This is a genomic window from Nonomuraea sp. NPDC023979, from assembly GCF_040639085.1.
GTDB classification, from domain to species: domain Bacteria; phylum Actinomycetota; class Actinomycetes; order Streptosporangiales; family Streptosporangiaceae; genus Nonomuraea; species Nonomuraea ceibae.
The window spans coordinates 165342-217700 of the sequence record NZ_JBEZZG010000012.1 but is presented as its reverse complement, the minus strand read 5'-3'; the positions used below and the strand labels follow the sequence as shown (position 1 = coordinate 217700).

General features: G+C 73.9%; 57 protein-coding genes and 1 pseudogene (1 of these 58 cut by a window edge). 27 read left to right on the top strand and 31 right to left on the bottom strand.

Going from position 1 to position 52359, the window contains the following annotated elements:
- Positions 1-276 carry the 3' end of a HEAT repeat domain-containing protein gene (locus AB0G11_RS22825; RefSeq protein ID WP_357588000.1) on the top strand. It extends 375 nt beyond the left edge of the window, so the window shows 276 of its 651 coding nt (coding positions 376-651); the start codon falls outside the window, past its left edge; the stop codon is at positions 274-276.
- A gap of 106 nt (positions 277-382) precedes the next feature.
- A complete protein-coding gene (locus AB0G11_RS22820; RefSeq protein WP_357587998.1) occupies positions 383-1387 on the top strand; it encodes a MerR family transcriptional regulator in 1005 nt (334 codons plus the stop codon).
- A 3-nt stretch (positions 1388-1390) separates the two neighbouring features.
- On the opposite strand, the gene AB0G11_RS22815 is transcribed toward AB0G11_RS22820, so the two are convergent.
- The 3 genes from AB0G11_RS22815 to AB0G11_RS22805 all read right to left on the bottom strand — a co-directional run bounded on the left by AB0G11_RS22815 (position 1391) and on the right by AB0G11_RS22805 (position 5074).
- Positions 1391-3295 carry a hypothetical protein gene (locus AB0G11_RS22815; RefSeq protein WP_357587996.1) on the bottom strand — a complete coding sequence of 635 codons (1905 nt, stop codon included), beginning with the start codon at positions 3293-3295 and terminating at the stop codon, positions 1391-1393.
- Positions 3280-4044: an ABC transporter ATP-binding protein gene (locus tag AB0G11_RS22810; protein WP_357587994.1), complete on the bottom strand. Its 765-nt coding sequence runs from the start codon at positions 4042-4044 to the stop codon at positions 3280-3282. The genes AB0G11_RS22815 and AB0G11_RS22810 overlap by 16 nt, the downstream gene beginning before the upstream one ends.
- 109 nt (positions 4045-4153) lie before the next feature.
- Positions 4154-5074, bottom strand: a complete 921-nt coding sequence (locus AB0G11_RS22805; protein ID WP_219507669.1) for a hypothetical protein — start codon at positions 5072-5074, stop codon at positions 4154-4156.
- A 101-nt stretch (positions 5075-5175) separates the two neighbouring features.
- Here AB0G11_RS22805 and AB0G11_RS22800 point away from each other — a divergent pair, with 101 nt between their 5' ends.
- A complete protein-coding gene (locus AB0G11_RS22800) occupies positions 5176-5637 on the top strand; it encodes a TipAS antibiotic-recognition domain-containing protein (RefSeq protein ID WP_357587992.1) in 462 nt (153 codons plus the stop codon).
- Here AB0G11_RS22800 and AB0G11_RS22795 read toward each other — a convergent pair.
- Entirely contained in the window at positions 5624-6214 is a 591-nt protein-coding gene (locus tag AB0G11_RS22795; RefSeq protein WP_219507666.1) for a TetR/AcrR family transcriptional regulator, read from the bottom strand. The genes AB0G11_RS22800 and AB0G11_RS22795 overlap by 14 nt on opposite strands.
- Positions 6215-6261: 47 nt before the next feature.
- Here AB0G11_RS22795 and AB0G11_RS22790 point away from each other — a divergent pair, with 47 nt between their 5' ends.
- Positions 6262-7065, top strand: a complete 804-nt coding sequence (locus tag AB0G11_RS22790; RefSeq protein WP_357587990.1) for a class I SAM-dependent methyltransferase — start codon at positions 6262-6264, stop codon at positions 7063-7065.
- 12 nt (positions 7066-7077) lie between these two features.
- On the opposite strand, the gene AB0G11_RS22785 is transcribed toward AB0G11_RS22790, so the two are convergent.
- From AB0G11_RS22785 to AB0G11_RS22775, 3 genes are all read right to left on the bottom strand, one after another.
- On the bottom strand, positions 7078-8220 hold the full coding sequence (locus AB0G11_RS22785) for a DUF6596 domain-containing protein (RefSeq protein ID WP_357587988.1): 1143 nt from the start codon (positions 8218-8220) through the stop codon (positions 7078-7080).
- A 6-nt stretch (positions 8221-8226) separates the two neighbouring features.
- Positions 8227-8634, bottom strand: coding sequence for a YciI family protein (locus AB0G11_RS22780; RefSeq protein ID WP_357587986.1), 408 nt, complete (start codon positions 8632-8634; stop codon positions 8227-8229).
- A 122-nt stretch (positions 8635-8756) separates the two neighbouring features.
- Positions 8757-10361, bottom strand: coding sequence for a ubiquinol-cytochrome c reductase cytochrome b subunit (locus AB0G11_RS22775; protein WP_357587984.1), 1605 nt, complete (start codon positions 10359-10361; stop codon positions 8757-8759).
- A gap of 160 nt (positions 10362-10521) precedes the next feature.
- Here AB0G11_RS22775 and AB0G11_RS22770 point away from each other — a divergent pair, with 160 nt between their 5' ends.
- Entirely contained in the window at positions 10522-10962 is a 441-nt protein-coding gene (locus tag AB0G11_RS22770; protein ID WP_357587982.1) for a hypothetical protein, read from the top strand.
- 13 nt (positions 10963-10975) lie between these two features.
- Here AB0G11_RS22770 and AB0G11_RS22765 read toward each other — a convergent pair whose 3' ends face one another.
- Positions 10976-11716 carry an SDR family NAD(P)-dependent oxidoreductase gene (locus AB0G11_RS22765; protein WP_219507655.1) on the bottom strand — a complete coding sequence of 247 codons (741 nt, stop codon included), beginning with the start codon at positions 11714-11716 and terminating at the stop codon, positions 10976-10978.
- A 150-nt stretch (positions 11717-11866) separates the two neighbouring features.
- On the opposite strand from AB0G11_RS22765, the gene AB0G11_RS22760 reads away from it, so the two are divergent.
- The gene (locus AB0G11_RS22760) at positions 11867-12757 is read left to right on the top strand and encodes an RNA polymerase sigma-70 factor (protein ID WP_357587980.1); all 891 of its coding nucleotides are present in this window, start codon (positions 11867-11869) and stop codon (positions 12755-12757) included.
- 10 nt (positions 12758-12767) lie between these two features.
- On the opposite strand, the gene AB0G11_RS22755 is transcribed toward AB0G11_RS22760, so the two are convergent.
- From AB0G11_RS22755 to AB0G11_RS22745, 3 genes are read right to left on the bottom strand one after another with little or no spacing between them, the layout of a single operon-like run.
- Positions 12768-13526, bottom strand: coding sequence for an ABC transporter permease (locus AB0G11_RS22755; protein WP_357587978.1), 759 nt, complete (start codon positions 13524-13526; stop codon positions 12768-12770).
- Positions 13523-14452, bottom strand: coding sequence for an ATP-binding cassette domain-containing protein (locus AB0G11_RS22750; RefSeq protein ID WP_357587976.1), 930 nt, complete (start codon positions 14450-14452; stop codon positions 13523-13525). The genes AB0G11_RS22755 and AB0G11_RS22750 overlap by 4 nt, the downstream gene beginning before the upstream one ends.
- A gap of 5 nt (positions 14453-14457) precedes the next feature.
- The gene (locus AB0G11_RS22745) at positions 14458-15675 is read right to left on the bottom strand and encodes a cytochrome P450 (RefSeq protein ID WP_219507647.1); all 1218 of its coding nucleotides are present in this window, start codon (positions 15673-15675) and stop codon (positions 14458-14460) included.
- Between the two features lie 99 nt (positions 15676-15774).
- Between AB0G11_RS22745 and AB0G11_RS22740 the strand changes: the two are divergent.
- Both AB0G11_RS22740 and AB0G11_RS22735 read left to right on the top strand, forming a co-directional pair.
- Positions 15775-16020 (top strand): annotated as a pseudogene (locus tag AB0G11_RS22740) (helix-turn-helix domain-containing protein); the annotation flags it as partial.
- Positions 16021-16104: 84 nt separating this feature from the next.
- Positions 16105-16515: a helix-turn-helix domain-containing protein gene (locus AB0G11_RS22735; protein WP_308125863.1), complete on the top strand. Its 411-nt coding sequence runs from the start codon at positions 16105-16107 to the stop codon at positions 16513-16515.
- Between the two features lie 23 nt (positions 16516-16538).
- Here AB0G11_RS22735 and AB0G11_RS22730 read toward each other — a convergent pair whose 3' ends face one another.
- The 5 genes from AB0G11_RS22730 to AB0G11_RS22710 are packed head-to-tail and all read right to left on the bottom strand — an operon-like array spanning position 16539 to position 21418.
- On the bottom strand, positions 16539-17666 hold the full coding sequence (locus tag AB0G11_RS22730; RefSeq protein ID WP_357587974.1) for an alpha/beta hydrolase: 1128 nt from the start codon (positions 17664-17666) through the stop codon (positions 16539-16541).
- Complete coding sequence (locus AB0G11_RS22725; protein WP_357587972.1) at positions 17663-19096, bottom strand: S41 family peptidase; 1434 nt, start codon at positions 19094-19096, stop codon at positions 17663-17665. Before AB0G11_RS22725 ends, AB0G11_RS22730 begins: the two co-directional genes overlap by 4 nt.
- On the bottom strand, positions 19093-20142 hold the full coding sequence (locus AB0G11_RS22720) for an ABC transporter permease (RefSeq protein ID WP_219507642.1): 1050 nt from the start codon (positions 20140-20142) through the stop codon (positions 19093-19095). Before AB0G11_RS22720 ends, AB0G11_RS22725 begins: the two co-directional genes overlap by 4 nt.
- Positions 20139-21029 (bottom strand): ABC transporter ATP-binding protein, encoded by an 891-nt coding sequence (locus tag AB0G11_RS22715; RefSeq protein WP_357587970.1) that lies wholly within the window; start codon positions 21027-21029, stop codon positions 20139-20141. Before AB0G11_RS22715 ends, AB0G11_RS22720 begins: the two co-directional genes overlap by 4 nt.
- Positions 21026-21418, bottom strand: coding sequence for a GntR family transcriptional regulator (locus AB0G11_RS22710; RefSeq protein ID WP_357587968.1), 393 nt, complete (start codon positions 21416-21418; stop codon positions 21026-21028). Before AB0G11_RS22710 ends, AB0G11_RS22715 begins: the two co-directional genes overlap by 4 nt.
- Positions 21419-21592: 174 nt before the next feature.
- On the opposite strand from AB0G11_RS22710, the gene AB0G11_RS22705 reads away from it, so the two are divergent.
- From AB0G11_RS22705 to AB0G11_RS22695, 3 genes are read left to right on the top strand one after another with little or no spacing between them, the layout of a single operon-like run.
- Positions 21593-22450 (top strand): hypothetical protein, encoded by an 858-nt coding sequence (locus tag AB0G11_RS22705; RefSeq protein WP_357587966.1) that lies wholly within the window; start codon positions 21593-21595, stop codon positions 22448-22450.
- A complete protein-coding gene (locus AB0G11_RS22700) occupies positions 22447-23385 on the top strand; it encodes an ABC transporter ATP-binding protein (protein ID WP_219507639.1) in 939 nt (312 codons plus the stop codon). The genes AB0G11_RS22705 and AB0G11_RS22700 overlap by 4 nt, the downstream gene beginning before the upstream one ends.
- A complete protein-coding gene (locus AB0G11_RS22695; protein ID WP_357587964.1) occupies positions 23382-24227 on the top strand; it encodes an ABC transporter permease subunit in 846 nt (281 codons plus the stop codon). Before AB0G11_RS22700 ends, AB0G11_RS22695 begins: the two co-directional genes overlap by 4 nt.
- Positions 24228-24373: 146 nt before the next feature.
- Here the strand turns inward: AB0G11_RS22695 and AB0G11_RS22690 are convergent, their stop codons facing one another.
- On the bottom strand, positions 24374-26443 hold the full coding sequence (locus tag AB0G11_RS22690; protein WP_357587962.1) for a SpoIIE family protein phosphatase: 2070 nt from the start codon (positions 26441-26443) through the stop codon (positions 24374-24376).
- A gap of 246 nt (positions 26444-26689) precedes the next feature.
- Between AB0G11_RS22690 and AB0G11_RS22685 the strand changes: the two genes are divergently transcribed.
- On the top strand, positions 26690-27409 hold the full coding sequence (locus AB0G11_RS22685; RefSeq protein ID WP_357587960.1) for a VOC family protein: 720 nt from the start codon (positions 26690-26692) through the stop codon (positions 27407-27409).
- Between the two features lie 186 nt (positions 27410-27595).
- Here AB0G11_RS22685 and AB0G11_RS22680 read toward each other — a convergent pair whose 3' ends face one another.
- A complete protein-coding gene (locus tag AB0G11_RS22680; RefSeq protein ID WP_219507631.1) occupies positions 27596-28018 on the bottom strand; it encodes a hypothetical protein in 423 nt (140 codons plus the stop codon).
- Between the two features lie 119 nt (positions 28019-28137).
- Between AB0G11_RS22680 and AB0G11_RS22675 the strand changes: the two genes are divergently transcribed.
- A complete protein-coding gene (locus tag AB0G11_RS22675; protein ID WP_219507629.1) occupies positions 28138-28761 on the top strand; it encodes a TetR/AcrR family transcriptional regulator in 624 nt (207 codons plus the stop codon).
- Positions 28762-28838: 77 nt separating this feature from the next.
- On the opposite strand, the gene AB0G11_RS22670 is transcribed toward AB0G11_RS22675, so the two are convergent.
- The gene (locus AB0G11_RS22670; RefSeq protein WP_219507627.1) at positions 28839-29252 is read right to left on the bottom strand and encodes a RidA family protein; all 414 of its coding nucleotides are present in this window, start codon (positions 29250-29252) and stop codon (positions 28839-28841) included.
- A gap of 10 nt (positions 29253-29262) precedes the next feature.
- Positions 29263-29871 (bottom strand): TIGR03086 family metal-binding protein, encoded by a 609-nt coding sequence (locus AB0G11_RS22665; RefSeq protein ID WP_219507625.1) that lies wholly within the window; start codon positions 29869-29871, stop codon positions 29263-29265.
- Between the two features lie 55 nt (positions 29872-29926).
- Here AB0G11_RS22665 and AB0G11_RS22660 point away from each other — a divergent pair, with 55 nt between their 5' ends.
- Complete coding sequence (locus AB0G11_RS22660) at positions 29927-30361, top strand: MarR family transcriptional regulator (RefSeq protein WP_219507623.1); 435 nt, start codon at positions 29927-29929, stop codon at positions 30359-30361.
- Here the strand turns inward: AB0G11_RS22660 and AB0G11_RS22655 are convergent.
- Entirely contained in the window at positions 30351-31148 is a 798-nt protein-coding gene (locus tag AB0G11_RS22655; protein ID WP_219507621.1) for an SDR family NAD(P)-dependent oxidoreductase, read from the bottom strand. The genes AB0G11_RS22660 and AB0G11_RS22655 overlap by 11 nt on opposite strands.
- A gap of 55 nt (positions 31149-31203) precedes the next feature.
- Between AB0G11_RS22655 and AB0G11_RS22650 the strand changes: the two genes are divergently transcribed.
- The 4 genes from AB0G11_RS22650 to AB0G11_RS22635 all read left to right on the top strand — a co-directional run bounded on the left by AB0G11_RS22650 (position 31204) and on the right by AB0G11_RS22635 (position 35469).
- A complete protein-coding gene (locus AB0G11_RS22650) occupies positions 31204-31797 on the top strand; it encodes a helix-turn-helix domain-containing protein (RefSeq protein WP_357587958.1) in 594 nt (197 codons plus the stop codon).
- A 58-nt stretch (positions 31798-31855) separates the two neighbouring features.
- Positions 31856-32266, top strand: coding sequence for a VOC family protein (locus AB0G11_RS22645; protein WP_219507617.1), 411 nt, complete (start codon positions 31856-31858; stop codon positions 32264-32266).
- A gap of 114 nt (positions 32267-32380) precedes the next feature.
- The gene (locus AB0G11_RS22640; protein WP_219507616.1) at positions 32381-34771 is read left to right on the top strand and encodes an excinuclease ABC subunit UvrA; all 2391 of its coding nucleotides are present in this window, start codon (positions 32381-32383) and stop codon (positions 34769-34771) included.
- Positions 34772-34812: 41 nt separating this feature from the next.
- Complete coding sequence (locus AB0G11_RS22635) at positions 34813-35469, top strand: maleylpyruvate isomerase N-terminal domain-containing protein (protein ID WP_219507614.1); 657 nt, start codon at positions 34813-34815, stop codon at positions 35467-35469.
- A gap of 16 nt (positions 35470-35485) precedes the next feature.
- Here AB0G11_RS22635 and AB0G11_RS22630 read toward each other — a convergent pair whose 3' ends face one another.
- Entirely contained in the window at positions 35486-35875 is a 390-nt protein-coding gene (locus tag AB0G11_RS22630; protein WP_219507612.1) for a hypothetical protein, read from the bottom strand.
- Between the two features lie 174 nt (positions 35876-36049).
- On the opposite strand from AB0G11_RS22630, the gene AB0G11_RS22625 reads away from it, so the two are divergent.
- Positions 36050-37012 (top strand): alpha/beta hydrolase, encoded by a 963-nt coding sequence (locus tag AB0G11_RS22625; protein ID WP_357587956.1) that lies wholly within the window; start codon positions 36050-36052, stop codon positions 37010-37012.
- Positions 37013-37072: 60 nt separating this feature from the next.
- Positions 37073-37717: a dihydrofolate reductase family protein gene (locus AB0G11_RS22620; RefSeq protein ID WP_219507611.1), complete on the top strand. Its 645-nt coding sequence runs from the start codon at positions 37073-37075 to the stop codon at positions 37715-37717.
- Here the strand turns inward: AB0G11_RS22620 and AB0G11_RS22615 are convergent.
- Positions 37693-38658: a helix-turn-helix domain-containing protein gene (locus tag AB0G11_RS22615; protein ID WP_357587954.1), complete on the bottom strand. Its 966-nt coding sequence runs from the start codon at positions 38656-38658 to the stop codon at positions 37693-37695. The genes AB0G11_RS22620 and AB0G11_RS22615 overlap by 25 nt on opposite strands.
- Before the next feature lie 100 nt (positions 38659-38758).
- On the opposite strand from AB0G11_RS22615, the gene AB0G11_RS22610 reads away from it, so the two are divergent.
- Positions 38759-39790, top strand: a complete 1032-nt coding sequence (locus AB0G11_RS22610; RefSeq protein WP_357587952.1) for a saccharopine dehydrogenase NADP-binding domain-containing protein — start codon at positions 38759-38761, stop codon at positions 39788-39790.
- Here AB0G11_RS22610 and AB0G11_RS22605 read toward each other — a convergent pair.
- A complete protein-coding gene (locus AB0G11_RS22605) occupies positions 39787-40722 on the bottom strand; it encodes an RNA polymerase sigma-70 factor (protein WP_219507608.1) in 936 nt (311 codons plus the stop codon). The two genes, AB0G11_RS22610 and AB0G11_RS22605, sit on opposite strands and share 4 nt — an antisense overlap.
- A 144-nt stretch (positions 40723-40866) precedes the next feature.
- On the opposite strand from AB0G11_RS22605, the gene AB0G11_RS22600 reads away from it, so the two are divergent.
- Positions 40867-41622 carry an SDR family NAD(P)-dependent oxidoreductase gene (locus AB0G11_RS22600; RefSeq protein WP_357587950.1) on the top strand — a complete coding sequence of 252 codons (756 nt, stop codon included), beginning with the start codon at positions 40867-40869 and terminating at the stop codon, positions 41620-41622.
- Here the strand turns inward: AB0G11_RS22600 and AB0G11_RS22595 are convergent.
- From AB0G11_RS22595 to AB0G11_RS22585, 3 genes are all read right to left on the bottom strand, one after another.
- Entirely contained in the window at positions 41594-42013 is a 420-nt protein-coding gene (locus AB0G11_RS22595; RefSeq protein WP_357587948.1) for a hypothetical protein, read from the bottom strand. The two genes, AB0G11_RS22600 and AB0G11_RS22595, sit on opposite strands and share 29 nt — an antisense overlap.
- Positions 42014-42043: 30 nt before the next feature.
- Positions 42044-43759 carry a CU044_5270 family protein gene (locus AB0G11_RS22590; RefSeq protein WP_357587946.1) on the bottom strand — a complete coding sequence of 572 codons (1716 nt, stop codon included), beginning with the start codon at positions 43757-43759 and terminating at the stop codon, positions 42044-42046.
- Positions 43760-43866: 107 nt separating this feature from the next.
- The gene (locus tag AB0G11_RS22585) at positions 43867-44415 is read right to left on the bottom strand and encodes a TetR/AcrR family transcriptional regulator (RefSeq protein WP_219507606.1); all 549 of its coding nucleotides are present in this window, start codon (positions 44413-44415) and stop codon (positions 43867-43869) included.
- A gap of 98 nt (positions 44416-44513) precedes the next feature.
- Here AB0G11_RS22585 and AB0G11_RS22580 point away from each other — a divergent pair, with 98 nt between their 5' ends.
- Positions 44514-44801: an antibiotic biosynthesis monooxygenase family protein gene (locus tag AB0G11_RS22580; RefSeq protein ID WP_219507604.1), complete on the top strand. Its 288-nt coding sequence runs from the start codon at positions 44514-44516 to the stop codon at positions 44799-44801.
- Between the two features lie 13 nt (positions 44802-44814).
- Positions 44815-45423, top strand: a complete 609-nt coding sequence (locus AB0G11_RS22575; RefSeq protein WP_357587944.1) for a DUF2867 domain-containing protein — start codon at positions 44815-44817, stop codon at positions 45421-45423.
- On the opposite strand, the gene AB0G11_RS22570 is transcribed toward AB0G11_RS22575, so the two are convergent.
- Both AB0G11_RS22570 and AB0G11_RS22565 read right to left on the bottom strand, forming a co-directional pair.
- Entirely contained in the window at positions 45401-46957 is a 1557-nt protein-coding gene (locus tag AB0G11_RS22570) for an FAD-dependent monooxygenase (protein WP_357587942.1), read from the bottom strand. The two genes, AB0G11_RS22575 and AB0G11_RS22570, sit on opposite strands and share 23 nt — an antisense overlap.
- The gene (locus AB0G11_RS22565) at positions 46954-47985 is read right to left on the bottom strand and encodes a hypothetical protein (RefSeq protein ID WP_357587940.1); all 1032 of its coding nucleotides are present in this window, start codon (positions 47983-47985) and stop codon (positions 46954-46956) included. The genes AB0G11_RS22570 and AB0G11_RS22565 overlap by 4 nt, the downstream gene beginning before the upstream one ends.
- A gap of 100 nt (positions 47986-48085) precedes the next feature.
- Between AB0G11_RS22565 and AB0G11_RS22560 the strand changes: the two genes are divergently transcribed.
- Positions 48086-48766 (top strand): TetR/AcrR family transcriptional regulator, encoded by a 681-nt coding sequence (locus AB0G11_RS22560; protein WP_357587938.1) that lies wholly within the window; start codon positions 48086-48088, stop codon positions 48764-48766.
- A gap of 4 nt (positions 48767-48770) precedes the next feature.
- Here the strand turns inward: AB0G11_RS22560 and AB0G11_RS22555 are convergent, their stop codons facing one another.
- Positions 48771-49676: an LLM class flavin-dependent oxidoreductase gene (locus tag AB0G11_RS22555; RefSeq protein ID WP_219507597.1), complete on the bottom strand. Its 906-nt coding sequence runs from the start codon at positions 49674-49676 to the stop codon at positions 48771-48773.
- 98 nt (positions 49677-49774) lie between these two features.
- Complete coding sequence (locus AB0G11_RS22550) at positions 49775-50239, bottom strand: MarR family transcriptional regulator (protein ID WP_219507596.1); 465 nt, start codon at positions 50237-50239, stop codon at positions 49775-49777.
- Between the two features lie 65 nt (positions 50240-50304).
- Between AB0G11_RS22550 and sigJ the strand changes: the two genes are divergently transcribed.
- Both sigJ and AB0G11_RS22540 read left to right on the top strand, forming a co-directional pair.
- Entirely contained in the window at positions 50305-51183 is an 879-nt protein-coding gene (gene sigJ / locus AB0G11_RS22545; RefSeq protein ID WP_219507716.1) for an RNA polymerase sigma factor SigJ, read from the top strand.
- A gap of 75 nt (positions 51184-51258) precedes the next feature.
- Positions 51259-52359, top strand: a complete 1101-nt coding sequence (locus AB0G11_RS22540; RefSeq protein ID WP_219507595.1) for an FAD-dependent oxidoreductase — start codon at positions 51259-51261, stop codon at positions 52357-52359.

The following is a 52359-nucleotide window of genomic DNA, read 5'->3' as shown; positions in this document are numbered from 1 at the left end:
GTCGCGCTCGCGCCCGAGGACGAGTGGCCGGAGCTGGCCGTGGCGCTGGCCGCGCAGCTCGGGCGGGGCGGGCGTGAGGTGCAGCTGAGCCTCAGCCGGGCGCTGGTGGCGCTCGGCGAGGTGATCGAGCCGGCCCTGCGCGTCGCCGCGGCGGACCACGACCCTCGGGTGCGCACGCACGCGGCGGCCACCGAGCTGCTGCTGCGCGACCCCGACGCCGGGTTCGAGTTCGCGATCGAGGAGGCCAAGCGCGCCGTGGCGCTCGGCGTGGAGTAAGAGCGTGGAGTGACAGGGTGGAGTGACAGGGTGGAGTGACAGGGTGGAGTGACAGGGTGGAGTGACAGGGTGAGCAGCAGCGACAGGTGAGGAGGAGCGGCAGGCGGTGCTGATCGGTGAGGTGGCGCGACGGTCCGGGGTCAGCGCGCGCATGCTCAGGCACTACGACGCGCTCGGCCTGGTGCGGCCGACGGGCCGCACCAGCGGCGGCTACCGGGAGTACTCCGCCGAGGACATCCGGCGGATCTTCCACATCGAGAGCCTGCGCTCGCTGGGGCTGTCGCTGCGTGACGTCGGCCGCGCGCTCGACGATCCCGACTTCACCCCGGACGCGCTCGTCGACGATCTCATCCGCCGGACCCAGGAGCGCATCGCCGCCGAGACGGAGCTGCTGACGCGGCTGCGCCGGATCGGCGCGGCGGAGCCGGAGGGGTGGGAGGACATCCTCCAGGCCGTCGCGCTCCTCCAGGCGCTGGGCTCGAAGAGCGCCGGGAGGCGGCAGCACGCGGCCCTGTCGTCGGTCCAGGAGGCGGCGGTGCCGGTGGAGGCGCTGGCCGAGGCGGTGCTCAGCGAGTCGAACCCGCACGTCGCGGGCGCGCTGCGCTGGGCACTGGCGCGCTCGGGCGGCGACGGGCCGGCGCTGCTGGCCGAGGGTCTGTCCTCGCCGGCGGCCGAGGTGCGCGAGCGCGCCGTCCGGTCCCTCGCCGAGCTTCCCGGCGAGGAGGCGGCCGCGCCGCTGCGCGACGCCCTGGCGAGCCCGGACCCGGTGGTCCGCAGGCACGCGGCCCTGGCCCTGGGGCCGCGCGGGGTGGCCGACGCGGTCCCGACGCTCGTCGACATGGTCGTCGAGGGGACGAAGGACGTCGAGGCGGCCGACGCGCTCAGCGCGCTGGCGGCCGATCCCGCGCTGGCCGACCGGATCGCCACCATGCTCGCCGATCGCCTCGCCCCCGCGGGAGTCGATCCGGCGGCACGCCGGCGGCTGCCTCAGGCGCTCGCCGACATCCCGGGCGCCGTGGCCTCCCGGACCCTGACGGAGCTGTCCCAGGACGGGGACCGTGCCGTCGCGCTCACCGCGTCCTACGTCCTCGGGCTGCGCGACGCCCCCTGACGGTCATCCCGCGGCGCGGACCCGGGACTTGGCCAGGTAGTACAGTCCTGTCGCCAGCCCGGTGACCAGCAGCACGAGCCCCAGCGCGATCATCACCGCGATGACCGGCCAGCGCAGCCCGTCGGGCACGTGCAGCGCCAGGAACCAGGACCGCTCGGCCGCGCCGCCGGACAGCATGAGCGCGGGGACGACGCCCTGCGCCACCAGCGGCACCCAGCACAGCGTCAGGCTGACGATCACGTACGCGCGCCGCCCGGCCGGGGCCAGGTCGAGCCCGAGCCGTTCCAGCCAGGCGTCGGGCCGCTGCGGCCGGACCCGGTGGGCCGCCGTCACCCGGGGCGGGACCAGAGGCAGGGACGGGCGGCGGCGGGCGGGCCGGGAGCCGGTGCGCAGCAGGTGGAGGAGCTCCGGCGCGGTGCGGCCCAGGACGGCCGCGGCGACCCGGCCGAGCAGCCAGGCCAGCGCCGCTCCGCTCACCACGCCCACCACGGGCCCCGCCCACACGGGACCGAGGCGTACGGCGAAGAAGGCGGGCGCGGCGCAGGCCGCGGTGAGGATCAGCACCAGCAGCACCTGGGTGAAGTCGGTGCCGTTGTCCAGCAGGTTGCCGCCGCGCCGGTGCGGGTCGGCCATCGGCACCGGGCGCAGCACCGAGACGAGCACGGTCACGCCGGCGCCGCCGCCCAGCAGCGCGGGGACGAGCGCGGCCGGCCACGGCCACAGCGCGTACTGCCCGGAGAGCGCCGTGAAGGCGATCGTCAGGACGAGGGTGGGCGGCGCGGCGACCAGCAGCCAGCCGAGCTGGCGGCCCCGGACGTCGTGCCGGGCGGCGCCGGGGATCATCAGCTTGCCCCACAGCTCGGTGCCGTCCTCGCCGTAGAGGTTGGCCGACACGGCGGCGGTCCACAGCGCGAACAGCAGCCCGGTCCACGGCAGGAAGACGGGCGCGCCGACGGCCAGCGGCAGCAGGCAGAACACCATCGCGTAGCCGAGCGCGAAGCACGCGAGGTGGAAACGCAGCAGGTCACGGGTCCAGGTGCGCAGCTCGCGGGCGGCGACGGCGGTGACCGGGCCGCGTACCCACCGGTCGGCGGAGGCGCGCACGGGCCGCCCGCTCGCCCGGCGCGTGGTCAACCGGCGGCGCAGCAGCACCGACCAGCCGGCCAGGCAGGCGACGCCGAGCGCCGCCAGCCCGGCGAGGGCCGCGGCCGTGGTGAGCCAGTCGCCGCGCCCGGCCGCCCGGACGGCGGTCAGGCCCCACCCGGACGGCAGGGCGTGCACCCAGGCGGAGAACGCCGGGGGGAACCCGGTGCGCAGCGCCTCCCCCACCAGCGGCGACAGCACCCAGCCCGAGTGCGTCCCGGCCAGGAGGGCGGCGCTGACGTACCCGGCCAGCGCCGCTCCCGTGCGCGACCGCATGACCTGGCCGAGCAGCGCGGTGACCAGCTTGGACGCCAGGACCGTGCCGCCGAGCTGCAGCACGGCGGCGAGCACGCCGACGGCGACGGCCGCCGGCCCGAGCCCGGCCGTGACGCCCGCGACCACGAGCGCGGCGAGCGCCACCAGCGTGACCACGGGGGCGACGCCGACGAACGCGGTCGCGGCCAGCCCCGTCGCCAGCGCGCGGTGCGTGAACGAGTGCAGCGCGAAATGCTCCGGGCGCAGCGTCTCGTCGCCGCCGCCGAACAGCGCCGGGCCCAGCAGCCAGCCCGCCGTCCACACGGCCAGCGCGGCGGCGACGAGGTCGAACCGCAGCTCGGCGACGGGGTAGTGCTGTCCGGCCAGCAGCAGGACGCCCGCGGCCAGCGCGAGCCCCACCAGCCCGCCGGTGATCATCTGGGCCGCGCGCGGGCCGGTCATGGAGTTGCGCAGGACGGCCAGCTTCATCCGGATCAGGACGCCAGCCACGCCAGCTCCCCCACCTCAGGCAGCTGGCCGCCGACCAGGCTCACGAACCGCTCCTCCAGGCTCAGACCGCCGCGCACCGCCGCCAGCGGCCCGGCGGCCACGACCCGGCCGGACGCGATCACGGCCACGTGGTCGCAGAGCTGCTCCACCACGGCCATGACGTGGCTGGACAGCACGACCGTCCCGCCGCCCTCGACGTAGCGGCGCAGGATGACCTTGATCGTCGCCGCCGAGACGGGGTCGACCGCCTCCAGCGGCTCGTCCAGCACCAGCAGCCTCGGCGCGTGCAGCAGCGCGGTGGCCAGCCCGATCTTCTTGCGCATGCCGGTCGAGTACTCCATCACCAGCGTGCGGCCGGCGCCGTCCAGGTCCAGGACGGCCAGCAGCTCGTCCGCGCGCCGGTCGACGTCGGCGCGGTCCATGCCGCGCAGCAGCCCGGTGAAGCGCAGCAGCTCGCGGCCGGTCAGCCGTTCGGGCAGGGCGAGCCCGTCGGGCAGGACGCCGATGAGGCGCTTGGCGGCGGGCGCGTCGGCCCACACGTCGACGCCGAAGATCTCGGCGCGGCCCGCGTCCGGCCGCAGCAGGCCGATCGCCATGGACAAGGAGGTGGTCTTACCCGCCCCGTTGGGCCCGACCAGGCCGAAGAACGACCCGTCGGGCACCTCCAGGTCGAGGGCGTCGACCGCGCGCTTGGGCCCGAACGTCTTGGACAGGCCGGCGAGCCGCAGCGCCGGCGGATGGCCACGCATGACTTCCCCTTCATGCTCTGAACGGCACGTGTCGTACCGTTTCGAGGGCAAGTGTGCGGGCGGCGTTCCGCTCGTGTCAATACGGCACGTGCCGTGCCATTCGCTGTGGTCAGCGGTTGCGCAGCTCCGCCGCCACCGCGCGTTCGCGCAGCCGCTCGGCCTCCGCCCGGGACGCCTCCAGCTCGGCCCGCAGATCCTCCAGCCGCGCCCGCTCCAGCCGCAGGTCGAGCAGCACCTGGTCACGCTCGCGCCCGGCCGCCGCCGTCTCCTCCCGGGCGCGCTCGCTCTCCCGCCGCGCCCGCTCGGCCTCCTCGGCGGCCTGTACGGCCTGCGCGCGGGCCTCCTCGGTGCGCGCCTGGGCCGCCTCGACGCGCTCGGCCAGCTCCTGAACGGCCTGATCCCTGGCCCGCTCGACCAGCTCGACGTGCCGCGCCGCCTCCTCGGCCCGCCGCTCGGCCGCCTCCGCGCGCCGCCCCGCCTCCTCCGCGGCCTGCAACGCCTGCCGCTCGGTGCTGGCCGCCTCCCGCAGCGCGGCGAGCGCCTGCTCCCTGGCCCGTTCGGCGTCGGCCAGCGCGGTGTCACGCTCGGCCTCGGCCTCCTCCAGCCGCACCCGCATGTCGGCCGTCTGCCGCCGGGCGTGCTCGGTGGCCTCGCGGGCCAGTCGTACCTGCTCGAAGGCCTGCTCGCGCTCGGTGCGCGCGATCGCCACCCGCGTGTATGCTTCCGCCTGCACGGCGCTGAGCCGGGCCTCGACCCCGGCGGGGCTCAGCTCCTCGGCCAGCGCCCGCGCCAGCGGCTCGATGGCCGCCGCGAGCCCGCTCTCCATCCGCTCGTAGAGCTGCTCGGCCCTGGCCAGCGCCCCTTCCAAGCCCGGTGTGGCCCGCCGCAGCTCCCGCTCGCGCTTGGCCGTGGCCTGGCAGTCGCGGCCCGGACAGTATTCCTTGGGCCGGCCCCGGCCCCGCTTCTGCTCGATCGCCGCTCCGCACTGCTTGCACGGGGTCACGGTGACGGCGTCGTCCGGGGCGGTCATTGGCGCACTCTAGCATTTCTGTTTTCCAGAAATTGGAATTCAGAAATTCGGTCACACGACGGCTTGACTCTCACGTGACGTGAGTCCGTACGGTCACCGGCATGGCGAAGAAGAAGATGACGTCCCCCCTCACCGCCGAGGAGAAGCGTGAGGTCTGGGGCGAGTGGGCCGACCGGGAAGAGGAGTACCTGGACGAGGTCGAGCAGCGGTGGGGCGACTCCGAGGCGTACGCCCAGTCGGCGAAGCGGGTCGCGACCTACGGCAAGGAGGACTGGGAGCGGATCAAGAGCGACAACGCGGCGATCGAGGCGCGCATCCGCGAGCTGATGGACGCCGGCGCCGACCCGGCCGGCGAGGCGGCCATGGACGTGGCCGAGGCGCAGCGGCAGCACATCTCGCGCTGGTTCTACGACACCACGCACGACTTCCACGTGCTGAAGGGCGAGCTGTACGTGGACGACCCGCGCTTCCGGGCGGGCATCGAGGCCGGCACGCGGCCGGGCGCGGCCGAGTGGCTGCGCGAGGCGATCCGCGCCAACGCCGAGCGGTTCAGCCGCGCGTGACGCCGCCGACGACCGTGGTCACCATCCGGTGCACGGCGTCCGGCTCGGGCCGGGCGCCGGTGCGGTCGGCGTAGAGCAGGTGGCCGGCGCCGATCAGGGTGGCGCCGAGCGTGTCGACGTCGGCGTCGGCGGCGACGCGGCCCAGCTCGCGTTCGGCGGCGAGGTAGGCGGCCAGCATGGTCGCGGCCTCCGTCAGGACCGGGATGCCGACGGGCCACGTCTCGCGCAGCCGGGCGCGCAGCTCGTCGCGGAAGACGACGAGCGCGACGATCGCCACCGCGACCGACTCGAACAGGGCCGACAGCGCGGCCGTGAGGTTGCCGGCGACGGTCCCGGTGCCCGCGGCCTCGCGCAGGGCGGTGATCTGCGGGGCCATCCGGTGGACGCGGTCGAGCACGAACTCGGCGAGGAAGGCGTCGAAGTCGGCGAAGTGCCGGTGCAGGACGCCCTTGGCGCAGCCCGCCTCGGTGGTCACCGCCCGGCTGGTCAGCGCGTTGGGCCCGTCGCGGAGCAGGATGCGCTCGGCCGCGTCGAACAGCTGATCGCGCACGTCGCGAATGGCCACACCGGTCGGCATCGTGCGTCCCCCTTGTCGAGTGGGCAGTTGCCCACTATGGTGGGCGCATGCCCACTATACCGTTGGGGGCCTCCGAGCCCCATCATGCCCGGCAGGTCGCCGAGGGGTTCGGCGCGGACGCGACCCTCTACGACCGGACCCGCCCCCGCTATCCCGGCGCCCTGATCGAGCGGATCGTCGCGAGCAGTCCCGGAGCCGACCTGCTCGACGTCGGCAGCGGCACCGGGATCGAGGCCCGGCAGTTCCAGGAGGCGGGCTGCCGCGTGCTCGGCGTCGAGCCCGACGAGCGGATGGCCGCCTTCGCCCGCCGCACCGGGGTCGAGACCGAGGTGGCGGCCTTCGAGACCTGGGACCGCGCCGGCCGGACCTTCGACGCGGTCGTCTCCGGGCAGGCCTGGCACTGGGTGGACCCGGTCGCGGGCGCCGCCAGGGCCGCGGAGGCGCTGCGGCCCGGCGGCCGGCTGGCGCTGTTCTGGAACGCGTTCCAGCCTCCGGCCGACTTCGCGGAAGCCTGCGCGGAGGTCTACCGCAGGGTGCTGCCCGAGCTGCCGATCTTCAGCCGTACGGTGCCCGACGTGGAGACGTACACCGCACTGCTGGACAGGGCCGAGGACGGCTTCCGGAAGGCGGACGCGTTCGACGAGCCGGAGCGGTGGCGCTTCGACTGGGAACGGCGCTACACCCGGGACGAGTGGCTGGAACAGGTTCCGACGTTCGGCGGCCACAACCAGCTCCCGCCCGGCAAGCTCCGCGACGTCCTGGCGGGCGTCGGCGCCGCCGTCGACGCCTTGGGGGGCGCCTTCACGATGGGGTACGCCGCGGTCGTGGTCACCGCGCGGCGTCGCCCGTGACGTGAAGGGCGGCTATCCGGCCCTCTCCCGCAGCCGGGCGGCCTGGCGGGTCAGGTGGTCGCGCTCGGCCGGGTTCGGCGCCTCCCCGGCGGCCTCCGCGTAGAGCCGTGCCGCCGTCACCAGGTCGCCTGCCCGCTCGTGCAGATACGCGGCGGCGGCGGTGTGGCGCGGCAAGGCCGGGTCCAGCTCCGCCAGGGCCGCCAGCCCTGCCCGGGGGCCGTCGGCCTCGCCCAGGGCGACCGCCCGGTTGAGCCGCGCCACCGGGCTGCCGGTGAGCCGCACGAGCTCGTCGTACCACTCGACGATCTGCACCCAGTCGGTCTCCTCGGCCGTCCTGGCGTCGGCGTGCAGCGCGGCGATGGCCGCCTGGGCCTGGAACTCGCCCAGGCGGTCGCGGGCCAGCGCCGCCTGGAGGATGTCGACGCCCTCGGCGATCAGGCGGGTGTCCCACAGGCCGCGGTCCTGCTCGGCGAGCGGCACCAGGCTGCCGTCGGCGGCCGTGCGCGCCGGGCGCCGCGCGTGGTGCAGCAGCATGAGCGCGAGCAGCCCCGCGACCTCCTCGTGACTGGTCATGGCCGCGAGCCGGCGGGTGAGCCGGATCGCCTCGGCGGCCAGGTCGACCTCACCCGAGTAGCCCTCGTTGAACACCAGGTAGAGCACCCGCAGCACGGTCGCGAGGTCGCCCGGCCGGTCGAACCGGACCCCCGAGACGATCCGCTTGGCCCGGCTGATCCGCTGGGCCATCGTCGCCTCCGGCACCAGGTACGCCTGGGCGATCTGCCGCGTCGTCAGGCCGCCCACCGCGCGCAGCGTGAGCGCCACCGCCGAGGCGGGCGTCAGCGACGGGTGCGCGCAGAGGAAGTAGAGCTGGAGCGTGTCGTCCACCGCCGGGCCGGGGACCGGCGGCGGCTCCTCCTCGACCCGGGCTTCGCGGTGCCGCCGGGAGGCGTCGGCGCGGGCGGCGTCGAGGAACCGGCGCCACGCCACGGTGATCAGCCAGCCCTTGGGGTCGCGCGGCGGGTCGTCCGGCCACACGCGCACGGCCTCGGCCAGCGACTCCTGCACGGCGTCCTCGGCCCCGGCGAAGTCGGCTCCGCGACGGACGAGAACGCCGATCACCTCGGGGGTGAGGATCCGCAGCAGGGAGTCGTCCACCGCCCGTCACTCCGCGCCGGCCGGCGCGTCGCTCAGCAGCGGGCGGACCTCCAGCCACTCGCGGACCGGCTCGCCGCCCGCACCCGGGGCCGCCGACAACTCGGCGGCCAGTTCGAGCGCCCGGTCGTAGCTCTCGACGTCGATGAGCATCCAGCCGGCGATCAGGTCCTTGGTCTCGGCGAACGGGCCGTCGGTGACCGGCGGCCGGCCCTCCCCGTCGTAGCGGACGAACGTGCCCTCCGGCGAGAGCGCCCGGCTGTCGACGTACTCGCCGGACTCCACCAGCCGGTCGGCGAAGTCCCGCATGTACTGCACGTGGGCCGCCAGCTCCTCGGGCGTCCACCGGTCCATCGGCACGTCGTTGACCGCGGCCGGCGCGCCCCGGTAGTGCTTGAGCAGCAGGTACTTGGCCATTGTGTTCTCCTTCAGGCGGGCGGCCTCAAGGTGTGCCGAGGTCGCCCGTGGGTCCATGAGTTCCTTCCCATCGGTGTCATCCTGCCCTCGATCGCCGCCCGCCGTACGGGACGCCCTCGACCTCAGCGCGTGAGCGTCCGCTCGTGCTCCTCCTCGTCCAGGGCGACCTTCTCCCCGCCGTACGCGAGCGACATGCGGGCGCGCAGCCGGCCGAGCGGGCCGCGCAGCCGGGCGGGCGGGACCTCGGAGGCGGCGGGGGCGGCGTCGGCGAGCATCGGCACGGGCTCCTTGCCGCGCAGGTGCGCCTCCATGTCCTCGGCCAGCGGCGCGTGCACCTCGGTGAACGCGCCGCCGGGCAGCCGCTTGATCACGCCGGTCGGCAGGCCGTGCCCGACGAGCTCGGCGTCGGAGCGCTGCAGGCCCAGGCAGATCCGGTACGTGATGACGTACGCGAGCACGGGCCCGGCGATCACCAGCACGCGACCGGCGTAGGTGGTGGTGTTCAGGCTGATGTGGAAGGTGGCGGAGAGCTCGTCGTTGGCCCCCAGCAGCCACAGCACGCCGTAGAAGACGACGGTGGTCATGCCGATCGCGGTGCGGTGCGGGTTGTTGCGCGGCCGGTCGAGGACGTGGTGCTCGCGCTGGTCGCCGGTGATCCAGCGTTCCAGGAACGGGTAGAGCACCATGCCCGTGAGCACGAGGCCGAGCGGCACCAGCGCCGGGACGACGACGCTCAGCGGCACCGTGCCCGCCTGGCCGGTGCCGAACAGGTTGACCTCCCAGGCGGGCATCAGGCGCAGCGCGCCCTCCAGGAAGCCCAGGTAGAAGTCGGGCTGGGAGCCGGCCGAGATGTCGGCCGGGGTGTAGGGCCCGTACAGCCACACGGGGTTGATCTGGGCGAAGCTGGCGAGCCCGGCCACCGAGCCCAGCGTGAACAGGAAGAACGCGCCGGTCTTGGCCATGAACGACGGGTAGAGCGGGGCGCCCACGACGTTCTTGCGGGTGCGGCCCTTGCCCGGCATCTGGGTGTGCTTCTGCACCCACATCAGCACCAGGTGCACCGAGACGAGCGCCAGCAGGATGCCCGGGATGAGCAGGATGTGCAGCGCGTAGAAGCGGGAGACGACGTCCTCGCCCGGATACTCGCCGCCGAACAGCAGGAAGGTCGCGTACGTGCCGACCACCGGCAGCGACATGAGCACGCCCTGGGTCACCCGCAGGCCGGCGCCCGACAGCAGGTCGTCGGGGAGCGAGTAGCCCGTCAGGCCCTCCAGCAGGGCCAGCGCGAGCATCGTGACGCCGATGACCCAGGTGAGCTCGCGCGGCTTGCGGTAGGCGCCGGTGAAGAACACGCGCAGCGCGTGGACCATCATGCCGCCGATGAACAGCAGGGCGGACCAGTGGTGGATCTGCCGGATGAGCAGCCCGCCGCGCACCTCGAAGCTGATCTTCAGAGTGGAGGCGTACGCCTCCGACATCTGCACGCCCTTCAGCGGGGCGTACACGCCGTCGTAGACCACGTGGCTCATGCTCGGCTTGAACCAGAACGTCAGGAACGTGCCGGTGAGCAGCAGGATGACGAAGGAGTAGAGCGCGATCTCGCCCAGCAGGAAGGACCAGTGGTCGGGGAAGATCTTGCGCAGGTTGCGGTTCAGGAAGCGGGCCGCTCCCAGGCGTTCGTCGAGGAACGACGATGTCCGGGCGACGCCGCCGGGGACCGTTTCCATGCGTGCTACTTCCTTTCTGTCCGCGTTCACCACTAAGACGCCGCAGGGCCAGGAAATGTGACATCGGCGACGTCGCACGGGGTGGCCCGATGTCACAATCGGCGCGCCTGCGGCGTCTTATGGGCGACTGACGCACGTTCGAGACACGGCGAGGTGAGCCATGGCGATCCCTTCACACACCGGCCCCGGCTCGTGGCACATCGTCCTGGAGGCGACCGAGGCGAAGCTGACGGCGCGCGGCCTGAAGGGGCCCCGGCTCCTGTTCGCGCCCACGCGCCTCGACGGCGCCTTCTACCTGCGGCCCGACGCCGCCCTGGCGGGCTTCGCGCTGGAGCTGCCCCTGCCCTCGCACCGGGCCGAGCCGCCGGTGCTGCGCTGGGAGTCGGCCGAGCTCGACCGCGACGGGCACGCCTGGCTGCGCTTCGGCAGCCAGGCGGTGCGCTCCCCCGTCACGGTCATGTGCGCGGAGATCCCCGGTGAGCGGCCCTACGTGAAGATCGTCCTGGAGACCGTGTTCTCCTCGCGGAACCTGCGGCTGCCCGCCTGGTTCCTGCCGAGGACGGTCACGCTGCGGCTGTTCACCGAGCTCCGCCCCTGGTGATCGGGGGCGGTCCTCACCACGAGATCGGGCCGAGCCGGTCGCTGAAGGTCCCGGTCGGCCCGTCCGCGCCGATCGTCGCGAGCCTGACGATCGAGTCGGTGCCCTCGGTGACGGTCAGCGTCCCGGTGTGGTGGTTCATGTCGGTGGCGGCGTAGGTGCGGTTCACGACCTCGCCGGGCGTGATGGCGTTGAACTTGATCTCCGGGAGCGCCTGCGCGTAACGGACGGTGAGCATGTTCAGCGCGGCCTTGGACGAGGCGTAGGCGAGCTCGTGCATCGACGCGGAGGGCTGGTCCGGGTCGGTGATCACCGCGAAGGAGCCGGCGCCGCTCGACACCATCACCACCCGCGGGCACTCGGCCTCGCGCAGCAGGGGCAGGAACGCGTGCGTGACCCTGACCGGCCCGTACACGTTCGTGTCGTAGACGGCGTGGATCTCCTCCGCCGTCGCGTCGGCGGGCGGGACGCCCCTGCCGGACGCGCCGGCGTTGTTGATCAGCACGTCCAGCCGGTCGGTGTGCTCCCGGACGAGCGTGACGGCGGCGGCCACCGACTCCTCCGACGTCACGTCCAGCGGCACCAGGACCACGTGCGCGCCGCCCGCGGCCAGCTTGCCGGCCGCCTCCCGCCCCCGGCCCTCGTCACGCGAGCCGAGAAAGATCGTCCACCCCAGCTCGCCGAGCCGCCGGGCGGCCTCCAGGCCCAGCCCCTTGTTGCCCCCGGTGATCAGCGCCGACGTCGTACGGACTGCCATGTCCACTCCCCATGTCATGTGCGGGTCGTTCATTCGGTCGGCCATGAAGATGCCGGTGACCCGGCCTTTGTGACGTCGAGATGTCACAGATTCGGGGGAAGTGGCATCTTGTGCACGAAACCGATGGCGCACGACCAGTCAGGAGCACTCATGTCCAGCGGCGCGGATCCCGCCACCGAGGCGTTCGTCGCCCACCGCAACCTGCTGTTCACGGTCGCGTACGAGATGCTCGGCTCCGCCGCCGACGCCGAGGACGTGCTGCAGGAGACCTGGATGCGCTGGGCGGGCGTCGACCTCGGGGTCGTGCAGGACCCGCGCGCCTACCTGGTCAAGATCACCACCCGGCAGGCGCTGATGCGACTGCGCGCCCTGGGCCGGCGCAAGGAGTCCTACGTCGGGCCGTGGCTGCCCGAGCCGCTGCTGACCGCGCCCGACGTGGCCGAGGACGTGGAGCTGGCCGACAGCGTGTCGATGGCGATGCTGCTGGTGCTGGAGACGCTCACGCCGACCGAGCGGGCGGTGTTCGTGCTGCGCGAGGTGTTCGACGTGGGCTACGACGAGATCGCCGACGCCGTGGGCAAGAGCGCGGCCGCCGTGCGGCAGATCGCCCACCGGGCCCGCTCCCACGTGGCCGCCCGCCGGCCGCGCGGCGACGCCTCGCCCGCCGAGATCCGGGGCGCGCTGGAGGCGTTCCGGCGCGCGGTCGAGACGGGCGACCTGCAGGGGCTGCTCGACATCCTCGCCCCCGACGTCGTCGTCCTGAGCGACGGCGGCGGCGTCAAGCAGGCGCTGCTGCGGCCCGTGCGCGGCGCCGAGCGGGTCGTCCGCGTCTTCGCCACCGGCCTGAAGAGGTTCGGCGCCGCGATGTCGCTCGAACCGGCGCAGGTCAACGGCGGCCCCGCGATGCTGATCCGGCTCGACGGCGAGCTCGACGGCGTCCTGGCCGTGCGGGTCGAGCACGGCCTGGTCACCGGCCTGTACTACGTGCGCAACCCGGAGAAGCTGTCGCGCGTGACGAGCGAGACCACCATTCACCTGTGACCCGCGCGGGCTAGCGGTTGTAGAGCCGCCGCGCCAGCAGGTAGCCGGTCAGCGCGATGACCGCGCTCCACACCGCCGCCTGTGCCAGGCTCGCCCCCGGCGCGCGCCCGTCCAGCAGCGCGCGCAGGGACTCGATCACCGGCGTGAACGGCTGGTTCTCGGCGAACCAGCGCAGCCCGGCCGGCATCGACTCCGGCGGGACGAAGCCGCTGCCCAGGAACGGCAGCATCATCAGCGGCATCGGCAGGTTGCTGGCCGTGGCGACGCTCTTGGACATCAGCGCGAGCGCCACCGCCAGCCAGGTGATCGCGAAGGTGAACATCGCCAGCACCGCGCCCACGCCGAGCCAGTCCAGCACCGAGGCGGCCGGGCGGAAGCCGATCAGCAGCGCCGCCAGCAGCACCACCGCCATCGCGATGAACGTCTGCACCATCGCGCCGAGCACGTGCCCGGTCAGGACCGAGACCCGGGCGATGGCCATCGTCTTGAACCTGGCGATGATGCCTTCGGTCATGTCGGTGGCCACCGAGATCGCGGTCCCCTGCGCGGCCGCCGCGACCGTCATGATCAAGATGCCGGGAGTGAGGTAGCCGGTGTAGGCGGCCCGGTCGCCGCCGATGCCCACGCCCATCGTCCCGCCCAGGACGAAGACGAACAGCAGCAGGAACACCACGGGCACGGCCGCGAACGTGATGATCAGCGTCGGGTAGCGCCAGATGTGCTTGACCTGGCGGCGCAGCATCGTGACCGAGTCGACGACCGCGTTCATCGGGCGGGCTCCTTGGTGAGGGTGAGGAAGACGTCGTCCAGGTCCGGGCTGTGCACGGTCAGCTCGGCGACCTCGACGGCCTGGCCGTCCAGCCAGTCGAGCAGCTTCTTCAGCGTCCTGACGCCGCCCTCGTTGGGGATCTGTGCGGTCAGCGTCGCGTCGTTGCGCGAGGAGGCGCCCAGGTGCGGGACCACCCTGCGGTAGCCGTCGGCGTCGGCGAAACGCACGACCACGCGGCCGCCCGGCACCAGCCGCTTGAGCTCGTCCGGAGTGCCCTCGGCGACCAGCCCGCCCTGGCTGAGCAGGGCGATGCGGCCGGCCAGCTCGTCGGCCTCCTCCAGGTACTGCGTGGTCAGGAAGATGGTGACGCCGTCCTGCTCGACCAGGTCGCGGACGATCTGCCACATCGTGCGGCGGCTGCGCGGGTCCAGGCCGGTGGTCGGCTCGTCGAGGAAGATGAGCCGGGGCGTGCCGACCATCGTCATCGCCAGGTCGAGCCTGCGCCGCATGCCGCCCGAGTAGGTGGCCGCCGGCTTGCCCGCGGCCTCCGTGAGGTCGAAGCGCTTCAGCAGGTCGCGGGCGCGGGCCCGGCCCGCGCGGCCGAGGTGGAGCAGGTCGGCCATGAGCCGCAGGTTCTCCTCGCCGGTGAGGAAGCCGTCCACGGCCGAGAACTGGCCGGTGACGCCGATCGCGGCACGCACCTTGTCGGGCTCCGCGGCCAGGTCGTGCCCCGCCACCCGGATCTCGCCGGCGTCGGCCTTGATCAGCGTGGACAGGATCTGCACCGTGGTGGTCTTGCCCGCGCCGTTGGGGCCGAGCAGGGAGAAGATCGTGCCCTGCGGGATGGTGAGGTCGATGCCGTCCAGGACGCGGTGCGGCCCGTACGCCTTGCGCAGCCCGGTCACCGAGATAGCGGCGTCCGCCACCGCGCTCACCTCCGGTCCCAGGTGACGGGCAGGCTGATGACGCCCTGCACCTGCGTGGGGTCGGTGCGCGTCCGCACCTCGTGCTCCGGCACGGCCAGGCGCAGGCCCGGGAAGCGGGCGAGCAGCGCGGGGAAGGCGACGCGCATCTCGACGCGGGCGAGCTGCTGGCCGAGGCACTGGTGCACGCCGTGGCCGAACGCGAGGTGCCCGGCGGTGGCGCGGCGCAGGTCGAGCAGGTCGGGGTCGGGGAACTTGGCCGGGTCCCGGTTGGCGACGTCGAGCGCGACGACGACCGTGTCGCCCGCCTTGAGCTGGACGCCGTCGAGCTCGACGTCCTCCCGCACGCCGCGCATGCCGAGGGCGGCGATGGACAGGTAGCGCAGCAGCTCCTCGACGGCGCCGCCGATCAGGCCGGGGTCGGCGCGCAGGGCGGCGAGCTGCGCGGGGTTGCGCAGCAGGGCGTAGGTGCCGAGCGCGAGCATGTTGGCGGTGGTGTCGAGCCCGGCGCTGAGCAGGAAGGCGGCCACGCCGCCGAGCTCGTCGTCGTCCAGCTCGCCGCCCCGCGCCAGGTCGCTGAGGAGGTCGTCGGTCGGCTGGGCGCGCTTGGCGAGCGCGAGCTCCCGCAGGTACACGCCGAGCTCGGCGAACGCGGTGTACTGGGCCTCGGCGGCCTCCGCCGTCCCGGCGTCGGCGAGCGTCCGCGTCTGGTCCTGGAACCGGTCGCGGTCCTCGTACGGGACGCCGAGCAGCTCGCAGATCATGAGCGCGGGGACGGGCCGGGCGAAGACGTCGAGCAGGTCGGCGGGCGGCCCCTGCCGTTCCATGACGTCGAGCCGCTCGCGGGTGAGCTCGGTGACCCGTTCGGTGAGCAGGTTCATCCGGCGGACGGTGAACCGGCCCGTGAGCAGCTTGCGGAAGCGGGTGTGCTCGGGGGCGTCCATGCCGGTCAGGTCGCCGACGGGGGCCGGCGGCAGGTGCCCGCCCATCAGCGGGTGGTACAGGGTCTCGTAGCGGGAGCTGAAGCGCGGGTCGGCGAGGATCTGCCGGACCGCCCCGTAGCCGGTGGCCAGCCACACGCCGGGCGCGCCCTCGGGCGTGGCCAGGCGGGCGATCGGCCGCTCGGCACGCAGGGCGGTGAGCGCGGGGGCGGGATCGAAGGGGCAGCCGGGCGCGCGGTCCAGGGACGGGGCGACCGGCTCATCGCGATAGTACGTGTTCGACATACATTGAAAGCTACGTTGCGTTCGGAAATGCTGTCAATCAATCGGATTGTATTTGCGCAGTTCAGAGCCGTGAAACTGGTGCAATGACGATGGGGGCGAATGCACCGACTTGTTGCAATGGATGGCGGCGAACGCAATACTGACGGCATGCCTGGAGGACGCTTGACCCAGCGGGACCGGCAGCGCATCTCGGCCGGGCTCGCCCAGGGGCTGCCCTATGCCGAGATCGCCCGGCGGCTCGACCGGCCGACCTCGACGATCAGCCGGGAGATCGCCCGCAACGGCGGTCCCGCCGCCTACCGGCCCGAGCAGGCCCACCGGGCGACCGAGCGGCGGGCCCGGCGCGGCCCCCACGCCGCTCCCCGGTCCGCCGGATCGGCCGACGGCGATGCCGGCCGGGCCGCCGAGGCCGAGGACACCGTCGTCGAGATGGCGGTCGCGATGGGGCTGCCCAGGATGATGGCCCGCGTCCTCATCGCCCTGTGGCTGAGCGACGAGGGCAGGCTCACCTCGGCCGGGCTGTCCGACCGGCTCAAGGTCAGCCCCGCCTCGGTCTCCCTGGCCGTCGGCTACCTGATCCAGCAGGGGCTGATCAGGCGCGAGCGCGATCCGCAACGCCGCCGCGACGTCTACGTGGTCGACGACGACGCCTGGTACCAGGCGATCGTGACCAGCGCGTGGCAGACGCTCCACGCGGCGGAGACCGCCAAGCAGGCGGGCGAGAGCTTCGGCCCCGAGACGCCCGTCGGACGCCGCCTCGCCCACGGCGGCGCCTTCCTGGAGCGGATCAGCCTCGACGTCCTGGAGTCCGCCGAACGCTGGCGCCACCTGCTGCCGTGACCGGCGCCTGGTCAGGTCCGGTCCTAGGCGCGTTCCTTGCCGAACGTGACCTCGGGGTGTCGCGGTGACGGCCCGTCCAGCAGCGGCTGCCGCGTGCCCCTCAGATGCCGGTCGAGGAAGGCCGCCACGTACGTGCGGGTGAGCTCCACGGCGCGCCCCGCCGCCATGATCCCGGTGGTGGGTTTGACGCCGAAGGCGGCCGTCAGCACCGGCCCGTCGGTGAACGACTGGTGCTCCGCCCCGGCCACGACGAGCCGGCGCTTCCACCCGGTCAGCAGCTTCCAGTCCCGGTCCCACGAGCCGTCGCCGCCGCCGGGCCCGTGCTGCGGAGTGCCGACGAACATGAACGGCCGCGCGAGCCCGCCCCGGGGAATCCTGGCGTAGGTGCTGCCGTCCAGGTCGATCCCGGCGCGTACCCGGGGGTCCGTCACCATGGCCGCCAGGGCGGCGGCCCCGCCGATCGACTGGCCCGCCATCGCGATCCTGCCCGGATCGACCAGCCCGGTGTCCGCCAGCCGGTCCAGGACGAACGACACGTCGGCCGCCCGGCCGCGCACCACGCGGGCGCCGAAGCCGGGGTCGGTGTCGCTGTCGCAGGCCAGGCACTCCGCGACCGTCCCGTCCCGCCACGTGGTCGCGTAGCTCTCGTGGGTGTGGTCGATCCCCGCCACCGCGTACCCCCGGCTGGCCAGGTCCTCGGCCAGCGACGTGAGCAGGCTGACCGGCTTGGTGAAGCCGGGCGACAGCACCACCAGCGGCAGCTCGCGCCCCGCCGGCTCGGCGTCCTTGACGGCGTGCGTCCGCGTCCGGCTCAGCAGGTCGTACGGGACGCCCGCGATCCGGCCGCCCTTCAGGTTGAGCTCCGACTCCTTCGGCGTCATGTACGGCGCTGGCTCCCCGTCCCGCCGCTCGGCCGGGTACCACAGCGTGACCTTGAGCCGCCGGGTCCGGGCGTCGGGATCCCAGGGGTCGGGGCGGGAGTCGTCCTCCACGTACATGGTCCTGGTGCCGACCCGGTGCGGGCCGGTGGGGGCGGGCAGCGTGGCGGGACCGGCCGGCGGGGCCGGGGCGGCGGCCGTCCGGGGCGGGGCGGGCGCGCCGCACGCGGTCGCCAGCGTGACGACGGCGAGCGCCGCCAGGATCGCTCTCATGAGGCCTCCCTCAACAGGCGCAGGCCCTGCGCCAGCGCGGGATCGCGCCCGGCGGCGGCGTCGCGCGGGGGCAGGGGCGCGTAGTGGTCGGGCGGCACGCCGATCCGGTCGATCACCTCGCGGCGCGGCCCGAGATGGCGCTTGCCCGGCAGGCTCAGCGTGGTGTGGTTGCCGAGCCGGTACGCCTGCGCCGGGCCGGAGATCACCCCGGCGGTCCTGGTGCCGACCAGCCGCCCCGCGCCCAGGGCCTTGACGGCGGAGCTGAAGTGCTCGCACGCCGAGGCGCAGCTGCGGTCGACGAGCACGACCAGCGGCAGGCCGACCAGCTCGACGGTGTCGTCGGTGCGCGACGCCTCGCACCGGCCGTCGCCCGCGCACTGGTAGGCGGTGACCTGGCCGTGCGCGAACGCACTCACCAGCCGCACCGCCTCGTCCGGGCTGCCGCCGCCGTTGCCGCGCAGGTCCAGCACGACACCGGCGAGCGTCCGGCCCGCGCGCAGCCGCGCGATCGCCCTGAGCGCCCGGTTCGCCGAGTCGGGCGCGAACCCGGCCACCCGTACGTAGGCGACGTCGTCGTCCAGCAGCCTCGACCGCACCACCTGCAGCTCGGCCAGGTCCCGCTGGTAGAGGCCGGGCCTGAGCGTCACGCTCCAGCGGCGGCCGGTACTCTCCCGCAGCAGGCTCAGCCGGACCGGCCGGGCCCGCGGGTAGGGCTCGTACAGGGCGGCGATCGCGGCCGTGGCCTTCCCGCCGATGAACGGGGCCGATCCGTCGATCGACTCGATCACGTCGCCGGGCCGCAGCCCGGCGGCCCGCGCCGCGCCGCCGTGCACGGCCGTGACGAACAGCGGGGGCACGGCGGCGGCGGGGTTGCCGTGCACCTGCGGGCCGTCGGCGCTCGCCTGGAGGCCCAGGCCGTAGCCGTCGCCGTCGTAGTGGCCCGGCGGCCGGGCGAGGCCGTGCGTCCAGCGGGCGTGGTTGTCGCCGAGGCTGGCCACGATGGCCTCCAGGGTGACGACGGCCGGCTGGTCGCCCAGCCCGGGGACCTGGCCGGTGATCTTCCGGAAGGCGGTCTCGAACGCGGCCCAGTCGGCCTTCCGGTCGCCGGTCAGCGCGGGCATGGTGGCTTCGGGCAGGTCGCGGCCGTGGCGGTCGAGTTCACGCGCCAGCGCGGCGAACCCGGCGGTCAGCAGCGAGCGGGCGTCCAGGGCGGCGCCGCCGTAGTAGGAGCCGAGGATGCAGAAGTACGCCTGCTCGATGACGTCGATCGTGGTGGCCGTCTCGGCGGCGGGCGGGCCCGCGGGCCGCTCGCAGGCGGTCCCGGCCGCTGTGCCGCCCGTGCCGCCCTGGCCGCGCGGCGGCGCGGGCGCCGTGCACGCGGTGGCGGCCAGGAGCAGGGCGAGCCCGGCGGCCGCTGTCCTGGCCGTCATGACAGGCGCCTCCGCACCCACCGGAAGGACAGCCCCGTCAGGGCGGCGGTGAGCAGCGCGTAGATGCCGGTCTCCATCCACTGCAGCGCCCAGAAGCGGTCGAGGGGCTGGTAGGCGGCCCGCTGCCGGTAGCCGAGCCGGCTGAGCTCGGCCAGGCAGGCCCCCGGGCCCTGCCGCGCCTGCTGTGTCCCGCAGGGCCCGGACGTGACGGAGACGCCGTGGACGACCGCCTCGTCACCGCTCGCGGCCAGCGTGCGGCCCGAACCGTCGATGAGCTCGCTCGACAGCACCCACGCCCCCGTGTGCCCGGGGATCGCCTGGGTCAGGGTCACCGTGGTCAGCCCGTCGCGGCGCACGCCGAACATGTCGACGTTCTCCTGGGCGAGGTCGAACGTCGAGGTGACCGGCGGCATCAGGTGCGGCCTGACCAGCAGCGGCATGGCGACCTGGACCGCGGTGAAGACGAGCAGCGTGAGCGCCATCGCGGGCAGCGTCCGCTTGACGAGCATGCCGATGCTCACGCCGAGGACGAAGGCGAAGGCCGCGAACCCGAGCGGAAGGATGCCGCGCGCGCTGAACACCAGCGGGTCCATGAGCGCGAAGCCCTCCGGCGCCGACTGGTCGAGCGGGCCCGACCACCAGGTGACCGCGAGCCCGCTGACCCCGGCGGCGGCGGCCGCGACCAGGCCGGTGAGGGCCAGCTTGACCGCCAGCCAGCGCCTGCGGGTGATGCCCTGGTTCCACACCAGCAGGTGGGTGCCGGCCTCCAGCTCGCGGGTGATCAGCGGCGCCCCCCAGAAGAGGCCGACGAGAGCGGGCAGGATCAGGACCACGAGGGTGCCGGCCAGGAACGGCATCCGGTACGCGTCGAAGAACCGGTCGTAGAAGTGCAGGCACTCCGCGCCGGGCGCGCAGGCGGCGAGCCCGGCCGCGTAGTCGGCGGCCAGCCGCGAGCCGGTCGGCGCCAGGACGGCGGCGAGCGCCACGAGCAGGGCGGACGTCATCAGGGCCGCGCCGCGGAACTGCCGCCAGGTGAGCCAGATCATCGCCGCACCTCCAGGGCGGGCCGCGGGCCGGCGGCGGTGGAATCGTCCATGTACGCCAGGACCAGGTCCTCCAGCGTGAGCCGGCTGACCGTCCACGCCGGGTCGAGGATCGGCCGGTCGGTGCGGACGACGTACGTGCTCTGCCGGTCGGTGTGCCGGGCGGAGACGACGTGCTGGTCGGCGGGCAGCGTGCCGGGGTCGCGGCGCGGGCCGGTGAGGCGGTGGTGGGTGGCCAGCAGCCGCTCGGCCTCCCCCGCGATCCGGACCCGGGAGTCGACCAGCACGATCAGGTAGTCGCACGTCCGTTCCAGGTCGGAGACCAGGTGGGAGGAGAGCACGACGCTGAGCTCGTGCTCGACCGTCGCCTCCATCAGCCCTTGCAGGAACTCGCGGCGGGCCAGCGGGTCGAGCGAGGCGACCGGCTCGTCCAGGATCAGCAGCTCGGGCCGCTTGGCCAGGCCGAGGGTCAGGGCGAGCTGGGCGCGCTGGCCGCCGGACAGCCGGCCGGCGCGCTGGGCGGGGTCGAGGCCGAGCCGGGCGATCCGCTCGCGCGCCGTCGCGGCGTCCCAGCCGGTGTTGAGCCGGGCGCCCAGCCGCAGGTGCTCGGCGACGCTCAGCCCGGCGTAGACGGGGGTGTCCTGGGCGACGAAGCCGACCTTGGCCAGTTGCGCGGGCCCGGCGGCGGGCCGGCCGCCCAGCACCGACAGCCCGCCGGTCGTCGGCTGAAGCTGGCCGCCGGCCAGCTTCAGCAGCGTGGTCTTGCCGGCTCCGTTGGGCCCGACCAGCCCGACGACGTGCCCGTCGGGGATGTCGATGGTGCACTCGCGTAACGCCCAGCGCCTGCCGTATCGCTTGCCCAGCCCGCGGGCCTCCAAGACGGAACTCACGCGATGTCCTCCTGTGCGGCGGTCCTGAATGTGGTCATGAAGAGGGCCTCGATGCTCTCGTCGTCGAGCCCGGCTCGGCGCGCCTTGGCCAGCCAGTGCCGCAGCTCCAGCCGCAGCGGGCCGTGCGCGGCCAGCGACGTGCCGGCGAGCGTCGCCGTCACGAACGTCCCGACGCCCGGCCGGGCGGCGACCAGGCCCTCGTGCTCGAGCTCCCGGTACGCCTTGAGGACGGTGTTGGCGTTGATCGCCAACTGCGCCACGACCTCCTTGAGGGTCGGGAGCTGGTCGCCCTCGTGGAGCAGCCCCAGCCGGAGCGCGTGCCGTACCTGCTGGACGATCTGCTGGTAGGGCGCGAGGCCGGACTTGGCGTCCAGGTAGAACTCGATCACCGTTTCTCCATTTATCTAGCGTTCTAGGACATTAGATGGTTGCAGATATGGCCGGGGTTAACTACTCCGTAAGCGCGCACGACCTGCACAGGACCCGCACACAGGCTGCGCGGCGCCCGCAAACCCGTCTGCTTTGATGACGCCGTGCCCGAGGGGACAAGGAGCCGAACCGTCATGCGTCATCCCACAGAACACCCGCCCCGGCGCGCCGTCCGGGCCGTCCTGCGCAGCCCCGTGGCCGCCGCGCTCGCCGTCGCCGTCGTCCTGGCGGGCGCGGGCACGGCCGCCGCCAACGACTGGGTGCCGATCTTCCGGACCGAGCGGATCGAGCCGGTCGGTGTCGGCGCCGCCGACCTCGTCGCCCTGCCCGACCTGAGCGCGTACGGCGACGTCGTGGTGACCGGCGGCGACGGGCCGCGCGAGGTCCCGGACGCGGCGGCCGCCAAGGCGCGCACCGGGCTCGACGTGCCCGTGGTGCGCACGCTGCCGCGCGGCGTCGCCGGCGAGCCCGTCCACCAGGTCGTGGGCGAGATGACCGCGACGTTCACGTTCTCCGCGGACCGGGCCGGCAAGGCCGCCGCCGAGGCCGGGCAGCCGCTGCCGCCGCCCCCGCCGGGGCTGGACGGGCAGCGGGTGCGCCTGGTCGCCGGGCCCGGTGTGGCCGGGATCTGGTCGCAGCCCGCCGGGGTGCCCGCCCTCGTCGTCGGCCGCGCCGTCGCGCCCCGCGCGCTGTCGTCCGGCGTCCCGTACGCGAGCGTGCGCGACTACCTGCTGACGCTGCCCGGCCTGCCGGACGAGGCCGCCGCGCTGCTGCGCGCGTTCGGCCCGGAGCGGGACACCCTGCCGCTGCCCGTGCCGGCCGGGCGGTTCACCACCTCCCGGGCGAGCGTGCACGGGGTGCCGGCCACGGTGATCGCCACCCGCGACCGGACGCTGGCGGCCGTCGTGTGGGTGGACGGCGGCGTGGTGACCGCCGTGGCGGGCGCGCTGGACGCCGCCGAGGTGCTGGCGGTCGCCCGGGACCTCCGATGACCGGCGGCACGCCGCCGAGCCCGCCCGCCGTGCGGTGCTCGGGCCTGCGCAGGCGCTACGGCAGGCGGCCCGCCGTCGAGGACGTGTCGCTGGAGGTGGGCCGCGGCGAGGTGGTCGGGCTGCTCGGCCCGAACGGCGCCGGCAAGTCCACGGTGATCAAGATGCTGCTCGGCCTGGTCCGCCCCGACGCGGGCGAGGCGGTGCTGCTCGGCCGGCCCGCGGGCGATCCCGCCTCCCGCGCCCGCGTCGGCTACCTGCCGGAGCTCTTCCGCTACCAGCCGTGGCTGAGCGCGGCCGAGGTGCTGGCCCTCCACGTCAGGCTGGCGGGCGTCACCGTGCCCGCGCCGGAGCGGCACGACTGCCTGTCCCTCGTCGGGCTGGGCGAGCGCGCCGCCGACCGCGTGGGCGGCTTCTCCAAGGGGATGCAGCAGCGGCTCGGCCTGGCGGTCGCCCTGGTGGCCCGGCCCGAGCTGGTGATCCTGGACGAGCCGACCAGCGCGCTGGACCCGCTCGGCCGCGCCGACGTGCGCGACATCGTCCTGGCGCTGAAGGCGCGCGGCGTCGCCGTGCTGCTCAACTCGCACCTCATCGGCGAGGTCGAACGGGTCTGCGACCGCGTCGTCATCCTCGACCGGGGCCGGGTCGCCGCGTCCGGGACCCTCGGCGAGTTGCTCGGGCGGCGCGAGCTGCGGCTGCGCCTGACGGACCTCTCCCCCGAGGCGCAGGCGCGGCTGGCCGCGACCGGGGACGTGCGGCGGGACGGCGACGGGTTCACCGTGGCGCTGCCGGCCGGCGACGACGAGGCGGCCGTCCCTGAGCTGGTGCGCGACCTGGTCGCGCTCGGCGTGCGCGTGCACGCGGTCGAGCCGGCGCGCGTCAGCCTGGAGGAGCGCCTGCTCGGCATCCTGCGGGCCGGTCAGGAGGACGCCGCATGACGGTCCTCACCGTCGCCGCGCTCACCCTGCGCGAGGCCTCCCGGCGGCGCGCGCTGCTGGCCGTCGTCGTGCTCACGGCCGCGCTGCTCCTGCTGAGCGGCTGGGGGTTCTCCCGGCTGGCGGCGGAGAGCGGCCTCGGCACGCTCACCAGCGGCCAGGCCAGGCTGGCTGCCTCCCAGCTGCTCAACCTGGTGATGTTCGGCCTCAGCCTGATCGCGGCGCTCGGCACCGCCTTCCTCGCCGGGCCCACGCTGTCGGGCGAGACCGAGTCGGGCATCGCGCTCGCGGTGCTGGCCCGGCCGGTCCGCCGCTCGGCGGTGCTGCTGGGCAAGTGGCTGGGCCTGGCCGCGTTCGGCAGCGGCTTCGTCGTGCTCGCCGGGCTGGCGCAGTGCCTCGTCGTCCTGGCGACGGTCGGCTACTGGCCGCCGCGACCGGCGACCGCCCTGGCGCTGCTCGCCGGGCAGACGGTCGTGCTGCTCACGCTGGGCCTGCTGCTGGCCACGGTCGTCTCGCCGATGGCCTCCGGCGTCGTCGCGGTGGGGCTGTTCGGCGCCACCTGGGTCGCCGGGGTGGTGGGCGGCATCGGCGAGGCGCTCGGCAACGAGGGCGTCGCGCGCGTCGGCGCCGTCTCACGGATGCTGCTGCCCACCGACGGGCTGTGGCGCGGCGCCATGCACGCCTTGCAGGACCCGGTCGTCCTGGCGCGGTTCGGCGCCGAGTTCGACGGCTTCCCGTTCCTGGGCGAGGCGCCGCTCTCGGCCGCCTACCTCGGGTGGGCGGCGGCGTGGGTGGCGATGATGTGGGCGCTCACCGCGGTGTCCTTCCAGCACAGGGATCTGTGACTGGTACGGGCCTTCGCCCCGCTTTACGATCGAATGGTGGAGATCCTCCCGTACGTGCTCGCGGCCGGAGGCCTCACCGTGGTCGTCATCGGCTTCCTCGGCCTGACCGAGCGGCTGCCCCGCAACGGCGACGCCCGACCGTCCCGCTAGCCGGGGCCGGGCATGCGCAGCGCGATCATGGCGACGTCGTCCTGCCCGGAGACCGGCATGCGGCTCAGCACCTCGTCGCAGAACTGCTCCAGCGGCGCCCGCGCCAGCTCGCCCGCGTGCTCGCTCAGCCGGGCCAGGCCGTCGTCGAGGTTCTCCCCTGGCCGCTCCACCAGGCCGTCGGTGTAGAGGAGCAGCGTCGCCCCCGGGGGCAGCGGCTCGCGCGCCGAGACGTACTCGCGGGGGTAGGGCACGCCGAGCAGGGGGTTGGCCCCCGCCGTCAGGAAACGCCCCTCGCCCGCGTACGTGACCAGCAGCGGCGGCGGGTGCCCGGCGACCGCGTAGTTGAGCCGGTGGCCGCCGTCGTGCGGCTCGATCCTGGCCAGCACGCAGGTCGCCGTCTCGTCGCCGTACAGCGTCTCGGTCGCCATGTTGAGCCGGGACAGGATCTCCCCCGGCGGCTCGCGCCGGTCGACCACCATGCCGCGCAGCATGTTGCGGAGCTGGCCCATCGCCACGGCGGCGCGCAGGTCGTGCCCGGCCACGTCGCCGATGGCGAGCACGGTCGCGCCGTCCGGCAGCACGAACGAGTCGTACCAGTCGCCGCCCACCTCGGCGGCGGCCAGGCTGGGCCGGTAGCGGGCGGTGATCAGCAGGCCGGGCACGCGCGGCGGGTCCGCGAGCAGGCTGTGCTGCAGGGCGAAGGCGATCTGGCGGGTCCGCTGGAAGTGCATGACGTTCTGCAGCGCGTCGTGGGCCTGCTCGAAGATCTGCCGCAGCAGGTCGATCCCGGCCCGGCCGATCGGCGGGCGGTCGCCGCAGGTCGCCGCGGTGACCACGGCGGCGACCGTGCCGTTGACCGACACCGGCAGGATCGCCAGGCTGTTGGCGTGGCTGAGCTCCAGCCAGGTCCGGGTGCCCGCCGGGCCGAGGTCGGGCGGCGGCGAGCCCGGCGGGAACGTCTCCAGGAACGGCCTGGCCTGGCGCACCGCGCGCACGAACCGCGCGTCGGACGGCAGCCGCTGGGCGCTGAAGCGCGGCATGCGCGGCAGCCCGGGGCCCGCCGCCGTCGCCACCCGCTCGACGACCAGCGTCGTCTCCCCCGCCAGCCCCTCCGCCAGATCGGTCACCAAGTGGACGCCGCAGCCGTCGGCGAGCTCGGGCACGATGACGTCGGCCAGGGCGCCGAGCATCTCCTCCACGGACGTGCGGTTGGCCATCGCCTCGGCGGCCCGGCTCAGCAGGCGCAGGCGGCGCTGCGCCTGCCACTGCTCCTCGATGTCCGTGCAGCTCCCCACCCACTCGATCACCCGGCCGTCCTGCTTGATCGGCACGGCGCGGACCTGGAAGTGCCGGTAGCCGCCCTCCGTGGTGCGCAGCCGGTAGGTGTGCTCCCACCGGTCGGGCACCCGCTCCAGCGCGCGCTGCCACGACTGCGCCGCCTCGGCCCGGTCGTCGGGATGCAGGGCGTGCAGCCAGCCCTCGCCGCGGAACTCCTCCCACGGCTGCCCGGTCACCCGCTCCCAGCCGGGGCTCGGCTCGCTCACGCCGCCCTGGGGACCGGTCACCCAGATGATCTGCGCGCTCACCCGTACCAGGCTCTCGTAGCGGCGCAGGATGCGGCGGCGCTCGTCGGCGATGTGCTGGATCTCGCGGGCGGAGCCGACCTGGTCCGTCACCTCCAGGCACATCACCAGGACGCCGCGCCGGTCGGCGAGCGGCCGGTCGTCGAACGTCGTCTGGGACAGGCTGAACGTGAAGAACCGCTCCTGCCCGCTCTCGGTCAGCAGGGTCGGATCGCCCGGCATGTCGGTGACGACGATCGGCTCACCGGTGTCGAAGACCTGGTCGAACAGCAGGAAGTAGTCCTTCTTGACGAGGTCGGAGAACGCCTCCCGGATCGGCACGCCGAGCGGGCGCTCGCCGAACAGCGACCGGTAGCCGCGGTTGGTGTAGAGCAGCCGGTGGTCGTGGCCGAGGGTGACGGCGATCCCGACGGGCGCGGGCTCCAGCACCTCGAAGGTCAGCCCGCTGACACCGTCGCCACCGCGCTCCCCGGCACCGCTCATGATGACTCCTCCCGATGACGCGCGCGAGCAGGACGTCATCACATGCTGGGCGGCGGACGGTCAGCACGAGCCGCGTGACACGCGTGACCGTACGAAGGAGTTCACCAGTCCTGGTCAAAGGCATGCCAACCGTGCGTCGCCGTCCGGCGCATATTCGTTGGCGTGGCGGCTCGGGCGCGGGCTAGCGTTGCTGCCGCGATCCGCCCATACGTGACAGACCCGTACCTGATTGATTGGAGACGCGGGATGACCTCTCAGCTCGTCGCGCTCAGCTTCGACGCCCACGATCCCGTCCGGCTCGCCCGGTTCTGGGCCGGAGTCCTGGGCTGGGAGTCGGCCGACGATCCCCGCGAGGGCATCACGCTCCTGCCGGCCGACGACACCGGGTTCCGGCTGCGGTTCCTCCCGTCCCAGGAGGACAAGCCCGTCCAGAACCGGATGCACTTCGACCTGACCAGCAGTTCGCTGGAGAACCAGCGCGAGACGGTGGCCCGCGCGCTCGAACTGGGCGGCCGGCACATCGACATCGGGCAGAGCCCCGACGATCCGCACGTCGTCCTCGCCGACCCCGAGGGCAACGAGTTCTGCGTCATCGAGCCGGGCAACAAGTTCCTCGCCGACTGCGGGTTCATCGGCGCGCTCTCCTGCGACGGCTCGCAGCAGGTCGGCTACTTCTGGAGCGAGGCGCTCGGCTGGCCGCTGGTCTGGGACCAGGACGAGGAGACCGCGATCCGCTCGCCGCACGGCGGCCCCAAGATTGCCTGGGGCGGCCCGCCGGTGGAGGAGAAGCACGGCAAGTGCCGGCCGCACTTCGACCTCACGCCCGCGGACGGCGACCAGCGGGCCGAGGTGGACCGCCTTCTCTCGCTCGGCGCGCAGCGGGTCGATCTCGGCCAGGGCGACGTCCCCTGGGTGGTCATGGCCGACCCCGACGGCAACGAGTTCTGCGTGCTGCCTGCCGGCTGACCCCGCTGGAGGGTGCGCCGGTGGACGCGGAAGACCGGGTGGGCGGGCGCGATCCGGTGAAACTCCCGCATCGGTGACCTCGGGGTGAGCCCCAGGTGCGGGCGGGCGCCGGGGGCGGCGGTGACGTAGCCGCGCAGGATCCCGGCCCGGTGCTCCGGCGCTTGAGGGCGGCGAGCGCGCGGCCGGTCACGCCGGTCTTCTCCAGAGCGCGACGGCGGCGAGTCCGGCCGCGCACGGCAGGACCTGCAGCCAGCCCAGCAGCGGCGCGAGCCCCACGTCCCCCGAGGTGTCTCGGACGGTCAGCGCGGCGACCGCGACGCAGGCCCCGGCCACGAGCAGGCCGATCGCCGCCGCGCGGGCCCACCGCCTGCCCGCGCGGGCCGCCCAGGCCGTGCCGAGCCAGCCGGCCAGCCCCAGTGCCCCGGCCGTGGCCAGGATCACCAGGTAGGCGGTGACGGCGGCGTCGATCGCGCCCGTTCCGTAGGACGGGTAGCCCGCCCTGATGTGACCGGCCAGGAGTGACCGGCTCGCGAACGGGACGAGGGCGGCCAGGGCGGTGAGCCCGGCCCCCAGATACAGCAGCGCCAGCGCGCTTCGGTCTCTCGTCATCGTCTTACCCCTTCTTGGTTTGAGACAGTCACTGTCTCAAGCATGTGACTGTACGTCCCGTGTTTCAGACAGTCAATGTCAGAAGAGAGCAGCTTGCTGGAACCTGGTAGGGTGCCGGCATGACCGGGCTACGCGAACGCTGGCGGCTCAAGGCCATGCGCGCCATCCAGGAAAGCGCCCTCGACCTGTTCGACGAGAAGGGCTTCGGGGCCGTCACGATCGAGGAGATCGCCGCCGCCGCCGAGGTGTCGCCGTCGTCCGTCTACCGCTACTTCGGCACCAAGGAGGGCATCCTGGTCGCCGACGAGTTCGACACCATGAGCCCGGAAAGGCTCAAGGAGTTCCTGGATCCGCGCGACCCCGTCGGCAGCCTGCTGCGCGCCGTCCGCGCCTACGAGGCCGCGCCCGATCCCGGGGAGGCGGCGCCGGCCGGCAGGAGCCCGTGGCGCAGGGTGCGTTACTTCTTCGCCGAGCCGTCGGTGCGCACGGCCGTCTGCGGCACCCTCGACCGCGCCGGTCAGCGGATCGCCCCGCTGATCGCGGAGTCGGGCGAGGTGAGCCGGACGCAGGCCCGGGTGATCGCCAACGCGCTCGCCTTCGGCTACTTCGCCGCGCTGGAGCAGTGGTATCTCGACGGCGGCGAGCGCCCCATCGCCGACTACGTCGAGGAGGGCATGCGGCCGCTGAGCGCGCTCTGGAGCGCCCCCCGGCAGCCGGTCAAGCCGCCGCCGCGCCGGACATGACGGCGCCCTCGCGGCCCTGCCGCTGGCCGTCCTCGTCGTACGGCCGTGGTTCCGCCCGTACGACGAGGGCTCTGAGCTCAGCCGCCCGCGCCCGGGAGCACGGCGACGGCCTCCACCTCGACGAGCTGGTCGTCGTAACCGAGCACGGTCACGCCGAGCAGGGTGCTGGGCACGTCGTGCTCGCCCATGTACTCCCGATAGACCTCCCAGGCGGCGACCAGGTCGGCCTGCCGGGAGGAGGCCACGTACACGGTGGTCTTGGCGACGTCCGTCAGTGACGCGCCGACCTCCTCCAGCGAGATCACGAGGTTGCGCATCACCTGGTGCGTCTGGGCGACGTAGTCGCCGGCCGCGACGGTGTCGCCGTCGAGGTCGAGGGGGCACGCGCCGGCCACCCAGATGTTGCGCACCGGCGCGTCGGCGACGGCGGCGTAGGCGTAGTCCACCTGCTGCGTGAGCCGGGGGTTGCGGACCAATCTGACACTGCTCATGGCATGCTCCTCATGGTTGTTGCCGGGGCCAGCTCGGTGAGCGGCCCAGGTGTGCGACGATCTCGTCCAGCTTCGTCCCGCCCTCCCAGGCGAGCGCCGGCGCGAAGGGCGCCCGTGGCGCGCGGCGGGTGTCGCCGTCGGGCACGGCCTTGGCCACGGCCAGCGCGGCCTCCAGCAGGCCGGGCGGGAACTCGACCCCGGCGCCCAGCGCCTTGGCCAGGTCCCAGGAGTGGACGACGTAGTCGATGAAGTGGAAGCCGATCGCCTGCCTGCCGGGGAAGACCGCCCCGCTGCCGAACTCGGGCAGCGGGAAGTCGCGCTCCGGCACGCCGTCGACGGCGAACGCCGCCAGCACGTGCTCGGCCGAGGCCCGGTAGCCCGCCGCCGGGTCGGCGCCGAGCGGGCGCGTCTCCCAATGGGCCAGGCCGCCGTCGCCCCTGGACGCCGCGGCGAACCCGTGGTGCTGGGCCGCCATGTGCGCGAGCAGGTCGTGGACCGTCCATCCGGCGCAGGGCGTCGGGCGTGACAGGTCCGGCTGCCGCACCCTGGCGGCCAGCTCCACGCTGACCTGGACCGCCTGGGCGTCGAGCGCGACGATCGGTTCCCCATTTGTAGGCATTGGCTTATGATCTGCGCATGCTTATCATCTGTCAAAAGGTTTTCGCGGGCGTGTCATGAGCCGACGCGACCTGGCCGAGATGCTGCATCCGCTCCTGCAGGCGCTCATCGCCGCCGAACGGCCCGTACTGGCGGAGCACGGGGTGACCATGTGGGGCTACGCCGTGCTCGGCGCGCTCCACGACGGCTCGGTGCGCACCCAGGCGGCGCTGGCCGAGGCGATCGGCGCCGACAAGACCCGCATCATCGGCACCCTCGACCGGCTCCAGGCCGCCGGGCTCATCACCCGCGAGCCCGATCCGCGCGACCGCCGCGCCCGCATCCTGGCGATCACCGGCGAAGGCCACCGGCTGTGCGGCTCGATCCGCGCCCGGATCCAAGAGGCCGAGGACCGCCTGCTCGCCCACCTGCCCGAGGCCGACCGCGAGACCTTCCTGCGCGCCCTGCACACGCTCCACCGGCTGGTCCGGGAGGCGGAGGTCACGCTCTGACGGGGCCGCCCAGGGCGCGGACGGCCTGCTCGAAGCGCCGCGCCTCGGCCGGGTCCACGGTGATGGCGACGGGCCTGCCCTTCTTCCAGGCCGTGAGCGGCGCCGCCGGCGGCTGTTCGACGAGCGCGGCGATCGGCGGCACGGCCTTGCTCACGGACTGCGCGAACACGGCCGACCCCGCCCGCACGAGCGCGCGCAACGGCTGCCGGAAGGGCGTGTGCAGGCTCGTCGCGACGAACACCGGGTTGTAGAGCACGTACCGGATGCCGGCGGACCCGTAGGCCGCCCCCAGTAGCTCGCTCGCGCGGGCGCCCTGCATGGTCGCGGTGAAGCCCCGGTAGCCGTTCCTGAGCTGGAGGTCGTCCCAGTGGATGCGGCCGCCCTGCCCGGCGCCGCACAGGTTGACGATCACCGGTCGCGGCGCCTGCTCCAGCGGGCCGCGCAGCCCTTCGGCCATCAGCCAGCGGTTGATCACGTACAGGGCGAAGGTGTGCTCGAAGCCCTCCTCCGTCTCGACGCGCGCCGGGTTGAACCGGAACGCGGCGAGCACCAGGGCGTCGATGACGGGGTGTTCGGCGGCGAGCCGTGCCACCAGGTCGCGGGTCCGGCTCACCGAGCTGAGATCGCACCTGACGAACCGGGCTCCCGGCGCCTCCTGGCGCAGGCGGCGGCCGCCTTCCTCGCTGCTGCCCACGGCCACGACGCGGTCGCCGCGCCCGGCGTGGTGGCGGGCGAGCGCGAGGCCGATGCCGCTCGTGCCGCCGGTGATCACGATGGTGCGGGACATAAGTTGAGGTCCTCCTCAAGTTGAGATGGGCCTCAAGTTAGCTAAGCTTGCGGACATGCGCAAGGACGCCGTGCACAACCGCGAACGCCTCCTGGAGGCGGCCCGGCGGCTGTTCGCCGACCGCGGGCTCGACGTGCCGCTCGAGGAGATCGCCCGCACGGCCGGGGTGAGCATCGGGACGCTCTACAACCGCTTCCCCACCCGCGACGCCCTGGTGGAGGCCGTGTTCGCCGACCGGGTCGCCCGGGTGAGCGAACTGGCCGAACAAGCGCTCGCGGCCGGCGACGCCTGGGAGGGGTTCACCGCGTTCCTGACCGGCGTGTGCGAGCTCCAGGCCGCCGACCTCGGCTACAACGACCTCGCCGCGCGGACCGCGACGGCCGGCGACCGCGGCCCCGCGCTGATGGAAGAGATCCTCGACCGCGCCCGGCGGTCCGGTGACCTGCGCGACGACGTCACGCTCACCGACCTGGCCTTCGTGATCTGGGGCGTCGCGGCGACCGTCAAGGCCACGCACGACGTCGCGCCGGGAGCCTGGCGGCGGCACCTGGCGCTCTCGCTCGACGGCCTGCGCGCCGCCGCCGCCCGGCCGCTGCCCGCCCCTCCCCTGTCGGCCGAGCAGGCCCGCGCGGCGATGCGGGCGTGCTGAGCGCATCGGTCAGGAATGGAGAAGCGCCCCGCCCCTCCCCCCGCCTAGCGTGACCTGCATGGACATCACCATTTACGCAAGCTTCCTCCCGTACGACGACCCGGACGCCTCCCTGGCCTTCTACCGCGACGCCCTCGGCTTCGAGGTGCGCGGCGACGTGGGCGCCGAGGGGATGCGCTGGATCACCGTCGGCCCGCCCGGCCGGCCCGGCACGTGCATCGTGCTGGAGCCGCCCGTCACCGACCCGAACGTCAGCGAGGACGAGCAGCGCGCCATCGCCAGCCTCATGGACAAGGGCGTCTACGCCGGTATCACGCTGGCCACCCCCGACCTCGACGAGACGTTCAAGCGCGTCCAGGCCGCCGGCGCCGACGTCGTCCAGGAGCCGACCAGCCAGCCGTGGGGCGTGCGCGACTGCGCCTTCCGCGACCCGGCGGGCAACCTGGTCCGCATCAACGAAGCGCGGTGACCGGCGCGCCACGCACCTGAGACCGACGAATAACCTCGAAGCTGGTCGGATCACACCCCGGCGAGTGCGCGAAGGCGACCTCAGCGAGCCTGAGCAGAAACAGATGGAGAGAGCATGAGCACGGCCCCTGGCCAGGACGCGCAGTCGCCTGCGCGGCACGACGCCGACACGCACGACCTGATCCGCGTCCACGGCGCCCGCGTCAACAACCTCAAGGACGTCAGCGTCGAGATCCCGAAGCGCCGGCTGACGGTGTTCACCGGCGTTTCGGGCTCGGGCAAGAGCTCGCTGGTGTTCGGCACAATCGCCGCCGAGTCGCAGCGGCTGATCAACGAGACCTACAGCGCGTTCGTCCAGGGCTTCATGCCCTCGCTGGCCCGGCCCGAGGTCGACGTGCTCGACGGGCTGACCACCGCGATCATCGTCGACCAGCAGCGGATGGGCGCCGACCCGCGCTCCACCGTCGGCACCGCGACCGACGCCAACGCGATGCTGCGCATCCTGTTCAGCCGCCTCGGGCAGCCGCGCATCGGCTCCCCCCAGGCGTTCTCGTTCAACGTCCCCACCGTCCGGGCCAGCGGCGCGATCACCGTCGAACGCGGCGCGCGCAAGACGGAGAAGGCGACTTTCACCCGCATCGGCGGCATGTGCACCCGGTGCGAGGGCCGGGGCACGGTCTCCGACATCGACCTCACCCAGCTCTACGACGACTCCAAGTCGATCTCCGAAGGCGCGTTCACCATCCCCGGCTGGAAGTCCGACAGCTTCTGGACCGTCCGCGTCTACGCCGAGTCCGGGTTCGTCGACCCCGACAAGCCGATCCGCGACTACACCAAGAAGGAACTGCAGGACTTCCTCTACAAGGAGCCGACCAAGGTCAAGGTCGACGACGTCAACCTCACGTACGAGGGCCTGATCCCCAAGATCCAGAAGTCGTTCCTGTCCAAGGACCGCGAAGGCATGCAGCCGCACATCCGGGCGTTCGTCGACCGGGCGGTCACCTTCACCACCTGCCCCGAGTGCGACGGCACCCGGCTCGGCGAGGAGGCCCGCTCCTCGCGCATCGCCGGGATCAACATCGCCGACGCCTGCGCCATGCAGATCAGCGACCTGGCCGAGTGGATCCGCGGCCTCGACGAGCCGTCGGTCGCGCCGCTGCTCGCCAAGCTGCTGCACACCCTGGAGTCGTTCGTCGAGATCGGGCTCGGCTACCTCTCGCTCGACCGGCCCGCGGGCACGCTGTCGGGCGGCGAGGCGCAGCGCACCAAGATGATCCGCCACCTCGGCTCCGCGCTCACCGACGTCACCTACGTCTTCGACGAGCCCACCATCGGCCTGCACCCGCACGACATCCAGCGGATGAACAACCTGCTCAAGCGGCTGCGCGACAAGGGCAACACCGTCCTGGTCGTCGAGCACAAGCCGGAGACGATCGCCATCGCCGACCACGTCGTCGACCTCGGCCCCGGCGCCGGCACGGACGGCGGCAGCATCTGCTACGAAGGCACCTACGAGGGCCTGCGGGCCGGCGGCACCATCACCGGCCGCCACCTCGACGACCGCGCCCGGCTCAAGGACACGGTACGCAAGCCGACCGGCAAGCTGGAGATCCGCGGCGCCAACCGGCACAACCTGCGCGACGTCGACGTGGACATCCCGCTCGGCGTGCTCTGCGTCGTCACCGGCGTCGCCGGATCCGGCAAGAGCTCGCTGATCCACGGATCGATCCCGGCCAGGGCGGGCGTCGTCTCCGTCGACCAGAGCGCGATCAAGGGCTCGCGGCGCAGCAACCCGGCGACCTACACCGGGCTGCTCGAACCGATCCGCAAGGCGTTCGCCAAGGCCAACGGCGTCAAACCGGCGCTGTTCAGCGCCAACTCCGAGGGCGCCTGCCCCACCTGCAACGGCGCCGGGGTCGTCTACACCGACCTGGGGATGATGGCCGGCGTCGCCACCACCTGCGAGGACTGCGAGGGGAAGCGGTTCCAGCCGGCGGTGCTCGACTACCGCTTCGGCGGGCGCGACATCAGCGAGGTGCTCGCCATGCCGGTGACCGAGGCCGCCGAGTTCTTCGGCTCCGGAGAGGCCCGCACCCCGGCCGCGCACGCCATCCTCGGCCGCCTCGCCGACGTCGGGCTCGGCTACCTCAGCCTCGGCCAGCCGCTCACCACGCTGTCCGGCGGCGAGCGGCAGCGGCTCAAGCTCGCCACCCACATGGCCGACAAGGGCGGCGTCTACGTCCTCGACGAGCCGACCACCGGGCTGCACCTCGCCGACGTCGAGCAACTGCTCGGCCTGCTCGACCGGCTCGTCGACGCCGGCAAGTCGGTCATCGTCATCGAGCACCACCAGGCGGTCATGGCGCACGCGGACTGGATCATCGACCTCGGCCCCGGCGCCGGGCACGACGGCGGCCGGGTCGTCTTCGAGGGCACGCCCGCCGACCTCGTCGCCGCCCGCTCCACCCTCACCGGCGAGCACCTGGCCGACTACGTGGGCGCGTAGCGACCGGCCCGTCAGCGGCGGCGTCGGTTAGCGTACTCGTCGTGGAGTCCTTCATCCGGTCGTGGGCGGCGTTGCGCGCCGCGGTCGCAGAGCTCACCGACGACGATTTCGCGCGGCCGTCCGGCTGCGCCGGCTGGCTGGTGCGTGACCTGGTGTGCCACCTGGTCATCGACGCCCAGGACGTCCTGATCACGCTCGTGACCCCCGCCGACGCGGAGCCGACCCGCGACGCGGTGACCTACTGGGAGGTCAGCCGGACGCCGCCGACCGGTGACGACCCGCTCGACGCGCTGATCGTCCGGCTCGCCGCCGCATACGAGGAGCCCCGGCTGCTCAAGTTCCACCTCGACGACGTCGGCTCGGCCGCCGGGCGCGCCGCCGCCCTCGCCGACCCGAGCCTGCGGGTGAGCACCCGTGACGTGGTGCTCACCGCGGGCGACTACCTCACCGCCTACGTCCTGGAGTGGACGCTGCACCACCTCGACCTGGTCGCGCACCTGCCCGGCGCGGCCGGGCCGCCCGCCGAAGGGGCAGCCCGGTCCAGGGCGATGCTGGAGCGGATCGCCGGCGCCGCGTTCCCCGCGTCGTTCTCCGACGCCGACGCGCTGCTGGTCGGCACCGGACGGCGCGCGCCCACCCGCGCGGAGGCGGCGGACCTGGGCGAGCTGGCGGCCAGGCTGCCCTTCGTCATCGGCTGAACCGCCCCGGGGCGGTTCAGCACTCGCCGCCCCAGTACATGTTCCTGATCGTCGCGCCCACGGCCCCGTCACGCAGGTCGAGCTTGTAGCCGCTGCCGGGGTAGAAGTGCAGGCACTTCGGATACCACTTCGAGCCGCCCTGGTGCCGGTACTCGAAGTACACGTGGTCGGCGCCGTTCTGCTGACGGCCGTTGTTGACGATCACCCAGAACGACTTGCCGTCCGGAACGTTCCCGGCGGTCTGGTAGTGGAGGTAGTCCGGGGTCTGGTTGCCGTTGTACAGGCACACATTGCCCGGCTTGCAGCCCCAGACGGTGGTGTCGCCGGCCGAGGCCGGGGGCGCCATCAGCGCCAGCGCGAGGGTCGCGGCGGCGGACAGCGCGATCACGGTGCTCTTCCTGGTCATGAGCGGTCCTTTCCGTTAGGCGGCGGGGGCTTCGTTCGGCTTACCTGACCAGGGACGTTACGCCGGGCCGCTTTCGACGCGCTTTCGCCGCGACCGCCGGGCCCTCGCCCGCGGGCCGTTCGGGGCGCACGATGGCACCACAGCCGAAAGCCACCGAGAGTCCGGAGGACTTCCTTGAGCTCACCACCGGTGCCGTTCGATCCGGAGCTGGGCGCGGTGCTGGCCGTGCTGGCCGAGTACGTGTCGCCGTCGATCACCCTGGACACGCTCGACGCCCTGCGGGCGGCCCGCGAGGTCATCCCGTCGCAGACCGACGAGGAGCTGTCCCGGGACGGCGCGCTCGTCGTCGGCGAGCACACGGCCCCCGGCCCGCACGGCGACGTGCCGCTGCTGGTGTGCCGCCCGGCGGGTGCGGCCACGCCGCTTCCGGCGATCTACTACACGCACGGCGGCGGCATGATGTTCGGCGACGCCCGCACCGGGCTCGACGACCTGCTCGACTGGGCGCTGGAGCTGGGCCTGGTGGTGGTGTCCGTGGAGTACAGGCTCGCCCCCGAGCATCCGCATCCCGTGCCGGTGGACGACTGCTACGCGGGCCTGGTGTGGACCGCCGAGCACGCCGCCGAGCTGGGCGCCGACCCGGCGCGCCTCGTCGTGGGCGGGCCCAGCGCGGGCGGCGGACTGGCGGCGGCGCTGGCCCTGATGGCCCGTGACCGGGGCGGCCCGGCCCTGATCGGCCAGTTGCTCATGTGCCCGATGCTCGACGACCGCAACGACACGCCGTCGGCGGCGCAGATGGCGGGCCTGGGCATCTGGGACCGCACCTCGAACGAGACCGGCTGGACGGCGCTGCTCGGCGACGCGCGCGGCGGGCCAGACGTGTCCCCGTACGCGGCCCCGGCGCGGGCCGGCGACCTGTCCGGGCTGCCGCCCGCGTTCGTCGACGTCGGCTCGGCCGAGACGTTCCGCGACGAGGACGTCGCCTACGCCACCCGGCTCTGGCAGGCGGGCGGGCAGGCGGAGCTGCACGTGTGGCCGGGCGCCTTCCACGGGTTCGACCTGATGGCGCCGCAGGCGGTGCTGTCACAGGAGGCGAGGGCGGCCCGGCTGCGCTGGCTGCGGCGGCTGCTGGCCTGACCGCAAGAATCCGCCGGCGGCTCCGACCACCTCCGAGATGAAGCTGTCAGAGGAGGACGAATGTCGCAGTTGCTGAAGGTGCAGTGCTTCACCGTGTCGAGGGACGGGTTCGGCGCCGGCGAGGGGCAGAGCCTGGAGCGGCCGTTCGGCCACGCCGACCCCGGCCCGATGTGGTCCTGGGCGGGCGCCACCGCGAGCTGGGTGAACCGGACCGACCCGGGCGGCACGCGCGGCCTGGACGACTACCTGACCCGCGACTGGGGCAACAACATGGGCGCGGAGATCATGGGCAGGAACAAGTTCGGCCCGCAGCGGGGCCCGTGGGAGAACCACGACTGGCAGGGCTGGTGGGGTGACCGGCCGCCGTTCCGCACGCCGGTCTTCGTGCTCACCCATCACGTACGGCCGTCGTTCACGCTGGCCGACACCACGTTCCACTTCCTCGACGCGAGCCCGGCCGAGGCGCTGGAGCGGGCCAGGCGGGCGGCCGGCGGCCGGGACGTGCGCCTGGGCGGCGGGGTGGCCACGATCCGCGAGTTCCTGGCGGCCGACCTGGTCGACACGCTGCACATCGCCGTCGCGCCGGTCGAGCTCGGGCGGGGCGAGCGGCTGTGGGAGAGCCACACCGAGCTGCTCGACCGCTTCCATCTCGACACGGTGCCGAGCCCGAGCGGCATGACTCACCTGCTGTTCTGGAGGCGCTGATCGGCGGCGCGTGAGCGGAAGGTGCGGCGGTAGGCGTCCGGGGCCACGCCCACCGCGCGGTTGAAGTTGCGGCGCAGCGTGGTGGCGGTGCCCATGCCGGTGGCCGCCGCGATGGCGTCCATGCTCTCGCCGGTGGTCTCCAGCAGCTCCTGGGCGCGCCGGATCCGCTGCGTCAGCAGCCACTGCAGCGGCGTGGTGCCGGTGACCGACCTGAAGTGGCGGCCCAGGGTGCGCGAGCTCATCCGCGCCTGGCGGGCCAGGTCCTCGACGGTCAGCGGCTGGTCGAGCCGTGCCATCACCCAGGGGAACAGGCCGGTGAGCGGATGGTTGCCCGGCTCCGGCACCGGCGTGGTGACGAACTGGGCCTGGCCGCCGTCCCTGTGCGGCGGCACGACCAGCCGCCGGGCGACCACGTTGGCCACCGAGGAGCCCCGGTCGAGGCGTACCAGGTGCAGGCACAGGTCCATGGCGGCGGCCTTCCCGGCGGAGGTCAGCACGCTGCCGTTGTCCACGTACAGGACGTCGGGGTCCACCGTCACCTCGGGGTAGCGGGACGCCAGGACCTCGGTGTGCGCCCAGTGGGTGGTGGCGCGCCGCCCGTCGAGCAGCCCGGCGGCGGCCAGCACGAACACGCCCGTGCACAGCGAGACCACGCGCGCGCCCGCCTCGTGCGCGGCGCGCACCGCGTCGACCAGGTCGGCGGGCGGGTCCACGTCGACGTCGGCCCAGCCCGGGACGATCACGGTGTGGGCGCGCGGGAGGTGGCCGAGGCCGTGGTCGGGCTCCAGCAGGAACCGGCCGGCGCGCACCGGGGCCGGGCCGCACACGGCCAGGTCGTACCAGGGCTCGACGCCGGCCGGGGCGAACCCGAACACCTCGTAGGCGAGGGACAGTTCGAAGTGCAGCATGCCGTCGGTGACGGCCAGCGCGACGGTGGTCATGTCCGGAATTGTATGGGTAATGGCGTTCCGGACACTCGTGCGGGCCGCCCGTGATCGGAAGGATGAACGCAACAGATCGACGCGAGTTCGGGGAGCACCCATGCAATCATCAGCGCACACGGTGGCGGTTTTCGGCGCGTACGGGCACACCGGGCGTTTCGTCGTGGCGCGGTTGCGGGAGCGCGGGTTCGTCCCGCTGCTGACCGGGCGCGACTCGGCCAGGCTCAAGGAGCTGGCCCACGAGACGGGGCTGGAGTTCCGCACGGCGTCGGTCGACGACCCCGGCGCGCTCGACCACGCGCTGGCCGGGGCGGCGGCCGTGGTCAACGCCGCCGGGCCGTTCGCCACGACGGCGGCCCCCGTGATCGAGGCGGCGCTGCGCGCGGGCATCCCGTACGTGGACGTGGCGGCCGAGATCGAGGCCAACGCCGACACGTTCGCGCACTTCGGCGACCGGGCCCGGGCGGCGGGCGCGGTGATCGTCCCCGCGATGGCCTTCTACGGCGGCCTGGGCGACCTGCTGACCACGGCCGCGATGGGCGACTGGACGTCGGCCGACGAGGCGCACATCGCGTACGGGCTGAGCGGCTGGCACCCGACCGCCGGGACGCGGGCGGCGGGCGTGGTCTCCCGGCAGCGGCGGGACGGGCAGCGGGTCCGCTTCGCCAACGGCCGGCTGGAGTACCGCCACGACGAGCCGCCGGTCCTGGAGTGGCCCTTCCCCGCGCCGCTGGGGCCCCGGCCGGTCGTGGGCGAGTTCTCGATGGCCGACATCGTCACCGTGCCGAGCCACCTGTCCATCCCCGAGGTGCGCACGTACATGACGGTCGAGGCGGCCAGGGAGGTCGTCGCGCCCGACACGCCGACGCCGGCCCCGGCCGACGAGCTGGGACGGTCGGAGCAGACGTTCCTCGTGGAGGTCGTCGTGCGCTCCGGCGGCGCCGAGCGGCGGGCCGTGGCGCGAGGGCGCGACATCTACGCCTTCACCGCGCCGCTCGTGGTCGAGGCGGTCGACCGCCTGCTCACGGGACGGACCAGGGCGACCGGCGTCGTCTCCGCCGGTGAGGTCTTCGACGCGCCGGACTTCCTCCGCGCGCTGTCCGCCGACCTCACCGTGGAGCTGGAGTCCTAGCCGCCGGGCTCGGGCGGGAGCCGGCGGGCCCGCGTGGCCTCGCGGACCACGGCCCAGGCGTCCGCGACCGGGCCCAGATGGGCGAGCTTGTCGGGGTTCAGCACCGTACGGATCGTCTGGATCTGTCCGTCGAGGATGTCGAGCGACCAGATGTTGACGATCCGGCCGTCGCGGTCGCGGAAGATCGCGCCCGGCCGCCCGTTCACCTCGCGCGGCTCCACGGCGCCGCCGATCCGGACGAACGGCGGCACGATCGAGGCCAGCGTGCGGGCCACGTTCGCGGCGCCGAACACGCCCTCGCCCCACAGCGGGGCCTTGCCGCCGCTGTCGGCGACCAGCTGGACGTCGGCGGCCAGCAGCTCGCGCAGCCCGGCGACGTCACCTTCGGCGAAGGCGTCGAAGAAGCGCCCGGCCAGTTCCTCCCGCTCGCGCCGGCCGGCCTCGAAGCGGGCGCGTCCCGCGTCCATGTGGCGGCGGGCCCGCACGGCGAGCTGGCGGCAGGCCGCCTCCGACCTGCCGACCGCCGCCGCGACCTCGCCGAAGCCGAACCCGAACACCTCACGCAGCACGAACACGGCCCGCTCCAGCGGGCTCAGCCGTTCGAGCAGCAGCAGGGCCGCCATCGACACCGAATCGGCCAGCTCGGCCGCCCGCTGCGGATCGTCGTACGGGTCGGTGAGCAGCGGCTCGGGGAACCACGTGCCGACGTACTCCTCCCGCCGGACACGGGCCGAGCGCAGCACGTCGATCGCGATGCGGGTCACCACCGCCGACAGGAACGCCTTGGCCGACGCGGGCGGCGTCGTGATCGCCTCGTAGCGCAGCCAGGTCTCCTGTACGGCGTCCTCGGCGTCGCTCACGCTGCCCAGGATGCGGTAGGCGATCGAGAACAGCAGCGGCCGCAACTCCTCGAACTCCTCGGCCCTGCTCATGCGGGCTCCTTCCCGTCGTCGCGCCTGTTTCCGGTACCTGAGACGACACAGCCCGCCGTTCTGTGACATCGGCCCGCATGTCACAGAACGCCGGGCTGTCTCGTCTCGGGGCGGACACACCGTACGGACGACAAGGGGTTGATCATGAACGAGCGGAAGGTCGCGCTGGTCACCGGCGCCAACAAGGGCATCGGCCGGGCCGCCGCCGCCCAACTGGCGGCGCGGGGGATGACGGTGCTGGTCGGCGCCAGGGACGCGCGGCGCGGCGAGGAGGCCGCGACAGCCCTGCGCGCCGCCGGCGGGGACGCGCACGCCGTCACCCTGGATGTCACCGACCCGGCCACGGCACGGGCCGCCGCCCGGCTGGCCGAGGAGCGATTCGGCCGCCTGGACGTGCTCGTCAACAACGCCGGCATCACCGGGTCCGGGCAGGTCGCGCCGCAGGACGCGCTCGACCAGCTCCCCAGTGTCGTCGACGTGGACATGGTGCGGGCGGTCTTCGAGACGAACGTGTTCGGGGTGATCACGGTGACCAACGCTATGCTGCCGCTGCTGCGCCGCGCCCCCGCGCCGCGCATCGTCAACGTCAGCAGCGGGGCCGCGTCGCTGACCATCGCCGCCACCCCGGGCGGGCCGCTGGCGGCGCTGCCCGCCTCGGCCGCCTACACGCCGTCGAAGGCCGCGCTGAACGCGCTGACCGTGCAGTACGCCAACGAGCTGCGCGAGGACGGCATCCTGGTCAACGCCGCCGACCCCGGCTACGTCGACACCGACATCAACGACCACCACGGCTTCCGCACGCCCGACGAGGGCGCGGCCGTCCTCGTGCGGCTGGCGACGCTCGACGACGACGGGCCGAGCGGCGGCTTCTTCAACGACAGCGGCCCGGTCCCGTGGTGACGCCCCCGCCGCCCGGCTCGCCGCCGAGGCGCGCGAGCACCTCCCGGCTGAGCACGACGTCGTGCGGCAGCCGCCTGAGCGTGGCCGCGTCGACGACGACCCCCTGCTGCCGGGCGATCCGCTGGAGCGAGCCCCAATGGCCGGCTTCCGTGTCCTCCTGGGACCGGCCGCCGGACGGCTCGTCGGGCCCGACCACGACCCGTGCCGTCTCCCGCACGTCCGCCGCCGAGGTCGCGGCCCAGCGCTGCGACGAGCCCCAGCCTCGGTCGTCCAGCAGCAGCACCCGGGTCCCGTCGGCGAGCTCGGCCTCGAGACGCGCCGACACCGAGACGGTGCCGGCCGCCTGATCATCGACCTCGACGGACGTCACCAGGCGTGAGATGGCGGTCATGCATCCCATTCTCGCCGCCCGGGCGGCCCGTCACGGGAGCGGGCGGGCGCTGAGCCGGCAGTCGCGGGGCCGCTGGGGGCGCTCGCCGGTCCAGCCCGCCTCGGGGGCCCAGGCCTGGTAGGTCATGAACGTCCCCTTGGCGAGCCCGTCCGTGCTCTCGTCCGCGATCGCGGCGTGCTCCGCCAGAACGGCGCCGGTCCGGGGGTCGAGGATGGTGGTGTACCGCTGCGCCACCTCGTCGTCGGCGCCGAACTCGGCGGTGAAGCCCTCGCTCTCCCTGAAGGTGACCGCGATTCCCGGACGTCCCAGCGGGTCGGTGATCGTGCCGCGCACCCGGGTCGTCGGCAGTCCGGCGAGCAGACGCAGGGCGGCCGCCCTGACCGAGGGCTTCACCGGGAGCTCCAGCAGGGCGGTGGAGGTGGCGAGGAACTTCTCGAAGCTGTAGCCGGGCTCCTTGTCCCGCAGGATCTTCCAGTAGGCACGCAGTTTCTCCCGGAGCTGTCCGGCGTCTCCGGGCAGCTCCGCGAGGTCGGCCAGCGTGAGCTCACCGATCCGGGAGTCGCCGAGCACGCCGTCCGGCTCGACCGCGCGCGTGTAGACGCACTGCGTGGGCTTGGACCGCAGCCGGAGCTTCGCGCAGTCTCCCGCCCGGGTGCCCGGCGTGCACACGCGCTGGACCGTGCCCGGGGAGCCCGCCGCCCGCCACGCCCGCTCGTCCGCCTCGGTGGCGGGGCGGACGAACTGCTGCCACTGCTCCGCCTGTACGGGGTCGCGGGGGTCGCGCGGCTGCCAGAGGTCGATCCGTGACGAGAACAGCACGTTGAACGCCTGATTGCCCGCCCGGACCCGGATCAGCGCGTCGTTGAGCAGTGGCCGCCGCCAGTAGGCGCCGCGCTCGTCCGGCAGCTTCGCGACCCGGTCCGCCAGCTGGAGCAGGGCGCTGTTGCCGCCTTCGGGCACGAGCACCGGTGCGGGAGCGGGCGTCATGTTCGCCACCAGCGTGACGATGGCCAGGACGACGGCGATCGTCGTCGCGGCGGCTCCCAGGGTCCATCCCCAGGCGGGGCCGCGCCGGCGCGCTCTTGCCGGCGGTCCCTGCTCGCGCCGGGCGGCGGCGAGCCGGAGTCGGGCCCTCTCGACCACCTCGGGCGAGGGCGGCGGGGCGTCGGGCAGCGCCCGCGCCAGGAGGCTCAGCTCATCCATGGGTCTCCTCCAGCGGTTGACGTCGCCGAGCGCCTTGCGGAGCTGCTTGCGGGCGCGGTGGAGCCGGGAGGCGACCGTCCCGGCCGGGATGCCCAGGGCGGCGGCAACCTCGGCGTGGCTGAGGTCGCACAGCGCGCTCAGCAGCAGGCCGTCGCGGTCGCCCCGGTTGAGCCCGGCCAGCGCCCCCGCCAGCTTGCCGGTCAGCCGGTCCGCGGTCACGCGGGTCAGGACCGCGTCCTCCGGATCGTGCTCGGCGCGCTCGGCCGTCCGGCTGAGCGCCTTCCACTTGCGGATCTCGGTGCGGCGATGCCGGGCGATGAGGTGGGTGGCGATGCCGTACAGCCAGGGGCGCACCCCGCCGCGCGCGGCGTCGTAGCCGCCCCGGCAGGCCGCCAGGAACACCTCGGCGGCCAGGTCGTCAGCCACGTCGTCGGACAGCCGCCTGGCGATGTAGCGGTGGATCTCGGTGAAGTGCGCGGTGAAGACCTGCTCGAAGTCCACCTGTAGATCGGGTGGGTCGGCCAGGTCGGGTGGAACAGCCATGCGGGCGTCTCCGCGGGGTCAGATGAACGGTGGTCGCCCCTTCTTGCCCGAAGCGCCCTGCCGCTTTCACGGGCCGCCGTCGCGGGCGGGTGACCTGGCCGGCTCCGTCAGGCGTTGAGGATGAGGTCGGCGGCGCGGGAGCGCACCTGGGCGGGGGTGCGGCCGTCGTGCTCGGCGGCCAGGAAGTGCTGGCCGATGGTCAGGCAGAAGGCGAGCAGGCTGCGCGCCTCGACCTCGTCGGGGTCGGCGCAGAAGGTGCCGATCTGTTCGCGCAGCAGGTCCATGCGCCGGTTGTCCACGCGCCGCAGGCGTGCGGCGACGGCCTCGTCACGCCGGGCCCAGTGCCGCACCGCCAGGTCGATCGGCAGCAGCCGCTCGGAGAGCGTGAGCTGCCCGGCCAGCCGGACCTTGGTACGGGCGTCGCCTCCCGCGCGTTCGACCCGGTCGAGAACCTCGTCGATGCTCTCCCGCTCCCAGGTGTCGAGCATGGCCTCCAGCAGGGCGTTGCGGTCGGTGAAGTAGCCGTAGAAGCCGCCCTTGGTCACCCCCAGCGCCTTGGCCAGCGTCTCGACCCGGACGGCGTCCACCCCGGACGCGGCCAGCACCCGCAGCCCCTCCTCGATCCACTTCTCCCGTGGTGTACGCAACGAGCCCATCTGTGGCCCACCTCACCTCTCGCCTGGTTGTACGGTGCCGTACAACAGGTCTAACCTTACGTTATACGGCACCGTATAACGGAGAGAGGAAACCCGTCATGTCATTCGGTTTCGTCGCGTTCCACTACCCCGCCCCCGAGCACCTCGAGGCGTTCGTCAAGGAGTGCCACCAGGTCGCCGAGATGTCGCGGAGCCAGCCGGGCTTCGTGTCCGTCGGGGTCTGGGTCACCCCGGACGGAGACGCCGTCGTCACCACCGGCGAGTTCGAGTCCGAGGAGGCGTTCCAGGCGGCGGCCCGGATCGGCCGCGAGATCGGCGCCACGCCCGACGGCATCAGTGACCTCGAGGTCCGGCCCCGCGAGGTCACCTTCCTGGTGTCGCGGTGACGGGGCGGCCGACATGTCCATGAGGCTCCCCGTCACCGAGCACACCTCGCGGCCGTGGCGCATCCACGAGATCGCCCCGGACTTCCGCATCGAGGACGTGTGGGCCTTCCGCACGCCCGGCGCCGGCCCGGACGACTTCCCCGCGATGCTGGCCGCGCTGCGTGCCCGCACCGCGCCGCAATATCAGTCCTGGCCGGTCCGGTTCCTGTTCGCGGTCCGGTGGAAGCTCGGCGCGCTGTTGGGCTGGGACGAGCCCGGCGCCGGACTCGGCGGGCGGGTCGGCTCCCTGCTCGACCGCCTGCCCGACGACCTGCGCCGCTCCCCCGGCGTGAACGACCCCAACATCCCGTTCACACCGCTGTACGCGGTCGCCGAGGAATCCGCCCAGGAACTGGCCAACAAGACCGTCCACACCGTCTGCCACCTGGGCTGGGTGCCCACCGCCGGCGGCGAGTACGAACTGCGCATGGCGGCCCTGGTCAAGCCCAACGGCCTGTTCGGCAGGGCGTACATGGCCCTCATCAAGCCGTTCCGCTACCTCGTCGTCTACCCGGCCATGACCCGCCGATGGGAGCAGGCCTGGCGCGACCGCGCCGAGCTCACGTACGGGCGGGTTCGCTGACGCCGAACCACCGCCGCAGGGCCGCCCGGAGCGCCTCGACCTCCGCGGGGCCGGGCCGGGGAGAGGCGGACGCCCAGGCCACGTAGCAGTCCGGCCGCAGGAGCAGGGCCGTCGGCGCGGGAGCCTCGGCGCGGGCCGTGACGACGTCGACCTGGTCGTGGCCGAGAGCCCGCGACAGTGAGGCGTCGTCGGTCAGGTCGAGCAGCAGGGGGCGCGCGGTCCTGGTCAGCTCGGCCAGGCGGACCGGTCCGGCGGGGGTGCGCAGGTCCAGGTCCGGGGCGAAGCGGCCGGTCAGCGGGTGCGTCTCGCCGCCGCCCAGGTCGTAGCGGACGTCGGCGCCCGTGGTGAGCTCGGCCAGACGGCGCACGGCGCCGGGGTCGCGGAGCAGTTCGGCGAACACCTCGCGCAGGCCGGTGACGTCGCTGCCGGGGGCGATCAGGGCCGCCTGCGCCTGCGCGTTCAGCACCATGCGGCGGGCGGCCGCGCGCCGCTCCGGCTCGTAGGTGTCCAGCAGTCCGGGCGGGGCGCTCCCCCGGATCTCGGCGGCGAGCTTCCAGCCGAGGTTGACCGCGTCCTGCAGGCCGAGGTTGAGCCCGGGACCGCCCCCGGTGGCGGCGTACACGTGGGCGGCGTCACCGATGAGGAACACCCGGCCGTCGGCGAACCGCTCGGCCACCCGGGTGTTGCCGCCGGTCAGCCGGCGCAGCGCGTGCGGCCCCGGGCCGCCGGGCTGGCCGAGCGGCAGCTCGACGCCGAGGACTCGGCGGACGCTCGCCCGCAGCTCCTCCAGGCTCATCGCGGCGGCGGTCGCCGGCTGGTCCCATTCGGTGGTGCTGACCAGCGGAGGGTGGCCGGGCATCGGCGCGTAGGAGAACCCGCCGCGCTCGGTGCGGTGGGGCATGAACGGCGCGACGGCGCCGTAGCCGGGCACGCGCAGCGCGCCGGTCGCGGGATCGACCCAGTCCGCCGGGACCGTCGCGTGCGCCGAGCGCACGGTCATGCGGTCGTAGGTGACGCCGGGGAACGCGATGCCGGCGAGCTTGCGCGTGGCGCTGTGCGCTCCGTCCGCCCCGACCAGGTAGCGGGCCCGCACCTGGTACGTGCCGTCCGGGCCCGCGACGTCGACGGTGACCGCGTCCTCGTCCTGCGCCAGTCCGGTGAGCTCGTGGCCGCGCCGGATCTCCACGCCGAGCTCGATGGCGCGCTCCTCCAGGACCTGCTCGATGCGCCGCTGCGGCACCGGCAGGGTGTGGACGGGGCTGTGCTCCAGCAGGCTCAGGTCCAGGCCCAGCGCGCCGAACATGAAGTACGCGGAGTTCGGCCGCGGCGGTTCCGCGCTGCCGCTGAGGGGTTCGCACAGTCCTCGGTGGTCAAGCATGCGGACGACCTGGCCGAGCAGCCCGTTCGCCTTCGGCTCCTCGCTCGGCCGGGGCAGCCGCTCCAGCACGAGCGGCCGGACGCCGGCCAGGCTCAGCTCGCAGGCCAGCATCAGCCCGTTCGGGCCGCCGCCGGCGATGACGACATCGGTGATCAACGTGTGCTCCCGTGGTAGTGGCCGGCGAGGGCGGTGAAGGCGGCCTTGGGCTCCCAGGGCAGGCCGGGGTAGGCGTCCCCGTGGCGGCCGTCGAGGACCTTGACGATGCCGGGGCTGGCGAGGTCGAGGTCGTCACGCGGGTCGCCGCCGGGCCGGTGCGGGAAGTTGCCGAGGGAGAAGAGGAAGACGAAGGCGCTGTCGACACCGGCGGCGTCGAAGATCTCCAGCAGTTCCCGCAGGTAGGCGGCCTGGCCGGGCTCGTCGCGGACGCATGCGCGGTTCAGCCGGATCGGCGCGCCGGTCTCCCGGTCGAACTCGACGACCTCCAGGACGCGGCCGCCGCTGTCGCCCGCGCCCCGGTAGGCGGCGGTGCCGAACTCGGTGATCGCGACCGGCTTCCCCTGCGCGACCAGGGCGCGGACGGCCTCGGCGAACCGGCCGGCGACCTCGGCCGACCGGTAGAGGTCGACGCCCACGAGGTCGAAGGGCGTCCAGTCGACGCGTTCGAGCGGGACGGCGGCGTACGTGATCCGGCCGCCGAACCGCTCGCGGACGAGGGCCACGGCCTCGACGAGGAAGTCGTTGAGCCGCGCGCTGAGCTCGCCGATCCGCTCGGGCAGCCGGTCCCGGTCGGTCAGCAGGGCGAGCCGGTCCTCCTGGGTGCCGCCCGGCAGGAACCCCTTGTTCATCAGGCTCAGCTCGGCGCCGGTGACGAACACGACCGCGGCGCCCTGCCGCCGGATCCGCTCCGCCCGCCCGGCGCAGTCGGCGAACAGCGACAGCGTCTCCTCGGGGGTCAGCTCCAGCGGGTAGGGCGAGAACCAGACCTCCAGCCCGAGTTCGGCGGCGTAGGTGGCGGCCAGCTCCAGCCGCTCCGGGTCGCCGCCGATGACGCGGACCGCGGTGCAGTGCAGGTCGTCCCGGATGATGCCGAGCTCGCGCCTGACCGCGACCGGGTCGAAGCGCTCGCGGGACGACCCTCCGTTGCGTACGAACCCTGTGTCGTACGTGATGCCCTTGGCTCTCATGGCATGGGTCCTTCCGGTGGGATGGGACGCTCACGCTAGGCCAGAAAAGTGCGCGCACGCAAGTTTGCGTACACGCATCGAAAGGTGGGATGCTGGGCGCGTGACGACGAGACGGACGGGGCTGCGCGAGCAGAAGAAGCAGGCCACCCGGGACGCCCTGCGCACGGCCGCCCTGCGCCTGGCGCTCGAACGCGGACCGGACAACGTCCGCGTCGACGACATCGCCGAGGCCGCCGGGGTCTCCCCCAGGACGTACAACAACTACTTCTCCAGCCGCGAACAGGCGATCGTCGCCGCCGTCACCGGCGAGCGGGAGGCGCGGGTGGCGGCGGCGGTGGCCGCCCGGCCCGCCGATGTCGGGCTCGCCGACGCCGTCATCGAGGCGGTCGTGGACCAGTACACCGCCCCGGACGCCGCCGGCCGGGACGCGCTGCTGCTGATCACCACCCGCCCCGCGCTGCGCGAGGCGTTCGTCGAGGCCACCACCGCGATCGAGCACCCTCTCGCCGAGGCCATCGCCGCGCGCGTCGGCGATGGCGGCGAGCATCAGCACGCCGCGCAGGTGCTCGCCGCGAGCGTCGCCGCCGCGGTCCGCGTGGCGCTGGACCAGTGGCTGAGCGCGACCGTCTCGTCCGTCACGGCCGGCGGGCTGGTCGTGCCGTCCGGGTCGCTCCCGGACCTCCTTCGCGCCGCGCTCGCCCCCCTCGCCCCCGCCCTGGATGCCGCCGACCGCGCCCGAGGCGGTGGGACCCGTGACGGCGGGCCCGCCGGCCGGGCCTGAGCGGTTACTTCGCGACGGCCTCGCGGACGGCGGGGGCGACCTCCTGGCCCCAGCGGGCCAGCAGGGTGAGGTCGGCGGCGCCGTGGCCGGTGTCGAAGAGCGTGAAGCCGGACGCGCCGTGCTCCAGCACCGCCCCGGTCAGCTCCTCGACCCACTGCGCCACCGAGCCGCCGATCCACCGGCCGTCGCGGTCGCGGGTGGCGGGCAGCGGCCGGTCGGTGATGCGGCCGGGCAGGTTGAACACGGTACGGATCTCGCCCGGGTCCCGGCCTGCCGCTGCCGCCGCCTCGTCGATGACGGGACGCGAGGTCCGGTAGCGCTCGCTGAGCCAGTCGGCCGCGTGGCCGGGGATCCACCCGTCGGCCACCCGCCCGGTGGCGGCCAGCGACTTCGGCCCGACCGAGCCCGTCCACACCGGCGGCGCGGCGACGGGCGCGGGCTCGATGCGGCGCACCCGGTAGTGGTTTCCCTCGTAGGTGACCGGAGGGCCGCCGCCGGACAGCAGCTTGACCAGGACGATCGCCTCCTCGAAGGCGTCCACGGCCGCGCCCGGCGACAGCCGGGGCACGCCCATGTCCGTGATGCGGTCCCACAGCCCGCCCGCGCCCATGCCGAGCACGACGCGGCCGCCCGACAGCGCCGACAGCGACGTCACCGTCCGCGCCAGCATCGGGGCGGGCCGGGTCGGCAGGTTGGTCACGTTGGCGAATCCCGCGATGCGCTCGGTGCGGCCCAGCAGGAAGCCGAGCGCGGCGTAGGCGTCGAGGCGCCCGCCGAGGTACGGGTGGTCGGAAAGGGTGAAGATGTCGAGCCCGTCCCGGTCGGCCTGCTGGGCCATGCGCAACAGCTCCGGCACGTCGTCGATGCCGGAATGCGCGCCGAAGCCGAAGACGACGTCATGTGCGGACATGGTTATGCCTTTCCCTCAGGCCGCGCCCAAAGAAGTTCGCGGTTCGTGTCACGAACCATATTAGTTCGTGACACGAACCGCAAATTCCGGCTTTCGTCTCAGCGCACCTGATCGGGCTCCAGGAAGACGGTCGGCACCTGGTTGTCGGTCACCACGCGGCCCAGCAGGGCAGCCAGCGTGTCGCGTTCGGCGGCGGTGAACCCGGCCGTCAGCTCCTCGACGCGGCGGCAGGTCTCGGCGTAGAACTCGTCGGCCAGCCTGGCGCCGCGCCGGGTGAGCGCCACCCGCACCGCCCGGGAGTCGCCGGGGTCGGGCCTGCGCTCCACCAGGCCGTTGCGCTCGGTCCGGTCGACCAGGCCGGTGAGGCTCGACTTGGCCAGGCCGAGCACCCCGCCCAGCTCGGTCATGCCATAAGGCTGCGCCATCAGCACGCACAGCAACTGACCCTGCTGCTGGGTGATGCCGTATTCGCGGGCCGACTCCACGTACACGGCATTGACCAGGAACGTGGAGCGCACCAGCGCGGCCACCGCCCCTATCTCGCCGGCGACATTCTCACTCATCGGCCAAGCGTAACAAATTCGCGCCGCGAACTACCCGGCGGCCTAGCATCGGGCGCGTGGAAGCGATGGGTGAAGAGACGCTGGAGGCCGTGTTCGAGGAGCAGCGGCCCAGGCTGTTCGGCCTGGCCTACCGGCTGCTCGGCTCGGCGGCCGAGGCCGAGGACCTGGTCCAGGAGACGTTCCTGCGCTGGCGTCAGGCCGGCCGGGCCGACGTGCCGGCCGCCTGGCTGACCAGGGTGATCACGAACCTGTGCCTGAACGAGCTCGCCTCCGCGCGGCGGCGGCGGGAGAGCTACGCGGGGCCGTGGCTGCCCGAGCCCGTGCTCACCGGCGACGGCGCGCTCGGGCCGCTGGAGACCGTCGAGCAGCGCGAGTCGGTGTCGCTGGGCCTGCTCGTCCTGCTGGAACGGCTGAGCCCGGCCGAGCGGGCCGTGTTCGTGCTGCGCGAGGCGTTCGGGCACAGCCACGCCGAGATCGCCGCCATGCTCGGCCTCGGCGAGGCGCACTCCCGCCAGCTCCACCGCCGCGCGCGCGAGCACGTCGGCGCGGCGCGCAAGCGGTTCGACGCCGACCGCGACCAGCACCGCCGCATCGTCGAGAGGTTCCTGGCCGCGACCCTGGACGGCGACGTGGCGGGCCTGGAACGGCTGCTGGCCGCCGACGTCGTCGCCTGGGCGGACGGCGGCGGCTCGACCGCGGCGCGGCGGCCGGTGCGCGGGCGCCTCAGGGTGCTGCGCTACCTGGGCGGGCTCAGCCTCCGTCCCGAGGCGGCGGCGGTGACGGCCGTGATCGCCGAGGTCAACGGCGAGTACGCGGCGCTGCTGCGGCACGACGGCGAGCTGCGCGCGGTCATGGCCGTGGAGGTCGCCGGCGAGCATGTCGCCGCGGTGCGGACGATGGTGAACCCGGACAAGCTGGCATTCGCCGCCGCCCAGCTCGTGTGAGCACGCTCACAGCGCGACGCTGTCACGAATCGCCCGGCTCGCCGGTTCAGGTGGGGACTTCGAACGGGAGGAACCATGACAGGACACATCGTCGTGCTGGGCGGGGGCTACGCCGGGCTGGGCGCGGCCAAGCGGGCGGCCCGGCGGCTGCGCGGCGCCGGGGCCCGGGTGACGCTGGTGAACGCGGCCGACCGGTTCGTGGAGCGGGTGCGGCTGCACCAGCTCGCCGCCGGGCAGCGGCTGCCCGGCCTGCCCCTGCGCGGCCTGCTCGACGGCGCCGGGGTGGAGCTCGCGGTGGCCACGGTGACGGGGATCGACCTCGCCGCCCGGGTCGTCCGGCTCGACGCGGCCCCGTACGAGCTGGGCTACGACGTGCTGGTCTACGCGCTCGGCAGCGGCGCCGACCTCGGCGCGGTGCAAGGGCTGGCCGAGCACGCGTACACGGTCGCCACCGAGCGCGAGGCGGCCCGGCTGCGTTCCCGCCTCGCGGCGGCGCGGTCGGTCGCCGTGGTGGGCGGCGGGCTGACCGGGATCGAGGCCGCGGCCGAGTTCAAGGCGGCCCGCCCGGGACTGGAGGTCCGGCTGGTGTCCGGCGGCCCGATCGGGGCCGGGCTGTCCCCGCGGGCCCGCCGCCACCTGCGCCGGGCCTTCGACCGGCTGGACGTCGCCGTGCGCGAGCACGCCCCCGTCGCCGAGGTCGGCCCCGGCGGGCTGCTCCTGCGCGACGGCGGCGAGGTGCCCGCCGACACGGTGGTGTGGGCGGCCGGGTTCCGCGTCCCGGAGCTCGCGGCGGCCTGCGGGCTGGCCACGGACGAGCACGGCCGCATGCTGGTCGACGCGACCCTGCGCTCGCTCTCGCATCCGGAGGTGCTCGGCGCCGGCGACGCCGCCGCCGTGCGGGGCTCGCGCATGTCGTGCCAGACCGGCCTGCCGCTCGGCCTCCAGGCAGGCGACGCGGCGGCCGCGCTGCTCACCGGCCGCGCCCCGCGACCGGCGCGGATCCGGTACGTGTGGCAGAACATCAGCCTGGGCCGCCACGACGGCGTCACCCAGTTCACCCGCGCCGACGACAGCCCGAGCGGGCCCGTCCTGACCGGGCGGCCCTCCGCGCTGTTCAAGGAGGTCATCACCCGCGGCACCGTCTGGCGGATGCGGCACCCCCACCTGTCGCCCTGA

Excerpts from the sequence above, each read along its gene's own strand:
- AB0G11_RS22795 (WP_219507666.1), bottom strand. The coding sequence starts at position 6,214 with ATGCCGACCGGTGTGGCCATTCGCGACGTGCGCGATCAGCTGTTCGAC.
- AB0G11_RS22665 (WP_219507625.1), bottom strand. The coding sequence starts at position 29,871 with ATGCCTACAAATGGGGAACCGATCGTCGCGCTCGACGCCCAGGCGGTC.
- AB0G11_RS22610 (WP_357587952.1), top strand. The coding sequence starts at position 38,759 with ATGCAATCATCAGCGCACACGGTGGCGGTTTTCGGCGCGTACGGGCAC.
- AB0G11_RS22805 (WP_219507669.1), bottom strand. The coding sequence starts at position 5,074 with ATGACCGCCCCGGACGACGCCGTCACCGTGACCCCGTGCAAGCAGTGC.
- AB0G11_RS22685 (WP_357587960.1), top strand. The coding sequence starts at position 26,690 with ATGACCTCTCAGCTCGTCGCGCTCAGCTTCGACGCCCACGATCCCGTC.
- AB0G11_RS22790 (WP_357587990.1), top strand. The coding sequence starts at position 6,262 with ATGCCCACTATACCGTTGGGGGCCTCCGAGCCCCATCATGCCCGGCAG.
- AB0G11_RS22620 (WP_219507611.1), top strand. The coding sequence starts at position 37,073 with ATGTCGCAGTTGCTGAAGGTGCAGTGCTTCACCGTGTCGAGGGACGGG.
- AB0G11_RS22595 (WP_357587948.1), bottom strand. The coding sequence starts at position 42,013 with ATGACCGCCATCTCACGCCTGGTGACGTCCGTCGAGGTCGATGATCAG.
- AB0G11_RS22580 (WP_219507604.1), top strand. The coding sequence starts at position 44,514 with ATGTCATTCGGTTTCGTCGCGTTCCACTACCCCGCCCCCGAGCACCTC.
- AB0G11_RS22660 (WP_219507623.1), top strand. The coding sequence starts at position 29,927 with ATGAGCCGACGCGACCTGGCCGAGATGCTGCATCCGCTCCTGCAGGCG.
- AB0G11_RS22605 (WP_219507608.1), bottom strand. The coding sequence starts at position 40,722 with ATGAGCAGGGCCGAGGAGTTCGAGGAGTTGCGGCCGCTGCTGTTCTCG.
- AB0G11_RS22725 (WP_357587972.1), bottom strand. The coding sequence starts at position 19,096 with ATGACGGCCAGGACAGCGGCCGCCGGGCTCGCCCTGCTCCTGGCCGCC.
- AB0G11_RS22705 (WP_357587966.1), top strand. The coding sequence starts at position 21,593 with ATGCGTCATCCCACAGAACACCCGCCCCGGCGCGCCGTCCGGGCCGTC.
- AB0G11_RS22600 (WP_357587950.1), top strand. The coding sequence starts at position 40,867 with ATGAACGAGCGGAAGGTCGCGCTGGTCACCGGCGCCAACAAGGGCATC.
- AB0G11_RS22550 (WP_219507596.1), bottom strand. The coding sequence starts at position 50,239 with ATGAGTGAGAATGTCGCCGGCGAGATAGGGGCGGTGGCCGCGCTGGTG.
- AB0G11_RS22650 (WP_357587958.1), top strand. The coding sequence starts at position 31,204 with ATGCGCAAGGACGCCGTGCACAACCGCGAACGCCTCCTGGAGGCGGCC.
- AB0G11_RS22670 (WP_219507627.1), bottom strand. The coding sequence starts at position 29,252 with ATGAGCAGTGTCAGATTGGTCCGCAACCCCCGGCTCACGCAGCAGGTG.
- AB0G11_RS22565 (WP_357587940.1), bottom strand. The coding sequence starts at position 47,985 with ATGAGAGCCAAGGGCATCACGTACGACACAGGGTTCGTACGCAACGGA.
- AB0G11_RS22700 (WP_219507639.1), top strand. The coding sequence starts at position 22,447 with ATGACCGGCGGCACGCCGCCGAGCCCGCCCGCCGTGCGGTGCTCGGGC.
- AB0G11_RS22770 (WP_357587982.1), top strand. The coding sequence starts at position 10,522 with ATGGCGATCCCTTCACACACCGGCCCCGGCTCGTGGCACATCGTCCTG.
- AB0G11_RS22655 (WP_219507621.1), bottom strand. The coding sequence starts at position 31,148 with ATGTCCCGCACCATCGTGATCACCGGCGGCACGAGCGGCATCGGCCTC.
- AB0G11_RS22630 (WP_219507612.1), bottom strand. The coding sequence starts at position 35,875 with ATGACCAGGAAGAGCACCGTGATCGCGCTGTCCGCCGCCGCGACCCTC.
- AB0G11_RS22780 (WP_357587986.1), bottom strand. The coding sequence starts at position 8,634 with ATGGCCAAGTACCTGCTGCTCAAGCACTACCGGGGCGCGCCGGCCGCG.
- AB0G11_RS22810 (WP_357587994.1), bottom strand. The coding sequence starts at position 4,044 with ATGCGTGGCCATCCGCCGGCGCTGCGGCTCGCCGGCCTGTCCAAGACG.
- AB0G11_RS22690 (WP_357587962.1), bottom strand. The coding sequence starts at position 26,443 with ATGAGCGGTGCCGGGGAGCGCGGTGGCGACGGTGTCAGCGGGCTGACC.
- AB0G11_RS22695 (WP_357587964.1), top strand. The coding sequence starts at position 23,382 with ATGACGGTCCTCACCGTCGCCGCGCTCACCCTGCGCGAGGCCTCCCGG.
- AB0G11_RS22745 (WP_219507647.1), bottom strand. The coding sequence starts at position 15,675 with ATGTCGAACACGTACTATCGCGATGAGCCGGTCGCCCCGTCCCTGGAC.
- AB0G11_RS22760 (WP_357587980.1), top strand. The coding sequence starts at position 11,867 with ATGTCCAGCGGCGCGGATCCCGCCACCGAGGCGTTCGTCGCCCACCGC.
- AB0G11_RS22730 (WP_357587974.1), bottom strand. The coding sequence starts at position 17,666 with ATGAGAGCGATCCTGGCGGCGCTCGCCGTCGTCACGCTGGCGACCGCG.
- AB0G11_RS22675 (WP_219507629.1), top strand. The coding sequence starts at position 28,138 with ATGACCGGGCTACGCGAACGCTGGCGGCTCAAGGCCATGCGCGCCATC.
- AB0G11_RS22575 (WP_357587944.1), top strand. The coding sequence starts at position 44,815 with ATGTCCATGAGGCTCCCCGTCACCGAGCACACCTCGCGGCCGTGGCGC.
- AB0G11_RS22765 (WP_219507655.1), bottom strand. The coding sequence starts at position 11,716 with ATGGCAGTCCGTACGACGTCGGCGCTGATCACCGGGGGCAACAAGGGG.
- AB0G11_RS22680 (WP_219507631.1), bottom strand. The coding sequence starts at position 28,018 with ATGACGAGAGACCGAAGCGCGCTGGCGCTGCTGTATCTGGGGGCCGGG.
- AB0G11_RS22590 (WP_357587946.1), bottom strand. The coding sequence starts at position 43,759 with ATGGCTGTTCCACCCGACCTGGCCGACCCACCCGATCTACAGGTGGAC.
- AB0G11_RS22645 (WP_219507617.1), top strand. The coding sequence starts at position 31,856 with ATGGACATCACCATTTACGCAAGCTTCCTCCCGTACGACGACCCGGAC.
- AB0G11_RS22735 (WP_308125863.1), top strand. The coding sequence starts at position 16,105 with ATGGCGGTCGCGATGGGGCTGCCCAGGATGATGGCCCGCGTCCTCATC.
- AB0G11_RS22755 (WP_357587978.1), bottom strand. The coding sequence starts at position 13,526 with ATGAACGCGGTCGTCGACTCGGTCACGATGCTGCGCCGCCAGGTCAAG.
- AB0G11_RS22555 (WP_219507597.1), bottom strand. The coding sequence starts at position 49,676 with ATGTCCGCACATGACGTCGTCTTCGGCTTCGGCGCGCATTCCGGCATC.
- AB0G11_RS22640 (WP_219507616.1), top strand. The coding sequence starts at position 32,381 with ATGAGCACGGCCCCTGGCCAGGACGCGCAGTCGCCTGCGCGGCACGAC.
- AB0G11_RS22540 (WP_219507595.1), top strand. The coding sequence starts at position 51,259 with ATGACAGGACACATCGTCGTGCTGGGCGGGGGCTACGCCGGGCTGGGC.
- sigJ (WP_219507716.1), top strand. The coding sequence starts at position 50,305 with ATGGGTGAAGAGACGCTGGAGGCCGTGTTCGAGGAGCAGCGGCCCAGG.
- AB0G11_RS22775 (WP_357587984.1), bottom strand. The coding sequence starts at position 10,361 with ATGGAAACGGTCCCCGGCGGCGTCGCCCGGACATCGTCGTTCCTCGAC.
- AB0G11_RS22800 (WP_357587992.1), top strand. The coding sequence starts at position 5,176 with ATGGCGAAGAAGAAGATGACGTCCCCCCTCACCGCCGAGGAGAAGCGT.
- AB0G11_RS22585 (WP_219507606.1), bottom strand. The coding sequence starts at position 44,415 with ATGGGCTCGTTGCGTACACCACGGGAGAAGTGGATCGAGGAGGGGCTG.
- AB0G11_RS22615 (WP_357587954.1), bottom strand. The coding sequence starts at position 38,658 with ATGACCACCGTCGCGCTGGCCGTCACCGACGGCATGCTGCACTTCGAA.
- AB0G11_RS22720 (WP_219507642.1), bottom strand. The coding sequence starts at position 20,142 with ATGATCTGGCTCACCTGGCGGCAGTTCCGCGGCGCGGCCCTGATGACG.